Source organism: Micromonospora sp. NPDC049081, assembly GCF_040648835.1.
Taxonomy (GTDB): Bacteria; Actinomycetota; Actinomycetes; order Mycobacteriales; family Micromonosporaceae; genus Micromonospora; species Micromonospora antibiotica.
In genome coordinates, this window is the sequence record NZ_JBEZEK010000013.1 from 126,513 (window position 1) to 182,632 (window position 56,120).

At 74.1% G+C, this 56,120-nt stretch carries 52 protein-coding genes and 1 riboswitch; of the genes, 29 read left to right on the top strand and 23 right to left on the bottom strand.

The window, feature by feature from the left end; genetic code table 11:
• Nucleotides 1–11: 11 nt before the first annotated feature.
• The 4 genes from cobN to AB0B63_RS20005 all read right to left on the bottom strand — a co-directional run bounded on the left by cobN (nucleotide 12) and on the right by AB0B63_RS20005 (nucleotide 7,538).
• Nucleotides 12–3,746, bottom strand: a complete 3,735-nt coding sequence (gene cobN, locus AB0B63_RS19990) for a cobaltochelatase subunit CobN (RefSeq protein WP_357020661.1) — start codon at nucleotides 3,744–3,746, stop codon at nucleotides 12–14.
• Between the two features lie 307 nt (nucleotides 3,747–4,053).
• Nucleotides 4,054–4,183: riboswitch (cobalamin riboswitch) on the bottom strand.
• Between the two features lie 679 nt (nucleotides 4,184–4,862).
• Nucleotides 4,863–5,198, bottom strand: coding sequence for a hypothetical protein (locus tag AB0B63_RS19995; RefSeq protein WP_208566533.1), 336 nt, complete (start codon nucleotides 5,196–5,198; stop codon nucleotides 4,863–4,865).
• A gap of 131 nt (nucleotides 5,199–5,329) precedes the next feature.
• Complete coding sequence (locus AB0B63_RS20000; RefSeq protein WP_208566534.1) at nucleotides 5,330–6,223, bottom strand: aldo/keto reductase; 894 nt, start codon at nucleotides 6,221–6,223, stop codon at nucleotides 5,330–5,332.
• 73 nt (nucleotides 6,224–6,296) lie between these two features.
• Complete coding sequence (locus AB0B63_RS20005) at nucleotides 6,297–7,538, bottom strand: MFS transporter (protein ID WP_357020666.1); 1,242 nt, start codon at nucleotides 7,536–7,538, stop codon at nucleotides 6,297–6,299.
• A 552-nt stretch (nucleotides 7,539–8,090) separates the two neighbouring features.
• Here AB0B63_RS20005 and AB0B63_RS20010 point away from each other — a divergent pair.
• From AB0B63_RS20010 to AB0B63_RS20085, 16 genes are all read left to right on the top strand, one after another.
• Nucleotides 8,091–8,894, top strand: coding sequence for a DUF3153 domain-containing protein (locus tag AB0B63_RS20010; protein ID WP_357020669.1), 804 nt, complete (start codon nucleotides 8,091–8,093; stop codon nucleotides 8,892–8,894).
• A 100-nt stretch (nucleotides 8,895–8,994) separates the two neighbouring features.
• The gene (locus AB0B63_RS20015; RefSeq protein WP_219462471.1) at nucleotides 8,995–9,339 is read left to right on the top strand and encodes a hypothetical protein; all 345 of its coding nucleotides are present in this window, start codon (nucleotides 8,995–8,997) and stop codon (nucleotides 9,337–9,339) included.
• A 13-nt stretch (nucleotides 9,340–9,352) separates the two neighbouring features.
• Complete coding sequence (locus tag AB0B63_RS20020) at nucleotides 9,353–9,961, top strand: glycine zipper family protein (RefSeq protein ID WP_219462473.1); 609 nt, start codon at nucleotides 9,353–9,355, stop codon at nucleotides 9,959–9,961.
• Nucleotides 9,958–10,650 carry a carboxypeptidase-like regulatory domain-containing protein gene (locus AB0B63_RS20025; protein ID WP_357020673.1) on the top strand — a complete coding sequence of 231 codons (693 nt, stop codon included), beginning with the start codon at nucleotides 9,958–9,960 and terminating at the stop codon, nucleotides 10,648–10,650. Before AB0B63_RS20020 ends, AB0B63_RS20025 begins: the two co-directional genes overlap by 4 nt.
• 28 nt (nucleotides 10,651–10,678) lie before the next feature.
• Entirely contained in the window at nucleotides 10,679–11,959 is a 1,281-nt protein-coding gene (locus AB0B63_RS20030; protein WP_357020676.1) for a phage tail sheath subtilisin-like domain-containing protein, read from the top strand.
• Nucleotide 11,960: 1 nt separating this feature from the next.
• Nucleotides 11,961–12,443, top strand: coding sequence for a phage tail protein (locus AB0B63_RS20035; RefSeq protein WP_208566540.1), 483 nt, complete (start codon nucleotides 11,961–11,963; stop codon nucleotides 12,441–12,443).
• Nucleotides 12,444–13,953: 1,510 nt separating this feature from the next.
• Entirely contained in the window at nucleotides 13,954–14,235 is a 282-nt protein-coding gene (locus AB0B63_RS20040; protein WP_357020680.1) for a hypothetical protein, read from the top strand.
• Nucleotides 14,235–15,104 carry a hypothetical protein gene (locus AB0B63_RS20045; RefSeq protein WP_357020683.1) on the top strand — a complete coding sequence of 290 codons (870 nt, stop codon included), beginning with the start codon at nucleotides 14,235–14,237 and terminating at the stop codon, nucleotides 15,102–15,104. The genes AB0B63_RS20040 and AB0B63_RS20045 overlap by 1 nt, the downstream gene beginning before the upstream one ends.
• On the top strand, nucleotides 15,101–16,687 hold the full coding sequence (locus AB0B63_RS20050; protein ID WP_357020686.1) for a phage baseplate assembly protein V: 1,587 nt from the start codon (nucleotides 15,101–15,103) through the stop codon (nucleotides 16,685–16,687). The genes AB0B63_RS20045 and AB0B63_RS20050 overlap by 4 nt, the downstream gene beginning before the upstream one ends.
• Nucleotides 16,687–17,025 (top strand): hypothetical protein, encoded by a 339-nt coding sequence (locus tag AB0B63_RS20055; protein WP_357020689.1) that lies wholly within the window; start codon nucleotides 16,687–16,689, stop codon nucleotides 17,023–17,025. Before AB0B63_RS20050 ends, AB0B63_RS20055 begins: the two co-directional genes overlap by 1 nt.
• On the top strand, nucleotides 17,022–17,528 hold the full coding sequence (locus AB0B63_RS20060; protein ID WP_357020692.1) for a GPW/gp25 family protein: 507 nt from the start codon (nucleotides 17,022–17,024) through the stop codon (nucleotides 17,526–17,528). Before AB0B63_RS20055 ends, AB0B63_RS20060 begins: the two co-directional genes overlap by 4 nt.
• Nucleotides 17,525–20,134, top strand: coding sequence for a putative baseplate assembly protein (locus AB0B63_RS20065; protein ID WP_357020695.1), 2,610 nt, complete (start codon nucleotides 17,525–17,527; stop codon nucleotides 20,132–20,134). The genes AB0B63_RS20060 and AB0B63_RS20065 overlap by 4 nt, the downstream gene beginning before the upstream one ends.
• The gene (locus tag AB0B63_RS20070; protein ID WP_357020698.1) at nucleotides 20,115–20,858 is read left to right on the top strand and encodes a phage tail protein; all 744 of its coding nucleotides are present in this window, start codon (nucleotides 20,115–20,117) and stop codon (nucleotides 20,856–20,858) included. The genes AB0B63_RS20065 and AB0B63_RS20070 overlap by 20 nt, the downstream gene beginning before the upstream one ends.
• Complete coding sequence (locus AB0B63_RS20075; protein WP_208566545.1) at nucleotides 20,855–21,784, top strand: hypothetical protein; 930 nt, start codon at nucleotides 20,855–20,857, stop codon at nucleotides 21,782–21,784. Before AB0B63_RS20070 ends, AB0B63_RS20075 begins: the two co-directional genes overlap by 4 nt.
• Nucleotides 21,781–22,236, top strand: coding sequence for a hypothetical protein (locus AB0B63_RS20080; protein ID WP_357020702.1), 456 nt, complete (start codon nucleotides 21,781–21,783; stop codon nucleotides 22,234–22,236). Before AB0B63_RS20075 ends, AB0B63_RS20080 begins: the two co-directional genes overlap by 4 nt.
• 220 nt (nucleotides 22,237–22,456) lie before the next feature.
• The gene (locus tag AB0B63_RS20085) at nucleotides 22,457–23,206 is read left to right on the top strand and encodes a hypothetical protein (RefSeq protein ID WP_357020705.1); all 750 of its coding nucleotides are present in this window, start codon (nucleotides 22,457–22,459) and stop codon (nucleotides 23,204–23,206) included.
• A 399-nt stretch (nucleotides 23,207–23,605) separates the two neighbouring features.
• On the opposite strand, the gene AB0B63_RS20090 is transcribed toward AB0B63_RS20085, so the two are convergent.
• The 3 genes from AB0B63_RS20090 to AB0B63_RS20100 form a co-directional block, all read right to left on the bottom strand.
• Nucleotides 23,606–24,430, bottom strand: a complete 825-nt coding sequence (locus AB0B63_RS20090; protein ID WP_357020708.1) for a sugar phosphate isomerase/epimerase family protein — start codon at nucleotides 24,428–24,430, stop codon at nucleotides 23,606–23,608.
• Between the two features lie 80 nt (nucleotides 24,431–24,510).
• On the bottom strand, nucleotides 24,511–25,662 hold the full coding sequence (locus AB0B63_RS20095; protein ID WP_357020711.1) for a dihydrodipicolinate synthase family protein: 1,152 nt from the start codon (nucleotides 25,660–25,662) through the stop codon (nucleotides 24,511–24,513).
• The gene (locus AB0B63_RS20100; protein ID WP_208566549.1) at nucleotides 25,659–26,810 is read right to left on the bottom strand and encodes a Gfo/Idh/MocA family oxidoreductase; all 1,152 of its coding nucleotides are present in this window, start codon (nucleotides 26,808–26,810) and stop codon (nucleotides 25,659–25,661) included. The genes AB0B63_RS20095 and AB0B63_RS20100 overlap by 4 nt, the downstream gene beginning before the upstream one ends.
• A 155-nt stretch (nucleotides 26,811–26,965) precedes the next feature.
• Between AB0B63_RS20100 and AB0B63_RS20105 the strand changes: the two genes are divergently transcribed.
• Nucleotides 26,966–27,982, top strand: coding sequence for a LacI family DNA-binding transcriptional regulator (locus AB0B63_RS20105; protein ID WP_208566815.1), 1,017 nt, complete (start codon nucleotides 26,966–26,968; stop codon nucleotides 27,980–27,982).
• Between the two features lie 55 nt (nucleotides 27,983–28,037).
• Here the strand turns inward: AB0B63_RS20105 and AB0B63_RS20110 are convergent, their stop codons facing one another.
• The 8 genes from AB0B63_RS20110 to AB0B63_RS20145 are packed head-to-tail and all read right to left on the bottom strand — an operon-like array spanning nucleotide 28,038 to nucleotide 35,658.
• Complete coding sequence (locus tag AB0B63_RS20110) at nucleotides 28,038–28,646, bottom strand: bifunctional 4-hydroxy-2-oxoglutarate aldolase/2-dehydro-3-deoxy-phosphogluconate aldolase (protein ID WP_208566550.1); 609 nt, start codon at nucleotides 28,644–28,646, stop codon at nucleotides 28,038–28,040.
• Nucleotides 28,643–29,707, bottom strand: coding sequence for a sugar kinase (locus tag AB0B63_RS20115; RefSeq protein ID WP_357020714.1), 1,065 nt, complete (start codon nucleotides 29,705–29,707; stop codon nucleotides 28,643–28,645). The genes AB0B63_RS20110 and AB0B63_RS20115 overlap by 4 nt, the downstream gene beginning before the upstream one ends.
• A complete protein-coding gene (locus AB0B63_RS20120) occupies nucleotides 29,704–30,666 on the bottom strand; it encodes a PmoA family protein (RefSeq protein WP_357020717.1) in 963 nt (320 codons plus the stop codon). Before AB0B63_RS20120 ends, AB0B63_RS20115 begins: the two co-directional genes overlap by 4 nt.
• On the bottom strand, nucleotides 30,663–31,295 hold the full coding sequence (locus AB0B63_RS20125; RefSeq protein ID WP_357020720.1) for a hypothetical protein: 633 nt from the start codon (nucleotides 31,293–31,295) through the stop codon (nucleotides 30,663–30,665). The genes AB0B63_RS20120 and AB0B63_RS20125 overlap by 4 nt, the downstream gene beginning before the upstream one ends.
• Nucleotides 31,292–32,170 (bottom strand): carbohydrate ABC transporter permease, encoded by an 879-nt coding sequence (locus tag AB0B63_RS20130; protein WP_357020723.1) that lies wholly within the window; start codon nucleotides 32,168–32,170, stop codon nucleotides 31,292–31,294. Before AB0B63_RS20130 ends, AB0B63_RS20125 begins: the two co-directional genes overlap by 4 nt.
• The gene (locus AB0B63_RS20135) at nucleotides 32,170–33,147 is read right to left on the bottom strand and encodes a sugar ABC transporter permease (protein ID WP_208566552.1); all 978 of its coding nucleotides are present in this window, start codon (nucleotides 33,145–33,147) and stop codon (nucleotides 32,170–32,172) included. The genes AB0B63_RS20130 and AB0B63_RS20135 overlap by 1 nt, the downstream gene beginning before the upstream one ends.
• A gap of 35 nt (nucleotides 33,148–33,182) precedes the next feature.
• Nucleotides 33,183–34,523 carry an extracellular solute-binding protein gene (locus AB0B63_RS20140; RefSeq protein WP_357020727.1) on the bottom strand — a complete coding sequence of 447 codons (1,341 nt, stop codon included), beginning with the start codon at nucleotides 34,521–34,523 and terminating at the stop codon, nucleotides 33,183–33,185.
• A 16-nt stretch (nucleotides 34,524–34,539) separates the two neighbouring features.
• Complete coding sequence (locus AB0B63_RS20145) at nucleotides 34,540–35,658, bottom strand: LacI family DNA-binding transcriptional regulator (RefSeq protein WP_208566554.1); 1,119 nt, start codon at nucleotides 35,656–35,658, stop codon at nucleotides 34,540–34,542.
• A gap of 240 nt (nucleotides 35,659–35,898) precedes the next feature.
• Between AB0B63_RS20145 and AB0B63_RS20150 the strand changes: the two genes are divergently transcribed.
• The 6 genes from AB0B63_RS20150 (at nucleotide 35,899) to AB0B63_RS20175 (ending at nucleotide 44,209) form a co-directional block, all read left to right on the top strand.
• Nucleotides 35,899–37,227 (top strand): Gfo/Idh/MocA family oxidoreductase, encoded by a 1,329-nt coding sequence (locus AB0B63_RS20150; RefSeq protein WP_357020731.1) that lies wholly within the window; start codon nucleotides 35,899–35,901, stop codon nucleotides 37,225–37,227.
• 69 nt (nucleotides 37,228–37,296) lie between these two features.
• Nucleotides 37,297–38,721, top strand: a complete 1,425-nt coding sequence (gene uxaC, locus AB0B63_RS20155) for a glucuronate isomerase (protein WP_357020734.1) — start codon at nucleotides 37,297–37,299, stop codon at nucleotides 38,719–38,721.
• Nucleotides 38,718–40,022 (top strand): enolase C-terminal domain-like protein, encoded by a 1,305-nt coding sequence (locus AB0B63_RS20160; RefSeq protein WP_357020737.1) that lies wholly within the window; start codon nucleotides 38,718–38,720, stop codon nucleotides 40,020–40,022. The genes uxaC and AB0B63_RS20160 overlap by 4 nt, the downstream gene beginning before the upstream one ends.
• Nucleotides 40,013–41,503 (top strand): mannitol dehydrogenase family protein, encoded by a 1,491-nt coding sequence (locus AB0B63_RS20165; RefSeq protein WP_357020739.1) that lies wholly within the window; start codon nucleotides 40,013–40,015, stop codon nucleotides 41,501–41,503. Before AB0B63_RS20160 ends, AB0B63_RS20165 begins: the two co-directional genes overlap by 10 nt.
• A gap of 155 nt (nucleotides 41,504–41,658) precedes the next feature.
• Entirely contained in the window at nucleotides 41,659–42,828 is a 1,170-nt protein-coding gene (locus tag AB0B63_RS20170; RefSeq protein ID WP_357020810.1) for a Gfo/Idh/MocA family oxidoreductase, read from the top strand.
• Nucleotides 42,829–42,862: 34 nt separating this feature from the next.
• Nucleotides 42,863–44,209: a pectate lyase gene (locus AB0B63_RS20175; protein WP_357020742.1), complete on the top strand. Its 1,347-nt coding sequence runs from the start codon at nucleotides 42,863–42,865 to the stop codon at nucleotides 44,207–44,209.
• A gap of 142 nt (nucleotides 44,210–44,351) precedes the next feature.
• Here the strand turns inward: AB0B63_RS20175 and map are convergent, their stop codons facing one another.
• On the bottom strand, nucleotides 44,352–45,122 hold the full coding sequence (gene map / locus AB0B63_RS20180) for a type I methionyl aminopeptidase (RefSeq protein ID WP_208566560.1): 771 nt from the start codon (nucleotides 45,120–45,122) through the stop codon (nucleotides 44,352–44,354).
• Nucleotides 45,123–45,188: 66 nt separating this feature from the next.
• Here map and AB0B63_RS20185 point away from each other — a divergent pair, with 66 nt between their 5' ends.
• The 3 genes from AB0B63_RS20185 to AB0B63_RS20195 all read left to right on the top strand — a co-directional run bounded on the left by AB0B63_RS20185 (nucleotide 45,189) and on the right by AB0B63_RS20195 (nucleotide 46,958).
• Nucleotides 45,189–45,491: a helix-turn-helix transcriptional regulator gene (locus AB0B63_RS20185; protein WP_208566561.1), complete on the top strand. Its 303-nt coding sequence runs from the start codon at nucleotides 45,189–45,191 to the stop codon at nucleotides 45,489–45,491.
• A 186-nt stretch (nucleotides 45,492–45,677) separates the two neighbouring features.
• Complete coding sequence (locus AB0B63_RS20190) at nucleotides 45,678–46,181, top strand: ATP-binding protein (protein ID WP_357020747.1); 504 nt, start codon at nucleotides 45,678–45,680, stop codon at nucleotides 46,179–46,181.
• Between the two features lie 60 nt (nucleotides 46,182–46,241).
• Nucleotides 46,242–46,958: an HD domain-containing protein gene (locus tag AB0B63_RS20195; RefSeq protein WP_208566563.1), complete on the top strand. Its 717-nt coding sequence runs from the start codon at nucleotides 46,242–46,244 to the stop codon at nucleotides 46,956–46,958.
• 134 nt (nucleotides 46,959–47,092) lie between these two features.
• On the opposite strand, the gene AB0B63_RS20200 is transcribed toward AB0B63_RS20195, so the two are convergent.
• The 5 genes from AB0B63_RS20200 to AB0B63_RS20220 form a co-directional block, all read right to left on the bottom strand.
• Complete coding sequence (locus tag AB0B63_RS20200) at nucleotides 47,093–47,536, bottom strand: barstar family protein (RefSeq protein ID WP_357020750.1); 444 nt, start codon at nucleotides 47,534–47,536, stop codon at nucleotides 47,093–47,095.
• 62 nt (nucleotides 47,537–47,598) lie between these two features.
• Nucleotides 47,599–48,000, bottom strand: coding sequence for a ribonuclease domain-containing protein (locus AB0B63_RS20205; RefSeq protein WP_357020813.1), 402 nt, complete (start codon nucleotides 47,998–48,000; stop codon nucleotides 47,599–47,601).
• Between the two features lie 312 nt (nucleotides 48,001–48,312).
• On the bottom strand, nucleotides 48,313–49,557 hold the full coding sequence (locus AB0B63_RS20210; protein WP_357020753.1) for a cellulose-binding domain-containing protein: 1,245 nt from the start codon (nucleotides 49,555–49,557) through the stop codon (nucleotides 48,313–48,315).
• Nucleotides 49,558–49,885: 328 nt separating this feature from the next.
• Nucleotides 49,886–50,611: a hypothetical protein gene (locus AB0B63_RS20215; RefSeq protein WP_357020756.1), complete on the bottom strand. Its 726-nt coding sequence runs from the start codon at nucleotides 50,609–50,611 to the stop codon at nucleotides 49,886–49,888.
• 547 nt (nucleotides 50,612–51,158) lie between these two features.
• Nucleotides 51,159–51,398 (bottom strand): winged helix-turn-helix domain-containing protein, encoded by a 240-nt coding sequence (locus AB0B63_RS20220; RefSeq protein WP_357020759.1) that lies wholly within the window; start codon nucleotides 51,396–51,398, stop codon nucleotides 51,159–51,161.
• Between the two features lie 314 nt (nucleotides 51,399–51,712).
• Between AB0B63_RS20220 and AB0B63_RS20225 the strand changes: the two genes are divergently transcribed.
• Together AB0B63_RS20225 and AB0B63_RS20230 are read left to right on the top strand one after the other, a co-directional pair.
• Nucleotides 51,713–51,991 carry a DivIVA domain-containing protein gene (locus tag AB0B63_RS20225; RefSeq protein WP_357020762.1) on the top strand — a complete coding sequence of 93 codons (279 nt, stop codon included), beginning with the start codon at nucleotides 51,713–51,715 and terminating at the stop codon, nucleotides 51,989–51,991.
• Complete coding sequence (locus AB0B63_RS20230; protein ID WP_357020764.1) at nucleotides 51,988–52,284, top strand: hypothetical protein; 297 nt, start codon at nucleotides 51,988–51,990, stop codon at nucleotides 52,282–52,284. Before AB0B63_RS20225 ends, AB0B63_RS20230 begins: the two co-directional genes overlap by 4 nt.
• A gap of 6 nt (nucleotides 52,285–52,290) precedes the next feature.
• Here the strand turns inward: AB0B63_RS20230 and AB0B63_RS20235 are convergent, their stop codons facing one another.
• Nucleotides 52,291–52,980, bottom strand: a complete 690-nt coding sequence (locus AB0B63_RS20235; RefSeq protein WP_357020767.1) for a VOC family protein — start codon at nucleotides 52,978–52,980, stop codon at nucleotides 52,291–52,293.
• A 291-nt stretch (nucleotides 52,981–53,271) separates the two neighbouring features.
• Nucleotides 53,272–55,074, bottom strand: a complete 1,803-nt coding sequence (locus AB0B63_RS20240) for an ABC transporter ATP-binding protein (protein WP_208566569.1) — start codon at nucleotides 55,072–55,074, stop codon at nucleotides 53,272–53,274.
• A gap of 174 nt (nucleotides 55,075–55,248) precedes the next feature.
• Here AB0B63_RS20240 and AB0B63_RS20245 point away from each other — a divergent pair, with 174 nt between their 5' ends.
• The gene (locus AB0B63_RS20245; RefSeq protein ID WP_357020816.1) at nucleotides 55,249–55,632 is read left to right on the top strand and encodes a MarR family transcriptional regulator; all 384 of its coding nucleotides are present in this window, start codon (nucleotides 55,249–55,251) and stop codon (nucleotides 55,630–55,632) included.
• The last annotated feature ends 488 nt before the right edge of the window (nucleotides 55,633–56,120 follow it).

Sequence of the window (56,120 nt, forward strand, 5' to 3'; positions counted from 1 at the left end):
ACTCCTCGCGCTCACTGTCGTTCCTCCAGGTCGCCCTCGGTGGCCAGGTACGTCTCCCGCAGGCGGTCCAGGGTGGCCGGCTCGGGTGCCGCCCACAGGCCCCGGTCGGCGGCCTCCAGCAACCGCTCGGTGATGCCGCGCAGCGCCCACGGGTTGGACCGTTCCAGGAACTCCCGGGTCTCCCCGTCGAACAGGTACGCCTCGGCGAGGCGCTCGTACATCCAGTCGTCGACGACACCGGCGGTGGCGTCGTAGCCGAACAGGTAGTCCACGGTGGCGGCCAGCTCGAACGCGCCCTTGTAGCCGTGCCGGCGCATCGCGGCGATCCACTTCGGGTTGACCACCCGGGCCCGGAACACCCGCCGGGTCTCCTCGCCGAGGGTGCGGGTACGCACGTCGTGCGGCATCGCCGAGTCGCCCACGTAGGCGGCCGGGGCGGCCCCGGTCAGGTGCCGCACCATCGCCACCATCCCACCGTGGTACTGGAAATAGTCGTCGGAGTCGACGATGTCGTGCTCGCGGGTGTCCTGGTTCTTGGCCGCCACCGCGATCCGGGCGAAGGACCGTTCCATGTCGGCCCGCGCCTCCCGCCCGTCCAGGCCCCGGCCGTAGGCGTAGCCACCCCAGACGGCGTACACCTCGGCCAGGTCGGCGTCGGTGCGCCAGTTGCGGGCGTCGATCAGCGGCAGCAGCCCCGCCCCGTACGCCCCGGGCTTGGAGCCGAAGATCCGGGCGGTGGCCCGCCGCTCGTCGCCGTGGGTGGCGAGGTCGGCGGCCACGTGCGCGCGCAGGTAGTTGTCCCCGGCCGGCTCGTCGAGGGCGGCGACCAGCCGTACCGCGTCGTCGAGGAGGGCGACGACGTGCGGGAACGCGTCCCGGAAGAAGCCCGAGATGCGGACCGTGACGTCGACCCGGGGCCGGCCCAGTTCCGCCACCGGCACCACCTCGACGCCGGTGACCCGCCGCGACCGGTCGTCCCACACCGGCCGGCAGCCGAGCAGGGCCAGCACCTCGGCGATGTCGTCGCCCTGGGTACGCATGGCGCTGGTGCCCCACACGGTCAGCCCGACCGACCGTGGGTACTCCCCGGTGTCGGCGAGGTAGCGGGCGAGCAGCGAGTCGGCCAGCGCGACCCCGACGTCCCAGGCGTTGCGGCTGGGGATCGCCTTCGGGTCGACGGAGTAGAAGTTGCGGCCCGTGGGCAGCACGTTGACCAGCCCCCGGGTGGGCGACCCGGACGGGCCGGGGGGCACGAACCGGCCGTCGAGCGCGCCGAGGGTGTGGGTGATCTCGTCGGTGGTGCGGTCCAGCCGGGGCACCACCTCACGGGCGGCGAACCGCAGCACCTCGGCGGCGTCGGGGCAGGACCCGCCGGTCACCTCGGTGACCACCTCGTCGACCCGGGCGGGGTCCCACCCGAGGGTCTCCATGCCGAGGACGAGCCGCCGGGCCAGCCCCTCGATCAGGTCGACGGCGTCGGCGGCGGTGACCGCCGGCCCGTCGACGACGTCGGTCAACGCCGCCGGCACCGCCACCCGCGCCCCGGGCTCGGCGAGCAGCGCCTGCTCGTCGAGGTCGTAGCTGGCGGCGAGGGCCTGCCGCAGGCCGGGCAGGGCCTGGGCACCACCCCACACCTGGGGGGCGCGCAGCACGGCGAGGACGAGGTTCACCCGGGGCTCACCGGTGGGCACCTCGGCCAGGATGTGCAGCCCGTCGCGGATCTGCACGTCCTTGACCTCGCACAGGTAACCGTCGAGGTGCAGCACGAAGTCGTCGAAGTCGTCGGCGTCGGGCATCGCCTCGGTGTGCAGGTCGTGGTGCAGTTCGGCGGCGCGCACCAGCTCCCAGATCTGCCCCCGGACCACCGGCACCTTCGCCGGGTCGAGGGCCTGCACGGTGGCGTACTCGTCCAGCAGTTGTTCGAGTTTCGCCAGGTCGCCGTAGGTCTCGGCGCGGGCCATCGGGGGCACCAGGTGGTCGACGACGACGGCGTGCGCCCGCCGCTTGGCCTGGGTGCCCTCGCCCGGGTCGTTGACGATGAACGGGTAGACCAGCGGCAGGTCGCCGAGGACGGCGTCGGGGGCGCAGTCGGCGGCCAGGCCGAGGCCCTTGCCGGGCAGCCATTCCAGGGTGCCGTGTTTGCCGAGGTGCACCACCGCGTCGGCACCGAAGCCGCCGTCGGCGACCGGCGCGGCCAACCACCGGTACGCGGCCAGGTAGTGGTGGCTGGGTGGCAGGTCGGGGTCGTGGTAGATGGCGATCGGGTTCTCACCGAAGCCGCGCGGCGGCTGGATCAGCAGGGTGACGTTGCCGAACCGCAGCCCGGCCAGGACGATGTCACCGTCGTCGGTGTAGAGCTGGCCGGGTGGCTCACCCCAGTGTTCCCGCATCCGGTCCCGCAGGTCGACCGGCACCTGGTCGAACCAGCGCCGGTAGGTCTCCCCCGGCACCCGGGCCTCGGCGGCGGACAACTGCTCCGGGGTGAGCCACTCGACGTCGTGACCACCGGCGGCGATCAGGGCGTGGATCAGGGCGTCCCCGTCGGTGGGCGGGGGCGCGTCACCGAGGTGGTATCCGGCGGCGGCGAGGGCGGCGAGCAGGCGTACCGCCGAGGCGGGGGTGTCCAGGCCGACGGCGTTGCCGACCCGGGAGTGCTTCGTCGGGTAGGAGCTGAGCACGATCGCCAGCCGCCTGTCGGCGGGGGGCAGGTGCCGCAGCCGGGCCTGTCGGACGGCGATCCCGGCGACCCGGGCGGCCCGCTCGGCGTCGGCGGCGTAGACCGACAGTCCGTCGGCGTCGATGCGTTTGAACGAGAACGGCACGGTGACGATCCGGCCGTCGAACTCGGGGATCGCCACCTGCATCGCCGCGTCCAACGGGGACAGTCCGGCGTCGCTGCCGGCCCACTGGTCCCGGGTGCTGGTGAGGCAGAGCGCCTGGATCACCGGCACGTCGAGGGCGGCGAGCGCGCCGACGTCCCAGGCGTCCTCGTCGCCGCCGCCGGAGGCGTCGGCGGCGACCGTCCCTCCGGCGGCGAGGACGGTGACGACGAGCGCGTCGCAGCGGGCGAAGAGGTCCAGCGGCCCGTCGCCGGGGGTGAGCCCGCGCAGCGATCCGCAGTAGATCGGCAGCGGGTTCCCCCCGGCCGCGTCGACCGCGTCGGCCAGGGTGTGCACGAAGTCGGTGTTGCCGGCCAGCGCGTGCGCCCGGTAGAACACGATGCCCACCGTGGGCCGCCCGTCGCCGTCCGCCCGCCGCCCGTCCGGCCCGGCCGCCGGTTCCGCCCGGTCGGTCGGGGCGGTCGGGTCGGTCGGGGGTCGACGGTCGAGGATGCCGTACGGCGGGGTGGGGGTGGGCGGGTCGAAGCCCTCACCGGTGAGCAGGACCGTGTCGGACAGGAACCGGGCCAGCTGGGCGAGGTTCGCCGCGCCCCCCTCGACCAGGTAGGACAGGGCTTCGGTGGCCACCCCGGAGGTCACCGTGGAGGCCGCCATCAGCTCCGCGTCGGGCACCGCCTCGCCGCCGAGCACGATCGTGGGGACGCCGGAGCCGAGCACCGCCGCGAGGCCGTCCGGCCACGCCTGCCGACCACCGAGCAGCCGTACGACGGCCAGGTCGACCCCGTCGAGCAGGGCCGGTACGGCGTCCACGTCGACCCGGGTGGGGTTGGCGAGCCGGTAGTCGGCGGCGCTGGCCCGGGCGGCGAGCAGATCGGTGTCGGCGGTGGACAGCAGCAGGATGCGCACGTGCGGCTCCGGAGAGTGACGTCCGGCTCGACCACAGGGCCGGGCCGAGCGGGGCGGGAGGGACGCCGGTCAGCGGCGGCGGAGGTACGACGCACCGCCTGCGGCGGGGTACCCGGACCGGCCGTCAGCGGTACGTGGCAGGCCGACCGCCCCGGCGGCGGCCGGCGACGGTGGGAGAGGTGCGAGCACGCGGCGGCGCGGGCTCGACGGTGATACAAAAATCACCGACCGTGACGGGGTCGGCAGTGACGCTGTGCGTCATCGGGTCCTCCTCGGGTGTCCACGCCCTGGGGTTCTCCGACGGCCGAAGTATCCTGGCTTCCGGATCGACGCTCACCCCCGGCCTTCCAACCGTGCACGCACGGTCGTGACTCACGAGGGGGGATCGCTCCCCGGTGACAGTGGCGGGACCGCGTCGGAATCGCACCGACTTCCTTCACTGCCGTCAGGCCGCGAATGCTGCCACACTCCTCACCCCGAGGTCAACGGTGGCCACCGGCCCCGCGACGGCACCGATCGACCCCTGTGGCGAGGCCGGCAGCCGTCCGCCCCGCGCATCCCACGGGTGGTTCCGGCCCCGCCCGACGGCCGACCCGCAGCCGCCCCGTGCGGCGCACCCGCAGATCCTCCGAGGCGACCCGCAACCCGCGTCCGCCGGCCGCCCACCGGCCGACGCGGAGCCGATCGAGGCACCCGCCCCGGGGCCGACCGTCCCGGGGCCACTCGTCCGGGGCCACTCGTCCGGGGCCGCCCGTCCCGGGCGGTCGGAACACCTCTCTCGCACGCTGTCGAGCTGATGACGTCAACGACTCGGGGTCGGCACGGTCCGACCCGGCCCGACCGGACGGGCGCCGGGCCGGGCCGCGCCGGGCCGGGCCGTCCCCCCGGACCGGGCGGGCGTCGGGCCGGGCTGCCCCGGGCCGTCCCACCCGGGGGGACCGATCCGTCACCGTCATCAGCTCGAAAGGGCCCGCGACGACATACCCACACCCCTGGCCCGCAGCCGCCGGGGCGGCCAACGGCCGTGCCCACCACCACGGCCACACCCCACGGCCCGTCCCCACAGACACCCACCCCCGCAGACCCCCGGCCATGCTCCACGCAGCGGCTGAGGGGTCAGCGGAGGTGACGCTCGGGGTGGGTCCGGTTCCAGGCCCGCATCCGCTCCGGGTATCCGGTCTTCGCCGCCTCGTAGAGGGGCACCGCGTGCCGGTGGGCCAGCTTCGCCGCCGTACGTGGGGAGCCGGTGCGGCGGCGGATCCACTCCCCGTCGTGCGCGATCGCCACCACTGTGGTGTCGGTGGCGGTCGTCTCGGGTTCGAGATAGAACTCCACCCCCCGGTGGGTGGCCACGAAGTCCGACAACGCGGTCAGGTCGTCCCGGGTGGCCTCCCGGTCGAGCTTGGTCGGGATGCCCTCGTCAGCCCGGGTCCGTCGGCTGAACCAGCCCATCTGCCCGTCCTCTCCTCGGCGTCCCTCCAGTGGAACACCCCTGTCTGGCAGGGCGCTGCGAGCCCGGTGACAACCGGCTGGACGGGGCAGACCTCGACGTCCCCGGGCGTACGCGCCACGCCCGGGACCGTTCAGCCCAGGGCGGCCAGCTCGTCGGGGGTGAGTCGCAGCGCGGCGGCTGCGACGTTCTCGGCGAGGTGGGCCGGGTCACCGGTACCGGGGATGGCCAGCACATGCGGGCCCTGGTGCAGCGTCCAGGCGAGGCGTACCTGCTGCGGGGTGGCGTCGTGGGCGCGGGCGACGGCGCGTACGGCCGCATCGTGGTCGGTACGTGCCCCGCCTTCGCGGTTGACGCCGGTCAGGGAGAAGAACGGCACGTAGGCGATCCCCCGGGCACCGCACTCACGGACCATGGCGTCCTGGTCGCCGCGGTTGTCCAGGGCGTAGTTGTTCTGCACGCAGACCACCGGGGCGATGGTCTGCGCCTCGTCGAGGTGGTCGACGCGGACGTTGGACAGGCCCAGGTGCCGGATCAGGCCGGCGTCGCGCAGCTCGGCCAGCGCACCGAAGCGTTCGGCCACGGAGTCCGGCGCGGGCCGCTTGACGATCCGCAGGTTGACCAGGTCGAGGTGGTCGCGGCCGAGCCGACGCAGGTTCTCCTCCACCTGGGCGCGCAGCTGCGCCGGGCTGGCCTCCTCGCGCGTGCCGGTCGTCGGGTCGGCCCGGAAGCCGACCTTGGTGGCGATGACCAGCCCTTCCGGGTACGGGGCGAGGGCGGCACGGATCAGTTCGGTGGCGTACCGGGCGGGGCCGGTGCCGACCTTCAGGGTGCCGCCCGGTGAGACGTAGAACGCGGCGGTGTCGATGTGGTCGACGCCCAGTTCGACGGCCCGGCGCAGGACGCGCAGCGCCCGGTCCCGGTCGGGGTGGGCGGTGAGCCGCATCGAGCCGAAGCCCATCCGGTGCACGGTGCGGTCGCCCAGGGTCCAGCGGCCCGCCGCTGCGGCGGTGATCTCAGTTGGCATCCGGCGACCCTAGCCAGCGGCGACGCCCCGGCGTAACGGCCGCGCACCCGATACCGGTGCGGGCCGGGAGCTGTTAGTTTTTCTGTACTGGAGCGGTGTGTGGCGACAGCCCGACGCCGGCCGGTGGACGAGTCGCCGGCACCAGGGCCAGCGTCGGGATCAGCAGCACCGGCACCACCAGCAGGGCGTGCAGGATGCCGACGTGGTCACCGAGCAGACCCAGCAGCGGCGGGCTGGCCAGGAACGACGTGTAACCGATCACCGCGACGACGCTGACCCGGGCGGGGGCGTGCTCCTCGTCGTCGGCGGCGGCGCTCATCCCGACCGGGAAGCCGAGCGACGCGCCGAGCCCCCAGAGGACCACCCCGACGACGGCCAGCGGGCCGGAGCCGGCCAGCACCGCCAGCAGCGAGCCGGCGGCGGCCAGCAGGATCGTGCCGATCAGCACCGGCACCCGGCCCCAGCGGTCGATGGCCACGGTGCCGACGGTCCGGCCGATGGTCATGCCGGCGACGAAGACCCCGAAGACGGCTGCCCCGGCGGCCTCGCTGACCCCGTAGCCGTCGACGAAGGCGACCGCCAGCCAGTCGTTGGCGCTGCCCTCGGTGAACGCCATCACCAGCACCAGTGCGCCGATGAGCAGGGTGCGCGGCTCCCGCCAGGCCGCGAGCAGGCCACCCCGGCGGGCCGACGCGGCACCGTCCGCGGTGGAGGCGGGCAGGGCGGGCAGGAAGTTCCGCGCCCCGAGCAGGGTGCCGCCGAGCACCACCGCCGCCAGCACCGCCAGGTGGACGGTGATCGGCACACCGAGCCGGGCCGCACCCGCGCCCAGCCCGGCACCGGCCACCGAGCCGAGGCTCCAGGCGGCGTGGAAGCGGGGCAGGATGGTGCGGCCCAGCCGTTTCTCCACCGCCGCGCCCTCGACGTTCATGCCCACGTCGCAGGTGCCGGAGCCGTAGCCGAGGGCGAACAGGCCGACCGCGACGCCGGGCAGCGAGCCGAGCGGGGTGGCGACGCCCACCCCGGCCAGCCCGACCGCGACCAGCACGGTGGAGGCGACGACGGTGCGGGCCGGGCCGAGCCGCTGGGTCACCAGGCCGGCGCTGGTCAGCGCCAGCACCGCGCCGCCGGACATGGCCAGCAGCAGCAGGCCGAGCCGGCCGGCGCTGAGGCCGAGCGCGTCGCGGACCGCCGGGACCCGGGAGAACCAGCTGGCCACGGCGAGGCCGTTGAGGGCGAAGACCACCGCGACTCCGGTACGGGCGGCCCGCACCACCCGGGGCGCGACGGTACGGGGCTCGGTGGCGGCGTTCACGGCAGTGCGGTCCCTTCGGCCGGGGCCCGTCCCCGGGGTGGGCACGACGGTCCTCACCAGAGATCTCACACCGGTTTCGTCACGGCCACAAGCACGATGTGCCCCTTACCGCAGCCCACCACCCCACCGCCCCCACCCCCACACACGCCCCCCACCCACCCCCACTCAACGCCCCCACCCCCACTCAACGCCCCCGGCCCCGGCTTTCCCCGGTGATCAAGAGGTTTGCGTCAGAAAATCCCCGGCAGGTGACGCAAACCTCTTGATCACCAAGCGAGGTGCGGACCTAGGGGGGCGGGGACGGGGGGTGGGGGGTGGGGGTGGGAGTTGGGGGGCGGTTGTTTCGGGTTGGTGCCGTCGGGGTTCGATGCGGATCCGGTGCGCGCGGAAACGGAACCGGCAATGTCGACAATGGTGGTCAACCGTCCAGGATATCTGCCGTTCACCATTTCCGTACTGTCCGAACAGTTGGGCGTTCCGGTAAGATCGGGGACAGGCGGATGACCGATCTAGGACTGCCGACTGTGAAGTGGATCACACACAATGTGACCCATGACAACCGGACTCTGGCGCGGCCGGGCGGTACGGGCGGTGGCGTGCCTCGCCCTGGTGGCGTCGCTCGCCGGCTGCATGCAACTCAACCTCGGCCTGACCGTCAACGCCGACGACACCATCGACGGGCAACTCCTGCTGACCGCGGACAGGTCCGTGCTCAGCAACCGCAACAAGAACATCGCGGTGGCCTACGCCGAACTGCGGGAGAACATTCCCGGCCTGCCCGTCGGCGAGGAGACCGTCTACCAGGACGAGCGTTACTACGGCGCGCAGATCACCTATCGGCACACCCCGTTGAAGGATTTCACCAGCGAGAGTGTGAATCTTGTCCGCGACGGTGATCTCTACCGGTTCAGCCTGCCGCTCGATCCCAAGAAATACGGCGGAAAAGTGGCCGAGCAGAATCCACAGAACCAACAGGCGTTCATGCAGCTGATGTCGTTCGAGATATCCGTGACCTTTCCCGGGCGGGTGATCGACACCAACGGCACCCTCAGCGGGCGCTCGGTCAGCTGGAAGGTCGTGGCCAACCAGCCCAAGCCGGCCGAGCTACGGGCGATCGCCGAGGCCCCGCCCCGACCGAACCCGTCGGCCACCCCGGTCGCCGCCACCGGCGACGACGACCCGGGTTCCTTCCCCTGGCTGCTGGTGGCCGGTGCGGTCCTGCTCCTGCTGCTGGCCGGTGGGGTGGTCACCGTGCTGCTGCGCCGCGCCCGTGCCACCACCGTCCCGTCCACCCCGCCGGGCCCGACCGGCACCACGGGCGGGGCCGCACCGACCGATCGTCCGGGGCCGGTCTGACCCCGGCGCACCACCACGGCACCCGGGCGGCCCGCCCCACCGGCCGTCGCACCTCACCACCCGCACCTACCCTCCCCGCACCACTCGAAGGGGGATCGCCGTGAACGATCTCTTCACCTGGGCCGCCCTCGGCAGTGTCGCCGGCGCCAGCGCCGCCACCCTGCTCACCGCCAACGTCGTCGGCGGACTGATCGGCCCGAACAGCGACAAGGCCCGCAAGTGGATCGCCCTGGGCGTGGCGCTGACCCTGTCGTACGCCACCGCGGCGTTCGCCACCGGGGCCGGCGGCGAGAAATGGCTGATCGCGTTCTTCAACGGCCTGGTCATCTTCTCCGCCGCGCTGGGCGTCAACCAGCTGCCGCCCGGCAACCGGCAACCGACCCAGGCGTCGGCCGGCCAGCTCGCCCAGGGGCGCGAGCCCCGCTTCGTCCGTTCCTGGGTCTGAGCGGAGGCGCGTCATGATCTTCGGAATCGTCAGTGCCGCCGTCCACGTCCTGTGCGGGGCGACGCTCGGGGTCCTCACCGGCGGGCCGGTCGGCCTGCTCGTCGGGGCGGTCGTCGGCCTGCTCGTCGGCGTCCCGTTCGGCTGGTCGGTCGCCGCCGCCCGGGTGTACGGCCCGGACGCCCGGGGCGTGCTGCTCTTCGTCGTCGACCACACCTGGAGCCTGCCGAACACCGCCGTCGGGGCGCTCTACCTCGCCCTGCACCTGGTCTTCGGCCACTCGCTGGACCGGCCCACCTCGCAGCACAGCTGCCGGGTCAACCTGGTCGAGGGGGTGTCCCCGCGCTACGCCACCACCATCGGCACCGTCTGCGCCGGGTCCGGCCCCGGCATCCAACGCCACGAGGACGTGCACATCTTCCAGGCCCGGCTGCTCGGGCCGCTCTACCTGCCGCTGGTCGTCGGAAACTACGTCCTGTTCACCGTCGCCCCGGTGTGGCTGCTCTGGCACGACCACACCAACGCCCCGATCAACCGGTTCACCAGGTACTTCGAGATCGGCGTCTACCCGCACGTGTGGAACGAGGCCATCGCGTACCGCATCCAGGGGACGCCGCCGCGATGACCGGCGACGGGCGGGGACCGGTCGAGGCGGCCACCGCCGCGCTGGCGGCCTGGCTGGCCGGGGTGGCCGGCGAGGACGTCCCGGTCGGCCCGCCCACCGACGGGGGTGCCGGACTGACCCTGTGGCCGCTGGCCCTGCGGCCGGCCCGGCAGACGCGGGGCACCGGCACCCGGGAACCGTACCGGTTCACGATCCGCTACCTGGTCAGCGCCGCCGGTCCGACGGCGCTGGCCGGGTTGGACCGGATCCTGACCGCCGCCGCCGGGGCGGGCGAACCGGAACTGGTCCTGGAGGCCGGCGACCCGGCGCTGTGGGTGACCCTGGGCGTCACCCCCCGCCCGGCGCTGCTGGTCGACGTGCCGGCCCAGGTGACACCCGCCTCGCCGGTCGCACCACCGGTGCTGCACCCGCTGCGGTTGCACCGGCTGGCCCTGCGGGACCTGGCCGGCCGGGTGGTCGGCCCGCAGCAGCAGCCGTTGGCGGCGCTGCGGGTGGAACTGGTCGGCACCCCGTACGCCACCCACACCGACGCGGGCGGCCGGTTCCGGATCGCCGGGGTCCCGCACGACCCGGAGCACCCCGGACGACCGGTCCGGCTGCGCCTGGTCGGCCGGGGCCGCACCCTCACCGCCGAGGTCGACCCGGCCGACGCGGACCTCGTCATCGTCTGCGAACCCCCGGCCCGCTGACCCGGACCGCCCGCGTACAGGAGGACCGATGCCCCAATACTTCTCCCCCGGCATCTATGTCGAGGAGGTACCCAGCGGCGCCCGGCCGATCGGGCCGGTCGGCATGGCCACCGCCGCGTTCGTCGGGGTCGCTCCGGACCGCACCGCCCACGTCGACCGGGCGCTGGCGGTCAACAGCTGGTCGGAGTTCCTGCGCCTGTACGCCGACGGCGACGACCTGGAGAGCACCCCGCTGGCCCGCGCGGTCTTCGGCTTCCTCGACAACGGCGGCAGCCGCTGCTGGGTGGTCAACGTCGGCGCGGGCGGCCAGCTCACCGGCACCGGACAGCGTCGCACCGGGCTGCAACTGGTGGAGGCGATCGACGAGGTGGCCATCCTCGCCGCGCCCGGCTTCCACGACCCGGTGTCGCACGACGCGCTGCTGAGCATGGCCGAGCGGCTGCGCACCATGGTGGCGATCTGCGACCCGCCGCCCGGCGTCGAGGACATCTCGACGCTGACCCGGGTGGCCACCCCCACCCCCCGCCCCGCCACCGGCAAACCCGCCGACGGCAAACCCGCCGACGGCAAATCTGATGACGGCAAGCCCGGTGACGGCAGGAGCGGTGACGCGGCGACGTCGGGCGACGAGCCGGCCGGCACCGCCCACCGGGCCCGGCAGTCCGACTACGGCGCGTTCTACTTCCCCTGGCTGCGGGTGCGTGACCCGCTCACCGGCGAGCTGGTGCTCACCCCGCCGAGCGGACACATGGCGGGCATCTGGGCCCGCACCGACGGGTTGCGCGGCGTCCACAAGGCCCCCGCCAACGAGCCGGTACGCGGCGCCGTCGACCTGGAGTACCTGGTCACCCGCTCGGAACACGACGTGCTCAACCCCAAGGGGGTCAACGTCATCAGGTACTTCGCCGGGGAGGGCATCCGGGTGTGGGGGGCCCGGACCCTGGCCGCCGAGGCCAGCGAGTGGCGTTACCTCAACGTCCGCCGGCTGTCGATCTCCATCGAGCAGGCCATCGCCAACGGCACCAGGTGGATGGTGTTCGAGCCCAACGACTACTCGCTGTGGCGGTCCATCCGCCGCGACATCGGCGCGTTCCTGACCCGGGTGTGGCGTGACGGGGCGCTGCTGGGGCGTACCCCGGAGGAGGCGTTCTTCGTCAAGTGCGACGAGGAGACCAACCCGGTCGACGTCCGCGACGCCGGGATGGTGGTCGCGCACATCGGCATCGCGGTGGTCAAGCCGGCGGAGTTCGTGGTGTTCAAGCTGAGCCAGTGGGCCGGCGGCGCCGAGACCGAGACGATCGGAGGCTGACATGCCCACCACGGCCACGCCCCAGCCGGGCGCCCCGGTCGACCCGTACCGGGCGTACAACTTCAAACTGCTCATCAACGGCGTCACCAACGGGCACTTCACCGAGGTCAGCGGTCTGGAGCTGACCATCGGCCGGCTGGCCTACCGGGAGGCCGGCAACGACCGGATCCGGTCGGTACCGGGGCAGGTCGACTACGCGCCGGTGACCCTGCACTTCGGACTGACCCCGTCCCGCGAGCTGTGGGACTGGGTGCACAGCGCGGCGACCGGGACGGTGAGCCGCCGCAACGTGTCGGTGGTGCTGCTGGACGCCGCCGGCACCGCCGAGGTGCTGCGCTGGAACCTGATCAACGCGTGGCCGATGCGGTGGCGCGGCGCACACCTGCACACCCTGTCCCAGGAGATCGCCATCGTGGCGCTGACCCTCGCGTACGAGGGGCTGGAACTGGAGGCCGGCGGTGCCACCGCGCCCACGACCGCGTAACTGGCTGGCCGCCCGGCTGCGGGCCGCCGCCGACGCGGTGGACCCGGCCGCCGGCCCGACCGCGCCGGTCCCGGACCCGGCCGGACACGTCGCGGCACCGGCCACGCCGTTCGCCGGTCCGGTGCTCGCCCCGCCCGCACGGCGGTCCGAACCGGCCGACCCGGCAGCACCCCCACCGCGGCGGCCGGGGCAGCCGCCGGAGCACTGGCTGCGGGTGGTCGCCGCGCACGCCCCCGGCCTGCTGCACGACCTGGTCGGGCCGGCCGACGACCTCCCGCCGGGTCCGCCGCCGACCGCCGATCCCGGGCAGGCAGCCCTCCCGGGGGTACCCGGCCGGTCCGCCCCGGCAGCCGCCGGGCACCCTGCGCACCCCTCCCGGCCCGGCTCGCCGCCGGTCGACCGGCCACCCGCGCCGACCAGGCCGACCGGAGCCACCGGGCCCGACGACCGCTACGGAACCACCGGGCCCGACGGAACCACCGGGCGCGACGGCCCACCGGTCGCAGCCGGCCCGACCGCCCCCGCCCGGACGGGGGTCGACCAGCCGGCCACCGGCCGGCCGGGGTGGCGGACCGCGCAGCCGACGCCACGGTCGTACCCGACGGCTCCGGACCGCCGCGAACCGACGGCGACGGCCCGCCCCGGCCGCGTGGGTTCGCTCTGGACCCGACTGCGTGGGGCGGCCGGGTCCGGCTGGCCCCACCGGTCGGCCAGACCCGGCGGGTCAGGACCGGCCGGTCCGGCCGGGGCCGGGCAGCGCCCTGGACCGGGGCCGGCCGGGCGGCCTGCCGCAGCGGGCCCGCCGGTCGTCCCGGCGGGTCCGGGCTTCGCGCCGCCGCCCGACGGCCCACCGCAGCCGGGCCCCGGCGGAACCCGGGAAACGGTCCCCAACCGGGCCGGCGGGACGAGCCCCGACGGTACCCGGTGGGGCGGCCCCGGCGGAGCACCGGGGGCGGGTGCCGCCGCCACGCCGGGGACGGGTGCCGCCGAGCCGGAGACGGGTGCCGTCGGGACGGTGCCGCCGGGACGCCCCGGGCCGTCAGGTGGCCGACCACCATGGATGGTGGACCCGGGCGGCCCGACGGACACCGGCCCGGGCCCGCGGACGCCCGGCGGCCCGGCCGGTTCCCCGGCGACCGGACCCGGCGCGCGGATCGACGGGCCCGGCGGAAGTACCGGCCCCGTCGGCGGTGACGCCGCCGGTCCCCACCCGGCCGGGCCGGCGGACGGCCGCGCCGCCGCTGCGGCGACCCGGCGATCGGGCGCGACACCCCCGGTGCTGCGGATCGCCCCCGACCCGACGACCCACCCCGGCGGCGCCCCGCCGGGACTGACGTCCGGACGGGGACCGACCGACCCCACATCCCCCGACGCGGACGACAGATGGCGGGCCGGTGGGCGCGGCGGGTGGCGGGCCCGCGCGGATGACGGGTGGCGGCGCGGCGGGCCGCCACCGCCGGGGCGGGACGCCGGCAGCGGCCGTCCGCCCCGGTCCGCCGACGATCTCCGGATGGACGACGGGAGCCGCTGGCCGACCGGCGAGCCGACCCCGGCCGGCGACCCGTGGCCGGCCCTGCCCGACGAGCCCACCGTCCCGGCCGGCACGGTCCCGGCGACCGGTGCGCGGGACACCTGTCGCAGCGGCGGGACGCCGTGGGCGGGCGTACCGGCGGGGGCGGTGGCCGGTCCGTGGCCGGCGCTGCCCGACGACGGCGGATCGCGTACGCCGCTGGTGGCCGGGCTCGACGACGTCCGGTACGGCCGGCTCGATGCCGAACAGCGGGGGTGGTGATGGAACGGGTGGCGTTCCTGGTCGACGAGTCCGGGGTCCGGATCGACTGCCTGCTCAACCCGCAGACCGTGCAGGTCACCCGGGTCGCCGGGGTACGCCCCCGGGGCAGCGCGGACGGGCAGCTCACCGGCGTCGGGCTGGCCGACGACCCGCTGGTCTTCACCGGCGGCGGACGCACGGAACTCGTGCTGGACCTGCTCTTCGACACCGACCTGGTGGAGGGACCGACCCCGCCCGAGGACGTCCGGACGCTGACCCGGCCGCTGTGGATGCTGGCCGAGAACTCGGCCGTGGCGCACGGCTGGCAGCGTCCACCGCTGGTCCGGCTGGTCTGGGGCAAGACGTGGAACGTGCCCGGGGTGGTGGTGGCCGTCGCCGAACGGTTCGACGTGTTCACCCGCACCGGCTCACCGCGCCGCTCCTGGCTGCGGTTGAAGCTGCTGCGGGTGGCCGAGTCGGCCGACGAGGCGCAGCAGGGCTTCGCCGAGGAGCTGGCCGCCGCGTCGACCCCCGCCGTCGGGGTGGGTCAGGCGGTGGTGGCCACCGGGGACGGATCGGCCGCGCCCGGCTACTCCGGTGTCCGCTTCGACCTGCTCGCCCACGACGCGCTCGGTTCGCCGCTGCGCTGGCGGTTGCTCGCCGAACACAACCGGATCACCGACCCGTTCACCGTGCCGGCCGGCACCGCCCTCGCCGTACCCCCGCCGACCGGCACCACCATCGGCACCGGCCCCACCACCGGCACCGGCGCGGTGGCCGCCCTGGGCCTGCTGACCGACGGGGGCCTGCTGGCCGGCACGGGACCGTGGCCCGGCGGGGACCTGTTCGCCGGCCCGGGTCCGGCCGGCCCCGACGGAGGTGTCCGGTGAGCGCCCGGCCGTCGCTCCTCCTCGACGGGGTGCCCCTGGACGGGACACCGGCCCGCCGCCTCCGTTCGGTACGGGTGGCCGCCCGGCTCGACCAGCCCACCCAGTGCGAGGTGGTGTACGCGGCCGACCCCGGCCCGGCCGCGCGGGGTCCCGGCCCCGGCCCCGCGGTGCCGACCGGCGCCACCCTCGACGTCCGGCTCGCCGGGGAACGGCTGTTCACCGGCGAGGTCACCTGCGTCGAGGTGGAGTACGCGGCCGACGGCACCGCCCTGTTCCGGTTGCGCGGCTACGATCTGCTGCACCGGCTGCGCAAGCGGCAGCAGCTGCGGGTCTTCGAGGCGGTCACCGCCGCCGACCTGGCCCGTGAGCTGTGTGCCGAGGTGGGGCTCGACGTCGACGCCGACGACGACGGGCCACGCCTGGAGCGGCTGCTCCAACACCGGCACAGCGATCTGGAGCTGCTGTTGGAGGTGGCCGGCCGGGCCGGCCTGCACCTGGCCGCCGACGGTGACCGGGTCCGCCTGGTCACCCTGGACGGGCACGGTGAGCCGCTGCCGTTGGCGCTGGGCCGGACGCTGCACTCGGTGCGGTTGGCCACCAACCTGGACCGGGCCGCCGGCGGCAGCGCCGCCCTGGGCTGGCACCCGCAGCGGGCCGAGCCGCTCGGTCAGCAGGTCGACACCGCGCGGACCGGTCGACGGGTGCCGCTGCGGCCCGACCCGGCGGTGGTCGGTGCGGACGGCGTACGGACCCTGGTGGACCAGCCCGGTCGCAGCGACGACGAGTTGGCCGCGCTCGCCCAGGCCGGGCTGGACGCCCGGGTCGCCGCACTGGTCACCGCCGAGGGGGTGGCCGAGGGGGACCCGGCGTTGCGACCCGGTCGGCGGATCACGCTGACCGGGGTGGCCGAGGATCTGTCCGGGGCGTACGTGCTCACCGAGGTGGTGCACACCATCGACGGCACCGGCCACCGCACCTGGTTCTCCACCGCCCCGCCGCCCTCCCCGACGCGCGTCCCGGCCGGCGGGGCGGTGGTCACCCTCGGTGTGGTCACCTCCGTCGACGACCCGGACCAGCGCGGCCGGGTACGGGTGCGGCTGCCCGGCTACGGGGACCTGGACGCGGGCTGGCTGGCGGTGCTCTGTCCGGGGGCGGGACGGGACAAGGGCATCGTGGCGCTGCCCGACCCGGACGACACCGTGCTGTTGGCGTTGCCCGGCGGTGAACCGGTCTCCGGGGTGGTGCTGGGCTCGCTGTTCGGCGTCGTCGCGCCGTACGACACGGGGGTCGCCGACGGGCGCGCGGGCCGCTGGTCGGTGCGGACCGGCAGCGGTCAGACCATCGTGGTCGACGACGCCGCGCGGACGGTGCGGCTGGCCACCGACGCCGGCAGCTTTCTGGAGCTGACCCCCGAGCTGACCACCCTGCACGCCGCGACCGACCTGGTGCTCTCCGCGCCGGGCCGGGCGATGGTGGTACGGGCCCGCAGCGTCGACTTCCTGCACGCCGACACGACCGAGGACGCGGCGACCGCCCGGCAACAGGCCGGCGCGCTGGCCCGCGCCCACTCCGGAGGTGGCTGATGCGTTGGATCCACCTGAACTCGCTGGTCGCCTGCGACCACGACGGCCGGGTCACCAACCGGGCGTCACAGCACTGGCTGACCGTCGCCGGGGTCCCGGTGCTGGTCGACGCCGACCCCGAGGGGCGCGACATCGTGGCCTGCCCCAACTACGGGCCGACGGTCAAACCCTGCGCGAAGACCCTCGCGGTGCGGGTCGGCTACAGCGACTGGCTGCGGGTCGACGGGCACCGGGTCGTGCTGTCGCACCTGGACGGCTTCACCGACGGCACCCCGCCGGGCCTGGTCCACCACACGGTCCACGACCCCCGGCAGCGTCTGGTGGAGGCCGACCGGTGAGGGCGTTGCGGTTCGTCGGGGCCGGCTTCGACGCCGGCCGCACCGGTGGCCTGGCGACGACCGCGACCGGCGGGCTCGCCGTGACCGAGGGCGACGAGACGGTACGCCAGGCGTTGTACCTGCTGCTGTCCACCACGCCGGGCGAGCGGCTGATGCGCCCCGGGTACGGCTCCCGGCTGCACCGGTTGGTCTTCGCCCCCAACGACGACACCACCGCGGGACTGGCCATCCACTACGTCCGGCAGGCGATCCGCCGGTGGGAACCCCGGGTCGAGGTGATCGACGTGGATGCCGGCCCCGATCCGGACGACCCGTGGCGGCTGGTGATCCGGCTGGACTACCGGGTCCGGGCCAGCCTCTCCCCCGGCCAACTGGTCTTCTCCGTCGACCTGCTCCCCGACGACACCGACCCGGCCGGTGGCCCGACCACCGCCGGGGACCGGGCCGCCCGGCGTCCGGCGTCCGGCACCGACCGCCCTGCCGCCGAGGGGGACCCGTCATGACGCTGCCCGTGCCGCACCTCGACGACCGCACCTTCCTCGATCTGGTCACCGAGGCCCGGGAGCGGATCCGGCAGTCCTGCCCCGGCTGGACCGACCTGTCCGCGCACGATCCGGGCATCGCGCTGGTGGAGGCGTTCGCGCACCTCACCGAAGTGATGATCTTCCGGTTGAACCAGTTGCCGGACAAGGCGTACGTGCAGTTCCTCAACCTGCTCGGGGTGACCCGGCACGCGCCCACGGCAGCCTGGGCCGACGTGCGTCTCGTGCGTACCGGCGGCGACCGGGCGGCGGTGCGGATCCCGGCGGGCACCCGGATCGCGGCGGCCCGGGGCGCCGACCCGAAACCGGTCGTCTTCGTCACCACCGAGCCGGCGCTGCTGCCCGAGGGGGCCGCCGAGGTGACCGTGCGCACCCACCACTGCGACATCGTCGACGCGGAACTGCTCGGCGTCGGCACCGGCCAGCCGGGGCAGGTGCTACGGGCCGCCCGGGCGCCGTTGGCACGCACCGCCGAGGCGTGGGACCTGCTGCTCGGGGTGGAGGTAGCGGCCGGCGCGGTGGAGCTGGGCGCGGCGGCCCGGGAGCACGAGGGCACCCCGTACGAGCTGTGGCGGCCGGTGGACAGCTTCGCCGGGGTCGGCCCGCAGGCGAGGGTCTACCTGGTGGACCGCTGCTCCGGGGTGGTCACCTTCGCCCCGGCGCTGGACCTGCGCCCGGCCGGTGCGGGGCCGGGCGGCGGGCCGGTGACGGTCGCGGCGGTCCCGCCGGCCGGCGCCCGGATCCGACTCTGGTACCGGGCCGGTGGTGGCCGGGCCGGCAACGTCGCCGCCGGCACCCTGACCAACCTGCGGGACCCCCTGCCCGGGGTACGCGCGGAGAACCCCGGGCCGGCCAGCGGCGGGCGGGACCTGGAGACGCTCGACTCGGCGCTGGTCCGAGGCCCGTACGAGTTCTTCGCCCAGCAACGCGCGGTCACCGCCCGGGACTTCGAGATCCTCGCCGCCGGCTCCGGCGGGGTGTCCCGGGCCCGGGCGTTCACCCGGTCGGCGGTGTACAGCTTCGCCCGCCCCGGTGAGGTCGAGGTGGTGCTGGTGCCGTACGTGCCGGACGAGGCCCGACCGGGCGGCCGGCTGCCGGTGTCGGTGCTGCGCGCGCACGAGGTGGAGGAATCCCGCCGCCGGGTGGAGGCGGACCTGGACCGGCGGCGGGCGTTGGGCACCAGCTGCCGGGCCGGCTGGGCCCGCTACAAGGCGGTGTCGATCCGGGCCCGGGTGGTGGTCCGCCGCGAGGAGGACGCGGAGGCGGTCCGCCGGCGGATCCACGACCGGCTGCACCAGACGCTCAGCCCGCTGCCCACCGGGCTCAATCCGACCGGTTGGGCGTTCGGCGAACCGCTGCGCGCCTCCAACGTGTACCGGATGCTGGAGCACGCCGAGCCGGGGGTGCGCTACGTCGAGTCGGTCCGGTTCGTGGTGGACGAGGCCCCCGACGCGCAGGTCCGTGCCCTCGCCGTCGACCAGTACCAGGCCCGCACCTGGTACGCCGGCCGGGGACCGGTGCTGTTCCGCTCGTCCAACGCCGGGGTCGGCTGGGAGCCGGCCGGCCGGTTCGACGACGACGAGACGGTCGTCCGGGTCGCCCCCGCCCCGGCCCCGGTACGTCCCGGCGTGGTGGCCCGCCCCGGCGCGGTGGCGGTGGTCACCGCCCGGGCGGCGGGTGGGTCCCGGGTGCACCTGAGCACCGACCTCGGCGAGACCTGGTCCCCGCTGACCGGTCTGGACTCGCGGATCACCGACCTGGCCTGGATCGACCGGGACGGCGCGGGCGCGCTCCTGCTGGCCACCGACACCGGCCTGTACGAGGTCTCGCTGCTGCCCGGGGCGGTGCCGTTGCAGATCCTGGTCGACCCGGCCGACGCCGACCGGGGCTTCTACGCCGTCCGGTCCTTCGTCTCCGAGCGGGGTGCGCCGGGCGTGGCGGTCGCCGCACAGGCCAGTTTCGGGGTCTACCTGTCCACCGCCGGTGGTCGCCCCGGCAGCTTCACCCACGTCGGGCTGGCCAACGTGGACAACCGCGTCCTCGCCGTGCAGTACGACGGCCCGGCCACCCTGCTGTGGGCCGGCGCGGGCGAACCCGACCCGAAGAAGCCGGGCCAGGGCTGCCACCGCACCCGGCTGTTCGAATCCGACGTGAAGTGGCAGCAGGTGCAGGCCGGTTGGGTCGGCGGCACCTGCCGGGCCCTCGCCTTCGTCGGCACCCTGGCGGTCGCCGCCACGCAGAGCGGCGGGGTGGTCCGGCTGGACACCCTGGCCGCGCAGGCGCAGTGGCAGCCGGTGACGGTCAACTGCGGCCTGCCGCTGCGGGACCGGACCCGGTTCGTGCCGGTGGACGCGATCGCCGGCACCGCGGCCGGGCCGGGCGGCACCGGGCGGCTGATCCTCGCCGGTGGCGAACGCGGGGTGCACCGCAGCACCGACGCCGTCGACTGGACGGCCAGCGCCAACCAGGCCACCGCCGACGTGGTGACCGTCCCCGACACCTGGCTGCTCTGCTCCGGCGAGCACGACATCGAGGTGGTGGGGCACGATGCGCCGGGCGGCGATTGAGCGGCTGCTGCCGGCGGCCTACCAGCGGGCCGCCGGACCGGGCAGTGTGCTGGGCGCCCTGCTGGACGTGATGGAGGCGCTGCACGCCCCGGACGAGGCGCTGCTCGCCGAGGTGGACGCGCTGTTCGCCCCGTACCGCACGCCGGACGGGTTCGCCGGTTACCTGACCCGCTGGGTGGCGATGGACCACGTACTCGGTCCACCCCGGCCGGACGCCCCACCGGCGTTGCCCGTCGGGCGGCTGCGGGACCTGGTCGCGCACGGTGCGCTGCTGGCCCGCTGGCGGGGCACCCCGTACGGGATGCGGACCGCGTTGGAGCTGGCCACCGGGGTCACCGGTTTCGTCCTCGACGAACCGGTCGACCGGCCGTTCCACCTGGTGGTCCGGGTGCCACCGCAGGCAGCCGGACTGCTGACCGTGGTCACCCGGATCGTCGAGGCGGAGAAGCCGGCGGCGGTGACCGCCGAGGTCGTCCTCGCCGACGATCCACCTGCCGACGCCGAGTTCGGGCCCGGTGCGTCCGGTGGCGCGTCCGGGGTCCGTCCGTCCGGTGGCGGGTCCGGGGTCGGTCCGCCCGGTGGCGCGTCCGGCGTCGGTCCGCCCGGTGGCGGGTCCGGGGTCGACGGCGGGCCGGTGCCGCGCGGGCCGGCGGTCGGCCGCGCCCCTGTCCCCGCCCCGGGTTCCGTTCCCCCGCCCGGACCGTCGTCTGAGGAGCCGTCATGACCACCGAATGGGCCGTCGTCGCCGCCGCCGAACAGTTCACCCTCGACCCGGCCAACCGGGGCGAGCTGACCTTCACCGTCTCCAACCCGGGTGTCGCGCCGGACACCGTGGTCTTCGACGTCGCACCGGGCGACGGCAGCCAGCGGACCTGGTTCACGGTGGCCGAGCCGCAACGGGTGGTGCCGGGGCAGAACTCGGTGTCGTTCCTGGTCCGCCTGGTGGTCCCGGCCGGCACCGCACCCCGGCGGTACGACATGACCGGCTTCGCGTACTCGGCGAACACCGCGCCGGAGGAGAGTTCCCGCTCCAGCGGCCGGGTGACGTACGAGGTCAGGGCGGTCGCCCCGCCGAAGCGGACACCGTGGCCGTGGATCGCGGCGGCGGTGGCGCTGGTGGTGCTGGTCGGCGCGGTGGTCGGTTACCTGCTGACCCGCCCGGACGACGCGCCGGCACCGGCCGCACCGCAGGTGGTCGCGGTGGAGGCCGAGGCCCTGCTCGCCGGGGCGAAGACGGAGTCACCGGCGGGGGCCGCGGTGAAGGTGGTCACCCAGCCCGACTGTTGCGGGATCGCCTGGTCCGGTGGCGGGCAGCTGTTCTTCCAGGGATTGGCGGTGGGTGACCGGGTGAGTCTCACCGTCACCCTGCCGACCGATGCCACCTGGTCGTTCGCCGCGTCCCGGACCACCTCCGCCGACTACGCCAACACCATCTGGCAGCTCGACGGCGTGCAGTTGGGCGGCACCTTCCTCGGCTTCTCGAAGCTGCCGGCGCTGCGGGCCGTCGAGGACGTCGGCACGGTCCGGCTGGGCCGGGGCCCGCACACCCTCACCCTGATCGCCGTCGGCAGGACGCAGGGCACCGAACGGTACTTCGCCGGGGTGGACCTGATCCGGTTCACCGAGCTGCCCGGGGCGGGCACGCCGTGACCGGTCGACAGAGGCTGCTGCTGGTGGCGGTGGCGGTGCTGCTGGTGGCCGCCTTCGTCACCGCGGTCGGGGTGGGCCGCGCCGACCGGGGCGACCCGGCCGACGCCGGTGCACTGGGCTGGCTGGGCCGGCTCGGCGGGGGCGGCAGCGCACTCGACCCGGCGACGGTCCGGGCCGACTGTGACCGTACCGGCGACGTGCTGACCTTCGTCGGTGGGTGCGTGCTGCGGGTGGCCGACCCGGGCCCGCTGCGCACCCTGGTCCTGCGCAGCGCGGCGGCCTTCACGGTCACCGCCCCCGCGCCCGGCGACGCCGACCTGACCGTACGCGACGACGTCACGCCCGCCGACGGAGACGGGGCCGTCGCGAAGATCGCCGTCGACCGGGCCACCGAGGTCGACCTGGGCTGCCCGGGAGGTGCCTCGTGCACGGTCACCATCGCCACCTCGTGACCCGGCACCCGTCCGGGCCCGGAATGGGCCGCACCGAGCCGGACCGGACCGGGACAGCCCACCGGGGTAGGCCGGGCCGGCCAGGACTGGAGCGGGCTGGACCGGGCCGGCCGGGCCGCGCCGGAGCGGGGCGGGCGGGCGGGGCGGGTGAACTGGGCTGGCCCGGGGTGGGTCCGGCCGGGGATGGGCGGGGCGGTGTCGGAGCGGAGGGAGGCCGGGTGTGGGCGAGTTACGCAAGCCGTTCCTGCTGTTGGCGCTGCTGGCGGTGGCGCTGGTGGTGGGATTGGAACTGGGGTCGTCGCTGCTCACCGGCGGCGGCGAGGCGGGTGGGGCGCTGCTGACCAGCGCCCGGGACCTGGGCGTGGATGTCGGCGACGTGGGCGGGATCAGTGAGCCCTCCGGGCGGGGCACCGGCTACCTGACGCTGATCGACATGGTGGCCTTGTGGACGACCGGGCTGTTCTGCCTCAGCCTGGTGCTCTCCGACCGGGTGCAGGGGCGGGTGCAGGGGGTGGCCACCCTGGTCTTCTCGATCCTGATGCTCCTAGCCTCGCTGGTGCTGCTGGTGATCGCCTTCGTCGAGTTGACGGTGATGGTGTCGCTCTTCCTGGCCGTGCCCTTCGGCACCCTGGCCTACCTGGCGCTGTGGGGGTTCTTCCCGGTCGGCGAGGCCAGCCTGCTGCTCGGTCTGGTGCTGCTGTTGAAACTGGTCTGGGGTGGGCTGCTGCTGCTCGCCCAGCCCCGGTTCCTCCAGAACAAGGGGTTGGTCCTGCTGGTGCTGACCACCCTGGTATGCACGGTCGTGCTGGAGTTCCTGCACCGGCTGGTGCCGGTGATCCTGGTCAGCATTCTCGACGACGTCGGGGCCCTGGTCTTCGCGGTCGTGGCCATCGTCTGGGGCCTGGTGCTGTTGATCGGCTCCATCCCCGCCATCGTCAAGGCCGTCCGCGTCACCGCCACCGTCCGATGACCCGACCGGTCGGCAGGGGATCGGTCGGCCATCGCCGGTCCGGCGGGGATCGGTCGGCGCGCTGCGGGTCAGTGGGAAAGTCGCCCATCGTGGCGAGACGGCGGCGGGGCATGGCAAGGCCCGGACCGGTATGCCTGTCCGTCATATTCATGCCGCAGAGGCATGCCGCTCCCTGAGGGAAACCACCTACCTTCCACTACTCTGCGTGAAGCCGATTCGCCCCGGCCGAAGCTCAGGCGCCTGCACGTCCCAGGCAACCCCGACCGACCATGACCGACGGACCGACCGACGGACCGGCCGGCCGGCCGGCGGACCCGGCGGACCCGGCGGACCCGGCGGCCAGCATCGCCCGCCACCGTGGCAGGGCGGACGTGCCCACCAGGCCCGGCTCCGATCGGGTCAGGACACGTGGGCCCGGTAGGCGTCGATGGTCGCGGCGAGGATCTCCGGGCCGGGTCGGGACCAGAGCGCCGCCTGGAACACCTCGACCTCGACCGGCCCGGTGTACCCGGCGGCGTCGACCGCCGCACGCAGCCGGCGCAGCTCCACACAGCCTTCCCCGGGCAGCGCCCGACCGAGCAGTACGCCCTCCGGCAGCGGGGTGACCCAGTCCGCCGCCTGGAACGCGGCGATCCGGTCGCCGGCCCGGGCGATCTGCGCGTACACCGTGTCGTCCCACCACACGTGGTAGGTGTCGACCACCACCCCGACCACCGCCGGGTCGAACCGTTCGGCGATGTCGAGCGCCTGGCCGAGGGTGGCGATCACACACCGGTCGGCGCTGAACATCGGGTGCAGCGGTTCGATGGCCAGCCGTACCCCGGCCGCCGCCGCCTCGTCGGCCAGGGCGGCGACGGCGTCGGCGACCTTCCGGCGGGCCCCGTCGACGTCCCGGCTGCCGGGCGGCAGCCCACCGGAGACCAGCACCAGTTCGCGGGTGCCGAGGGTGGCCGCCTCCTCGATGGCCCGCCGGTTCTCGTCCCACCAGTCCGGGGCGGTGAAGAACCCGCCCCGGCACAGCGAGGTGACGGTCAGCCCGGCGTCCCGGACCAGCCGGGCCGCCCGCTCGACGCCGAATTCCTGGACGGGTTCGCGCCACAGGCCGATGCCGGGCACCCCGGCCGCCGCGCAGCCGGCGACCGCTGCGGCCAGCGGCCAGTGCTGGGCGGTGGCCTGGTTGAACGAGAACCGTTCCAACCCGGCCGCCACGCCACCACCAGGCACCGCACCACCGCCAGGCAGCGCACCACCGCCAGGCAGCACACCACCGCCAGGCACCGCACCACCACCGGCCGCCGCCCCGGTCACTGGGTCACCCCGGCCACGGTGAAGTACGCCCGCGCCCGCGCGGCGGCCAGCTCCGCGTCGGGCAGCAGGCCGGCATCGTCGGCGAGGACGAGCAGCCGGGCCAGGTGCGCCGGGGACCGGCCGGACTGCTGCCCGGCCAGCATGGTGAAGTGCTCCTGGTGCCCGGCCAGCCAGGCGAGGAACACGATGCCGGTCTTGTAGAACCAGGTCGGCGCGGCGAACAGGTGCCGGGCCAGCGGCAGGGTCGGGGCGAACACCGCGTCGTACCGGCCCAGGTCACCGGCGTCGAGGGCGGCGAGCGCGGCGGCGGCGGCCGGCGCGATGGCGGCGAAGACGCCGAGCAGCGCGTCGGAGTGACCCTGCGCGTCGCCCCGGATCAGCTCCGGGTAGTGGAAGTCGTCGCCGGTGTAGAGGCGTACCCCGGCGGGCAGGCGACGGCGCAGTGCGACCTCCCGGTCGGCGTCGAGCAGGGACACCTTGATCCCGTCGACCTTCCCCTGGTGCTGCTTGATCAGGTGCAGCACCGTCTCGGTGGCCTCGTCGAGGTCGGTCGAGCCCCAGTAGCCGGCCAGCGCCGGGTCGAAAGTGTCGCCCAGCCAGTGCAGCACCACCGGTTGGTCGGCGGCGGTGAGCAGCTCGTCGTACACCCGTAGGTAGTCGTCGGGGCCGGTGGCGGCGGCGGCCAGGTGACGGCTGCACATCAGCACCGGGCGGGCGTCGGCGGCGGTGACGTCGGCGAGTTGCTCGGCGTACGCCCGGGTCACCTGGGGCACCGTGGCCGGGCCGGGTGGGAGCTGGTCGGTGGCGACCCCGGCGACGATCCGGCCGCCGACCGCGCGGGCCTCGGCGGCGCTGCGCCGGATCAGCTCCCGGGTGGCCGGGTGGTCCAGGCCCGCGCCGCGCTGTGCGGTGTCCATCGCCTCGGCCACCCCCAGCCCGTACGACCAGAGGTGGTGCCGGAAGGCGAGGGTGCGGTCCCAGTCGACGGCGGCCGGGGCGCCCGGCACGTTCTCCGCGCGCGGGTCGGCGACGACGTGCGCCGCGGCGTACGCCACCCGGCTGGTGGACGGGCCGGTGGGCCGGGCGTGGCCCGCGCCCCCGCGCAGCCGGTGGGTGCCGCCGTCGGGCAGCCGGACGACGGCGGTCACCGGGACAGCTCCGGCACCTCGACGCGGCGGCCCTCCCGCGCGGAGCGCAGCCCCAGCTCGGCCAGTTGCACCCCGCGCGCCCCGGCCAGGAAGTCCCAGGCGAACGGGGAGCCGGTGACGACGTGCCGCAGGAACGCCTCCCACTGCACCTTGAACCCGTTGTCGAACTCCTCGTTGTCGGGCACCTCGGTCCACTGGGCGCGGAAGTCCTCGGTGGCGGGCAGGTCGGGGTTCCACACCGGTTTGGGGGTGACCGCCCGGTGCTGGACCCGGCAGCGGCGCAGCCCGGCGACGGCGCTGCCCTCGGTGCCGTCGACGTGGAACTCGACCAGTTCGTCGCGGTGCACCCGGGTGGCCCAGGACGAGTTGAGCGCGGCGACGATCCCGCCGTCGAGTTCGAAGATCCCGTAGGCCGCGTCGTCGGCGGTGGCGGGGTAGGGGCGGCCGGCCTCGTCGACACGCTCGGGGATGTGGGTGGCGGCGAGGCAGGTGACCGCGCGGACCGGGGCGAACAGCTCCTCCAGCACGTACTGCCAGTGCGGGAACATGTCCATCACGATGCCGCCGCCGTCCTCGGTGCGGTAGTTCCAGGAGGGCCGCTGGGCGGGTTGCCAGTCACCCTCGAACACCCAGTAGCCGAACTCGCCGCGGATGGACAGGATGCGGCCGAAGAAACCGCCGTCGATCAGCCGGCGGAGCTTGCGCAGCCCGGGGAGGAAGAGTTTGTCCTGCACGACGCCGGTGCGGATGCCCGCGGCGTCGGCGGCCCGGACCAGTTCGAGCGCGGCGGCGCTGGACTCGGCGAGGGGCTTCTCGGTGTAGATGTGCTTGCCGGCCTCGATGGCCTGTCGGATCGCCTTCTCCCGTTGCTGGGTCACCTGGGCGTCGAAGTAGATCTCCGCGTCGTCGCGGGCGAGGGCGGCGGCGAGGTCGGTGGTCCAGTCGGTGAGGCCGTGCCGTTGCGCGACCGCCTGCAGGCGGGTCTCGTCCCGGCCGACCAGGATCGGCTCGGGCCAGATCCGGGTGCCGTCGCCCAGCGGCAGTCCACCCTGCTCACGAATCGCGAGCAGGGAACGGACGAGGTGCTGGCGGTAGCCCATCCGACCGGTGACGCCGTTGACGATGATGCCGATCGACCTTCGGGTCATGGGTCGTCCTTCCCCTGTGCACGGTACATAGGTAAGCGCTTTCCTAGCAGCCTAGGTGGCGGCCCGACCACGGGCAAGGGCCCGCCCCGACCGTTGCGGTAACCTGTCCGCTACCGCGCGGCCCGGATCGGGTCCGGACACTTTCGGGGGTGCCCATGGCGACGCTGGCCGATGTCGCCCGTCGCGCCGGGGTCTCCCCCGCCACCGCCTCCCGGGTGATCAACGGCAGCAGCAAGCCCGTCGCCGACAACCTGCGCGAACGGGTGCTGCGGGCCGTCGCCGACCTGCGCTACGTGCCGAACGCGCACGCCCAGCTGCTGGCCCGCCCGCAGCGCAGCGTGGTCGGCGTGGTGGTGCACGACGTGTCCGACCCGTACTTCGCCGAGCTGACCCGGGGGCTGCAACGGGTCGCCACCGACCACGGCCGGCTGGTCATCATCTGCAACAGCTACCGCGACCCGGAACGCGAGCTGGAGTACGTGGAGATGCTGCGCGCCCAGCAGGTCGCCGCGATCGTGCTGGCCGGTTCCGGCTACCACGACGCCACCTTCACCGCCCGGCTCGCCGAGAAGCTGGCCGCCTACGAGACGACCGGTGGCCGGGTGGCGGTGGTGGGTCGGCACGAACACCCGGGCGACGCGGTGATGCCGGCCAACACCGACGGCGGCCGGCTGCTCGGCACGGAACTGCTGCGCCGGGGGCACACCCGGATCGGGGTGGTCGCCGGCCCGCAGGTGCTGACCACGATCACCGACCGGCTCGACGGGCTGCGGGCCGCGCTCGCCGAGGGCGGCCACCCGCTGCCCGCCGAGCGCATCCGCTACGCCGACTTCGACCGCGACGGTGGCGCCCGCGCCGCCGGTGAACTGCTCGACGCCGTCCCCGGGTTGACCGCCCTGGTGGCGTTGAACGACTCTATGGCCGTCGGCGCGCTGACCCTGCTGCGCGCCCGCAACGTCGCGGTGCCCGGGCAGGTCTCGGTGGTGGGCTTCGACGACATGCCGGTCGCCGCCGACGTCACCCCGGCGCTGACCACCGTCCGGCTGCCGCTGGTGGAGCTGGGCGCGCGGGCGATGACCCTGGCCCTGGGCCCGGCGGCGGACCGGCCCCGGGTCGAGGTGCTGCCGGCCACCCTGGTCGTCCGGGACAGCCTCGGCCCCGCCCCGGACTGATCCGCCCACACCGGGCAGGCACCACGGCGGGTGGGTGGGCGGGGTCGGCACCGGCTCAGGCCGGGGTCGTCGCCAGCTCGGCGAGCCGGTCGATCTGCCGGGGGTCGGACAGCGCCGAACCCACCGCCACCACCCGCACCCCGGCGGCGAGGAAGTCGGCGGCGTTACCGGCGTCGATCCCACCGGTCGCTACGAACCGCAGCTCCGGCAGCGGGCCGGCGACCGCCTTGAACCACTGTGGGCCGAGGCTGACCGCCGGGAACGCCTTGAGCCAGATCAGCCCGTGGTCGAGCGCGAGCTGCGCCTCGGTGGGGGTGGCCACCCCGGGCAGGTGCGGGATGCCGTAGCTGACCGCCGCGTCGGCCACCGCCAGGTCCAGCCCGGGGGCGACGGTGAACGCCGCCCCGGCGCTGGCGGCCTGCCGGACCTGGGCGGGGGTACGCACCGTGCCGGCGCCGACCCGCCGGCCCCGGTCCTTGCCGGCCTCCACCGCCGCCCGCAGGGACAGCGTGGCGTCCGGGGTGCGGATCGGCACCTCGACCACGTCGATGCCGAGGTTCCAGGCCCGTTGGGCGAGCCGGACGGTCTCCGCCGGCGGTAGGTCCCGCAGGATCACCATCACCCGCGCGGTGCCGAACAGGGGTGCGAAGTCGTGCGCGGTCATCGACCGTTCCTTCCGGTGGCGGGGGTGGGGAGCAGTCCGGCGTCGACCAGGTCCAGGCTCGCCCAGTCCCCCGCCGGCAGGGCCAGGAGCCGGTCGGCCAGCGCCCGGCGTGGTGGCGGGGCGGTGTCGCCGGCCACGGTCAGGGCGGGGGCCGCGCAGAGGTGCCCGAGCCGCAGGCAGTGTTCCAGGTCGAGGCCGCGCAGCAGCCCCGACAGGCAGCCGGCGGCGAACGCGTCGCCGGCCCCGACCGGCTCGTGCACCGGCACCCGCAGCGCGGGGACGAAGACGTCCGGTCCGCCGCGGGGTAGCGCGGTGACACCGACGTCGGCGTCCTTGACCACCACCAGTTCCGGACCGGGCAGCAGGTCGCGTACGGCGTCCGGGGCGGTGACGCCCCACAGGGCGCGGGCCTCGTCGAGTCCGACGAGGACCACGTCGGCGGCGTCGGCGAGCCCGCGTAGCACCGGCGCGGCGGTCTCCGCCGACCACAGCCGGGCCCGGTGGTTGACGTCGAAGGTGACCCGGGCGGCGGGCAGTGGCCGGTCGGTGAGCGCCCGGCGCACCAGGGCCGCACAGGACGGCGACAGGGCCGCGGTGATCCCGGACAGGTGCAGCAGCCGGGTCCCGGCCAGCGCCGGGTCGTCCAGCACCTGCGGGTCGAGGTGGGAGGCCGCCGACCCGGACCGGTAGTAGTGCACGGCGGTGCCGCCGGGCGTCGGGTCCTTGAGGTAGACGCCGGTCGGGGCGGTCGGGTCGACGGTGACCAGGCGGGTGTCCACGCCGGTGGCGGCGACATGCCGCAGCACCCGCCGGCCGAACGGGTCGTCGCCGACCCGGCTCACCCACGCCGTCCGGTGGCCGAGCCCGGCGAGCGCGGAGGCCACGTTGGACTCGGCGCCGCCGACCGAGACACCCAACCGGTCGGCCCGGTCCAGCGGACCCGTCGGATCGGGGCTGAGCACCACCATCGACTCGCCGACGGTGACCACCTCCGGCCCGACCCACGACTGCTCAGCCGACCGGTCGGCGGATGGTGCCGGGGCCGACCGGTCGGCGGTCACGCCGGCTCCGCGGCGGCGAGCAGGGCGACCACGCCGGCCCGGTCGCGTACCCCGTCGGCGACCAGCACCCGGTGCCGGCCGGTGCGGCGGCCACCGGCGGGCACCACGGCCGGCCGGTCGAAGGCGAAGGCGACGCAGACCCCCGGGTACATCGCGGTCCGCACGAACCACCGGTCGCCCAACCCGAGGCCGGTGAAGACCAGGGTGTACGCCCCACCGTCCGGCGCGACGCCGGTCAGCACGACCCAGCGGGCGGCGCTGCCGTTGGCCGCCTGTTCCCCGTCGGCGTCGGCGGTGAACGTGACCGGCTCCCCGTCGGCGACGGCCCGCCAGAAGAACCCGCCGTAGCCGGCCCCGTCGGGTCGCCCGTTGGTGGCCGGGCTGCCCAGGTGGACGTCCCGATCGGTGGGGGCGGTGAGGGTGTAGTCGACGTCGAGGGCCCAGGCGTCGGGGGCCACCGGGGTCGCGGCGAGCCGGCGGTGCTCGGTGAGCAGCACCCCGCCGTCGCGGTCACGCCACTGCAACACGTGCGCCAACCGGTCCGGGGTGCGTTCGCGCCACCGCGTGTGGGCGATCACCCCGTGGTCGTCGCGCCAGGTGTAACCGGTGTCCCGGACGTACGTCCGGCCACCCCACAGGTTGGTGCCGGCGACGTCCTGCACCGCCAGCGACGCCCCGAGGTGCCAGACGTGGTCGGCGGGCAGGGCGTCGGTGACCGGGGTGCCGGCCAGCGTCCGCACCGGGTGCAGGTAGGGCCGGGGCCCGTGCTTCGGGTCCAGGTCGGGGCGCACCACGTACCGGGCCACCTCGACGTCACCGACGTGCAAGCGGGGCTCGTCGTCGCCCGGACCGTCCGGGTCGACCCGGACCTGCGGCGGGACGGATCCGGTCGGGTCCGCGCCGGGGCGGGCCGGTTCCGGGCCGAGCTGGGCCGGGGTGGGGTGCGGGTGACCGGTCACGGTGCCTCCGTCCGGGTGGTGGACCGGCGGGCGGCGACGGCGTGCAGGGCGGCCAACGCGTAGCCGGCCAGGATCGGCACCGCCACCGGGGTGACCAGTATCCCCAACAGAGCGGCCACCGCGCAGACCCCGCCGGCCGCCGCCCAGGTCCCCGGCCGGGCCAGGCCGGTCCGGGCGGCGACCCGGGCCGCGGCCCGAAAACCGCGCCCGCCGGTACGACCGATCGCCACCACGGTCAGCCCGGCGTACCCGGCCAGCGCGGCGGTGACCACGGCGGTGCCGGCCAGCACGGGCCCGCCACCGGGCACCCGGCCGGTGGCCACGGCGACCAGGTCGACGCCGAGCGCGACGGCGACAGCCACCCCGACGGCGCTGGCCACCAGGCCGGCGGGCAGGGCCCGGCCGAACCGGGTCAGCGTGGTGCGCAGGTCCGGCCAGCCGCCGAGGGTCAGCCGGTCGTGCACGGCGGCGCTGGCGGTGGCCAGGGCCGGTGCGAGGGTGAGCACCGGCAGCGCGGCCAGCGTCACGGCGAACCCGAGCAGCGCCAGGTCGGTGGCGTCGCGCAGGGTGTCGCGCCAGTCCCGGCGCAGGGGCGCCTCGGCCGGCTCCGTCACCGGTACGGCGGTCATCCTTTCAACCCGCTGGTGTTGATGCCCTCGACCAGCATCCGTTGGAAGGCCAGGAAGAACAGGAAGACCGGCAGCAGCGACAGCACCGACATGGCGAACATCGGGCCGACCGCGCTCTGGCTGGTGGAGTCGATGAACAGGGTCAGCGCCACCGGGACGGTGTAGTCGTCCAGGCTGGACAGGAAGACCAGTTGCCGGAAGAAGTCGTTCCAGGTCCAGATGAACGAGAAGATCGCGGTGGTGACCAGTGCCGGGCGGCTCAGCGGCAGGATGACGTGCCGGAAGATGCCGTACGGGCTGGCACCGTCGATCTTGGCAGCCTCGTCGAGTTCGCGGGGGATGCCCCGCATGAACTGCACCATGAGGAACACGAAGAACGCCTCGGTGGCCAGGAACTGCGGGATGAGCAGCGGCAGGTAGGGCCACTCCCCGCCGACCAGGCCGAGGCTGCGGAACAGGATGTACTGCGGCACGATCAGCACGTGGCCGGGCAGCAGCAGGGTGCCGATCATGACAGCGAACCAGACCCCCCGCAGCCGGAACCGCAACCGGGCCAGGGCGTACGCGGCGAGCAGGCAGGAGGCCGCGTTGCCGACCACGGTCAGCAGGCTGACCATGGCGCTGTTGAGGAAGAACGTGCCGAAGCTGAGGTCGAAGTTGCCCCAGCCGGCGGTGTAGTTGCCCGGGGTGAACCGCTCGGGCAGCAGACCGATGTTGTTGACGATCTCTTCCTGCGACTTGACCGAGGTGCCCACCATCCACAGCAGCGGGTAGAGCACCACCGCCACGATCACGATCAGGATCAGCAGGCGTACGGCCTGCCGGCCGCCCTGCCGCCGGCCGGGCCGCCGCGCCGTCGAGGTCACCGCCACCATCACTTCTCCCCGTCGGAGTAGTGCACCCAGAACCGCCCGGTGCTGAAGAAGACCACGGTGATCAGGCCGATCGCGATCAGGAACACCCAGGCCATCGCGGAGGCGTAGCCCATTTCCAGGTCGGTGAAGCCGGAGATGTAGAGCTTCAGCGTGTACATCAGGGTGGAGTCGACCGGCCCGCCGGTGCCGTTGCTGAGCACGAAGGCGGCGGTGAAGCCCTGGAACCCGTTGATGGTCTCCAGCACCAGGTTGAAGAAGATGACCGGGGAGAGCATCGGCAGGGTGACGTGCCAGAACTGGCGGAACCGGCCGGCACCGTCGACGGAGGCGGCCTCGTACAGCTCGGTGGGGACCTGCTTCAACCCGGCCAGGAAGATCACCATAGGCGCGCCGAACTGCCAGATGGCCAGCACCATCAGGGTCTGCAGCGCCCAGTCCGGGTCGCTGACCCAGGGCAGCCCCTCGATGCCGAACAGCGCGAGGAACGAGTTGAACGCGCCGTCCCGGTTGAACATGTTGACCCAGACGATGGCCAGCGCGACGCTGCCACCGAGCAGGGACGGCAGGTAGAACAGCGCCCGGAACAGGCCCACCCCCCGCCACGCCTTGTTGAGCAGCAGCGCCACCCCGAGGGCGGCGGCCAGTTTCAGCGGTACGGCCACCAGGGCGAAGGTCAACGTGACCCGGACCGCGTGCCAGTACGACGGGTCGGCGGTGAACATCCGCTCGTAGTTGGCAAGCCCCACCCACTGCACCTCGGACAGCGGGGTGAGGATGTCGTAGTTGGTGAAGCTCAGCCAGAGCGAGAGCAGCATGGGGATCGCCGTGACGCCCATCAGTCCGATGAGCCAGGGCGAGAGGAATACGTAACCCGCCAGTCCTTCGGCGTGCCGGTCCCGCCCGCCCCGACGCCGGTTGGCGTGGGGGCGGGCGGAACCGGTGCGTCCGGTCCGGCCGGGGGCCGTGGTGAGGGCCACGGGGCCGGCTCCTTTCGTCGACCGCGACCGGTCGATCAGGCGATCGCGGACTTGCAGGCGGCGATGAACTGCTCCGCCGCCTGGGCCGGGGTGGCCCGCTTGTACTGGACGTTCTCGGCGGCCTTGACCAGCTCGGACTTGACCTTGCTGTGTCCCTTGATCGGCACCTGCGGCGACGTGCCGAACTTCTGCGCCAGCTCGGTCTCGACCTGGATGGACTGCTTCATCGCCGGGTCGGTCACCGTCTCGCTGACCTTGGCCCGCAGGTCCATGTTCGACGGCAGCCCCCGGTCGGTGCCGAGCAGCGCCGCCGCCTCCGGGTCGTTGGCCAGGAAGTTGATCACGTCGACGGCGGTGTCGCGGTGCTTGCTGCTCTTGAACACCGACCAGTACATCGAGGCGCGGGCCCACTGGGCGCTCGGGTCACCCGGGTAGGCGACGACGCCCAGCTCGTCCTTGGTGTTCTTCTTCAGGTCGGGCATCTGGTTGACCCACACCCAGGAGGTCGCGGCCTTGCCGGTGACCACGAGCTGCTTGGTCACGTCGCTGGCGTTGCCCTCGTGGATCACGTCGGGGGTGGGGGTGGCGCCCCGGTCCCGGGCGCCCTTCCACAGCTCGAACCACTTCGTCACGTCCTCGGCGGTGAAGCCCAGGTCCTTGCCGTTGTAGAGGTCCTTGCCCTGCTGGCGCAGCCACACCCAGAACGCCTTGTAGTCGGCGCTCGGGTCCTGGGTGCCGGGGATCTTGGTCTTCCTGGCCACCTGCTCGGCCCAGGCGATGTGCTCCTCCCAGCTCTGGCCGGTGGTCGGTTCCGGGAGTCCGTTGCTGGTCAGCAGGGTCTTGTTGTAGACCAGGCCCTGGGTGTTCTCGCCGGAGGCCACCCCGGCCAGCTTGCCGTCGACGACGCCGTACTCCAGCAGGCTCTTGGGGAACTTGGACACGTCGAGCTTGCCGGAGTCCTGGTAGCTCTTGAGGTCGAGCACGGTGCTGCGGCCGGCGTACTCGGACAGGTAGTTGTCGTCGATCTGGAACAGGTCCGGCGGGTTGCCGCCGGCGGTGAGGGTGGCCAGCTTGTCGAAGTAGCCCTGGTTGGCCTGCCAGGTCTTCTCGAAGGTCACGTTCGGGTGCTTCTTGGTGTAGAGGGCGAGGGCGTCCTCGGTGAGCTTGGCCCGCGCCTCACCGCCCCACCAGAAGATGGAGAGCTTGATCTGGCCGTCGGCACCGGCGTCGTCGTCGCCGCAGGCCGCCGCGCCGAACATCAGCGGTACGGCGACGGCGGCGGCGACCAGGCCGCGCAGGAATCGACGACGGGGTGCGGGGGTACGGTGGTGCGGCTCGGCCGGCGTGCCGGCGGTGGGGGACGTTGCGGGGTGCATGCGCTCACTCCTCGGGCTAGGAGGCGACGACGCCACCGGTGGTCACGGTCGGGCTGCCCGGGTCCGCAAGGCGATGCGGGCCCGGGCCATCCGGAACGGATCCGGGACGGGATCGACCGGGTAGGGGTCCGGTCGAGTCGCGAATGACCAGTTCGGTCTGGAGCATTACCTGTGCGGTGGTGCGTCGGTCGCCGACGGCCGCTGCCCGTCCCCCGCCGCGGGGGCGGAGTTCGGAGTCGTGTTGCAGCAGCATGTCGACGGCCGTCCGGCCGGCGGCCGCGGTTGGCGTGGCCACCGTCGTCAACTTGGGGCGGGTGAGTCGGCTCAGCGCGATGTCGTCGACGCCGACGACGCTGACGTCCTGCGGCACCCGGATGCCGAGGTGGTCGAGCCCCTCGATCAGCCCGATCGCCATCAGGTCGTTGTAGGCGAGCACGGCGGTGACGCCGCTGTCGCGTACCTGGGTGGCCAGTGCGCTGCCGCCGGTCTCGGTGGGCGGGTTCGGCCCGAGCACGGTCAGCTCGGCCCCGCCGGAGCGGGCGGCGGCCCCGGCCGCCCGGCGCATCTGCTGGTTGGTCCAGGAGCCGCGCGGGCCGCCGAGCAGGGCGAGCTGCCGGTGGCCGAGGCCGAGCAGGTGCTCGATCGCGGCGCGGGCCCCCTGGCCGACGTCCATCATCACGCAGGGCAGGCCGGTGACCTGCCGGTTTATCACCACCACCGGGACTTCCCGGCTGACCTGCTCGATCAGCGCGTTGCTCATCCGGGGGCTGCACAGCAGCACCCCGTCGACCTGCTTGGCCAGCGCGTGGACCAGCTCCTCCTCGGCGGCCGGGTCCTCGTTGGTGTCGGCCACGAAGACGTGGTAGTCGCGGTGCCGGGCCTGCCCCTCGGCCGCCTTGATCAGCGGTGGGAAGAACGGGTTGGCGATGTCGGCGATGATCAGGCCGATGTTGTGGGTCCGGCCGGTGATCAGGGCGCGGGCGGCCCGGTTGGGGCGGTAGCCGAGTTCCTCGGCGCAGGCCAGCACCCGGACCCGGGTCTCCGGGTTGACCAGGTGGGGTGCGGAGAAGGTGCGGGACACCGTGGAGATGTGCACGCCCGAGGCCCGCGCGACGTCGCGGATGGTGGCTGGCACGGGCGGCCCTCTCGTCGATGGTGTGGTCGGGGTCACGTGGGTGCCGCCAATTAATGCAAACGGTTGCTCCACTGTCAACGGGAGTTTGTTACAGGTCGATTGCGGGGGCGCTCCCGCCATGCCCCTTTAAGCCCACGAAACGGGATCTATGACACGGGATTGGCATCGATCGTTGACGTGCTCTTCATCGCCGTGGTTTCTTCACTGCAAACCTTTGCAGCAACCGGGGAGGTCCACCCGATGTCACCACCAGCCGCGTCCCGCCGCCGGCACGCCCTGGTCGGCACCGGGGCGCGAGCCGAGATGTTCGTCCGCGCCCTGGTCACCGAGCACGCCGACACCGCCGAACTGGTCGCCTTCGCCGACGTCAACCAGACCCGGATGGACGCGCACAACCGGTGGCTGACCGAGCTGGGCCACCCGCCCGTGCCGACCTACCGGGCCGACGACTTCACCGCCATGCTCGCCAAGGAACGGGTCGACGTGGTCCTGGTGACCAGCGTCGACGTCACCCACGACGAGTACATCGTGGCGGCCCTGCGGGCCGGCTGCGACGTGGTCACCGAGAAACCCATGACCACCGACGCCCCCCGCTGCCGACGCATCCTCGACGCGGTCGCCGAGACCGGCCGGCAGGTCACCGTCGCCTTCAACTACCGCTACAACCCGTTGCACGAGCAGGTCAGAAGGCTGCTCGCCGACGGCGCGGTCGGCGAGATCGGCTCGGTGCACTTCGAGTGGCTGCTCGACGTACGGCACGGCGCGGACTACTTCCGCCGCTGGCACCGGGACAAGGCCAGCTCCGGCGGGCTGATGGTGCACAAGGCCAGCCACCACTTCGACCTGGTCAACTGGTGGCTCGACGCCACCCCCGTCGAGGTGTACGCGGCCGGGCGGCTGTTCTTCTACGGCGACGACGGCCGCCGGCACGGCTACGCCCGCGACTACGACCGGGCGCACGACTCCCCCGCCGCCACCGACGACCCGTTCGCCCTGCGGCTGGCCGAGCACCCCCGACTGCGGGAGCTCTACCTCGACGCCGAGGGTGAGGACGGCTACCACCGCGACCAGAACGTCTTCGCCCCCGGCGTCACCATCGAGGACGACATGGCGGTGCTGGCCCGCTACTCCACCGGCGCGACGATGACCTACCACCTCACCGCGTACGCCCCCTGGGAGGGCTACCGGGTGATGGTCAACGGCAGCCGGGGCCGGCTGGAACTGGAGGTCACCGAGAGCGACTTCGTCAGCCCGGCCGCCGCCGGTGCGCTCAAGGGGGCGGCCCTGCACGGCGACGAGGCCGCCGCCGAGCACGGCGAGGCCAACCTGACCCTGCGCCCGTTCTGGGCCCCGCCCACCCGGATCCCCGTCGAGGGCTACACCCGGCAGGGCCACGGCGGCGCGGACACCCGGATGACCCGGGTGATCTTCGGTGGCGAACCGGACCCGCTGGACCGGGCCGCCACCGCCCACGACGGGGCACTGGCCCTGCTCACCGGCCTGGCCGCCAACCGGTCCTTCGCCACCGGCGACCCGGTGCGCGTCGCCGACCTGCTCACCCTGCCCTGACCGGGCCGGCCCCACGACCGTCCACCCGGAACCGCCGACCCTCCGCCCGCATCCGAGGAGTCCCCCGACGTGCCGACCTCTCCTGACCTGCTCCTGCCGACCGACCCGGGCGTCCGGGCCATCGCCCGCGAGCTGTACGCCCTGGCCGGGCCGCAGCCGATCATCTCGCCGCACGGACACGTCGACCCGGCGCTGCTGGCCGAGGACCAACCCTTCCCGGACCCGGCCCGGCTGCTCATCGTGCCCGACCACTACCTCACCCGGATGCTGCTCAGCCAGGGCGTCCCCCCGGCCGAACTGGGCGTGCCCAGCGTCGACGGCAGCCCGGTGGAGACCGACGGCCGGACGATCTGGCGGCGCTTCGCCGCGCACTGGCACCTGTTCCGGGGCACCCCGTCCCGACTGTGGTTGGAACGCACCTTCAGCGAGGTGTTCGGGGTGGACACGGCGCTGACCCCGGACACCGCCGACGCCGTCTACGACGAGTTGGCCGCCCGGCTGGCCGAGCCGGCGTACCGGCCCCGGGCGCTGTTCGAACGGTTCCGGATCGAGGTCCTCGCCACCACCGAGTCGCCCCTGGACGACCTCGCCGCGCACGCCAAGCTCGCCGCCGACGGCTGGGGCGGGCCGGGCGGCCGGGTGGTCACCACCTTCCGCCCGGACAACGTGGTCGACATGGAGTTCGACGGTTGGGCCGACAACGTGGCCCGGCTCGGCGAGGTGGCCGGCGTCGACACCGGCACGTACACCGGTTACCTGGACGCGCTGCGGGCCCGCCGGGCGGCGTTCGTCGCGGCCGGCGCGACCTCCTCCGACCACGGCCACCCCACCGCGCGCACCCTGGCGCTGAGCGCCGACGAGGCGGCCCGGCTCTACGACAAGGGCCGGCGCGGGCTCGCCGACGCCGCCGACGCCGAGACGTTCCGGGCGCACATGCTGGTGGAGTTCGCCCGGATGTCCCTCGACGACGGGCTGGTGCTGCAACTGCACCCCGGGGCGGTGCGCAACCACAACCGCCGGCTGTACGCCACCCACGGCCGCGACGTCGGCGGCGACGTCCCGCACGCCACCGAGTACGTGCACGCGCTCGCCCCGCTGCTCGACGCGTACGGCAACGACCCGCGGCTGCGGGTGGTGCTCTACACCCTCGACGAGTACACGTTCACCCGGGAGCTGGCCCCGCTGGCCGGCGGCTACGCCGCGCTCTACCTCGGGGCGCCCTGGTGGTTCCTGGACTCCCCGGAGGTGCTGCGCCGGTTCCGGGAGGCGGTCACCGAGTCCGCCGGGTTCTACAACACCGCCGGGTTCGTCGACGACACCCGCGCGTTCTGCTCCATCCCGGTCCGCCACGACGTGGCCCGCCGGATCGACGCCGGTTTCCTGGCCCGCCTCGTCGCCGAGCACCGGTTGACCGAGGACGAGGCCGCCGAGACGGTCGTCGACCTGGCGTACCGGCTGCCCAAGAAGGTCTTCAGGTTCGGAGGGTCCGCATGAGCACCAGGATCACCGACGTCGACGTGCACGACGTCCGGTTCCCCACCGCGGCGGCCGGCGACGGCTCCGACGCGATCAACCGGGGTGACTACTCGGCCAGCTACGTCGAGCTGCGCACCGACGGCGGCCCGACGGGTGCCGGGTTCACCTTCACCAACGGCCGGGGCAACGAGATCACCTGCGCGGCGATCGAGGCCCTCGCCCACCACGTGCGGGGGCACACCGTCGAGGAGATCGCGGCCGAGCCGGTGGCGTTCTGGCGCTCGCTCACCGCCGACGTGCAGCTGCGCTGGCTGGGGCCGGAGAAGGGGGTCATCCACATGGCCGCCGGCGCGCTGGTCAACGCCGTCTGGGACCTGCGGGCCAAGCTGGCCGGCAAGCCGATGTGGCGCTACCTCGCCGAGCTGTCTACCGACGAGCTGGTGGCCAACATCGACTTCCATCACATCACCGACGCGCTCACCCCCGACGAGGCGGCCACCCTGCTCGACAAGGGACTGGTCGGAGGGTCGGAACGGCTCGCGGAACTTGAGCAGAACGGTTTCCCGTCGTACACCACGTCGGTGGGGTGGTTGGGGTATCCGGACGAGAAGGTGCGGGCGCTGACCCGCGAGGCGTACGCCCAGGGGTGGCGGGCGATGAAGATGAAGGTCGGCGGCCCGCCGGCCGACGACCTGCGCCGGGCGCGGATCATCCGGGCCGAGATCGGCCCGGACGCGCTGCTGATGATGGACGCCAACCAGGTCTGGGACGTCGACGAGGCGATCACCAACATGACCGCGCTGGCCGAGGTCGACCCGTACTGGATCGAGGAGCCGACGCACGCCGACGACATCCTCGGCCACGCCCGGATCGCCCGCGCGGTGACCGGGCTGACCGACGGCCGGTGCCGGGTCGCCACCGGCGAGGTGGCCGCCAACCGGGTGATCTTCAAGCAGCTGCTCCAGGCCGAGGCGATCGGGGTGATGCAGATCGACGCCTGCCGGGTCGCCGGGGTCAACGAGGTGCTGGCGGAGATCCTGCTGGCGGCGAAGTTCGGGGTGCCGATCTGCCCGCACGCCGGTGGCGTCGGCCTCTGCGAGTACGTGCAGCACCTGGCGATCTTCGACTACCTGCGGGTCGGCACCAGCCTGGACGGGCGGATGGTCGAGTACGTCGACCACCTGCACGAACACTTCGTCGACCCGGTCCGCACCCGGGGCGGCCGGTACCTGCTGCCCACCGCCCCCGGCTACAGCGCCACCATGCGCCCCGAGTCGATCGCCCGGTTCCGCTTCCCGGACGGCCCGGCATGGCGGTGAACGTCGGCACCGACCGGTTGGGGCTGGCCACCCTGCGCCGGGTGCCCGAGCAGAGCCGACCGCTGATCCGACCGGGCAGCGTGCCGGCCGGCATCGTCCACCTGGGACTGGGCGCGTTCCACCGGGCCCACCAGGCGGTCTACACCGAGGCCGCGGTCGACGCGGCCGGCGGCGACTGGGGCATCATCGGCGTCGCGCCGCGCAGCACCACCCTGGTCGAGGCCCTCGCGGCGCAGGACGCGCTGTTCAGCGTCACCACGCTGACCGCCGACCGGTCCGAGACCCGGGTCGTCGGCGCGCTGGCCGGGGTACGGCACGCCGCCAGCGACCCGGCGGCGGTGGTCGCGCTGCTCGCCGACCCGGCGATCCGGGTGGTGACGCTGACGGTGACCGAGAAGGCGTACCACCTGGACCCGGTCTCCGGGGTGCTGCGGGCCGACCCGGAGCTGACCCGCGACCTGACCACCGACCGGCTACCGGTCACCGTACCCGGCCTGCTGGTGCGCGGGCTGCTCGCCCGTGCCGCCGCACAGGCGGGGCCGATCGCGCTGGTCAGCTGCGACAACCTGCCGTCCAACGGGCGTCGGCTGCGCGGCCTGGTGCAGCAGTCGCTGGCCCTGGCCGGGGTGCCGGACGCCGTGCTGGACGCCCTCGCCGGGCAGGTGAGCTTCCCCGGCACGATGGTGGATCGGATCGTCCCGGCCAGCACCGACGCGACGTTGGCAGACGCCCGCGCCGCGCTCGGGGTGACCGACCTGGCGGCGGTGGCCGCCGAGCCCTACACCCAGTGGGTGGTGGAGGACGACTTCCCCGGCGGCCGGCCCCGGTGGGAGCGGGCCGGTGCGGTGCTCACCACCGACGCCGGCCCGTGGGAACGGCTGAAGCTGCGCGGCCTCAACGGCGTGCACTCGGCGGTGGCCTACCTGGGTGCGGTGGCCGGCCGCGAGACGATCGCCGAGGCGCTGGCCCTGCCCGGCCTGACCGACGTGCTGCGCCGGTTCGTCGCCGACGACGTGGCCGGGAGCTTCACCCCACCCGACGGGGTACGGGTCACCGGGTACGGCGACGAGGTGCTGGCCCGCTTCGCCAACCCGGCGATCCGGCACCGCACCCTCCAGGTGGCGATGGACGGGTCGCAGAAGCTGCCGCAGCGGGTCCTGCACACCGCCGTCGACCTGCGCGCGCAGGGCCGGCCGGCGTACTGGTCGGCGCTGGTCGTGGCGGCCTGGCTGCGGTTCCTCGACGGGCGGGCCGACGACGGCACGGTGCTGCCGCTGGACGACCCGCTGGCCGACCGGATCACCGCCGCGCTCGCCACCGCCGGGGGCACCCCCGCCGGGACGGTGGAGGCGCTGTTCGCCCTGCCGGAGGTCTTCCCGGCCGCGCTCGCCGACGACGACGGGTTCCGCACCGACGTCGCCGGCTGGCTGGGCGCGTTGCGTACCCACCCGGTGGCGGCGGTCCTGGCCGGTGCGGCGTGACCGCCCCGGTGCCGCCGGCCGCCGTCGGCGGGCTCGCCGCCCAGGGCGCACCGGCGGCGACCACCGGGACACCACCGGGCTCCCCGGCCGGGTCACCGCCGGGCGGCCCGACCGGGGCCGCCCGGCCCGACCACCCCGCCGGGACCGGGGTCGCCGTGCCCCGGGTGGCGATCGTCGGCGCGAACGGGCACGGCCGCTGGCACCGGCGGGCGGTGGCCCCGCTGCACGCGGCGGGACGGCTGCGGCTGGTGGCGCTGGTGGACGTACGGCCGATCGAGGACGAGCCGGCCGCGCCGGTGCCGCCCGGGACCACCGTGCACACCGACCACCGGGAGATGCTCACCGCCGCCCGCCCCGACGTGGTGATCGTGTGCACCCCGCCGCACACCCACCTGCCGATCGCCCTGGACGTCCTCGCCGCCGGTGCCGACCTGCTGCTGGAGAAGCCTCCGGTGCTGTCCACCGCCGAACACCGGACGCTGGCCGGGGCGCTGGCCGCGACCGGCCGGGCCTGCCAGGTCGGCTTCCAGGCGCTCGGGTCGGTGGCGCTGGCGCAGTTGTCGGCCGCCGTCGGGCAGGGCCGGCTGGGCACCGTCACCGGCATCGGCACGGTCGCCTGCTGGCAACGCCCCGACAGCTACTACGCCCGATCCCCGTGGGCCGGCCGGCGCACCCTGCACGGCCGACCGGTGCTCGACGGGGCGTTGGCCAACCCGCTGGCGCACGCGGTGATGCAGTGCCTGGCGGTGGCCGAGACGGTGACCGGCGCCCCGGTCCGGCCGGCCCGCATCGAGCTGGAGCGCTACCGGGTCCGGCCGATCGAGGTGGACGACACCGCCACGCTGCGGATCGTCACCCCCGACGGGCCGCCGATCGTGGCGGCGGTGACGCTGGCCGGGGAGGACTTCGTCGCCGGTGAGGTGATCGTCACCGGCACCACCGGGCGGGCGGTGCTGGAGTACCCGACCGACCGGCTGCTGCTGCCCGGTGACCCGCACCCTGAGGAGGTGCCGGGCCGGCAGGGGCTGCTGGCGAACCTGCTCGCCCACCGCGCCGACCCGGACGGCACCCCGCTGATCGCCCCGCTGGCCCGCACCGCACCGTTCACCGCCGTACTGGAACAGGTGCGGCAGGCCCCCGAGCCGACCATGCTCGACGGCGACCTGGTCACGGCCGCCGGCAGCGGGCCGGAGCGGGTGGTGACGGTACGCGGGATCAACGCGGTGCTGCGCCGGGCCGCCGAGCAGGGCGCGCTGCTGTCGGAGCTGGCGGTGCCGTGGGCGGTGCCGCCGGCGCGTATCCCCCTGGCGGCACAGGACGACTGACGCACCACCCACCACCACCCTTCGGGAGAGTCCCATGCGTCCACGCACCACCGGGGCGGCCCTGGTCGCCCTCACCCTCCTGCTGACCTCGGGCACCGCCGCGTCCGCCGCGCCACCCGACGGGCCGCCCCGGGGCGTCGAGCGGTTCGCCCGGCAGACCCTGCCGGCCGGTGACGGCTGGGCGGCCGACGGCCCCGGCACCACCGGCGGCGCGGCGGCCGCCCCGGACCAGGTCCACCTGGTGCGCAGCCGGGCCGACCTGGTCCGCGCGCTGGGCGGCGACAACGCCACCAACAAGAGCAACGCCACCCCGAAGGTGATCGTCGTGGACGGCACCGTCGACGGGTTCGCCGCCGACGACGGCCACCTGCTCGGCTGTGCCGACCTGGCCGACCCGGAGTACAGCCTGCCGGCGTACCTGGCCGCGTACGACCCGGCGGTGTGGGGCATGGTGCCGCCGACCGGGGCGCTGGAGGCGGCCCGGGTGCGCTCGGTGGCCAACCAGACCCGCCAGACGCAGATCAACGTCGGGCCCAACACCACCATCGTCGGCCGGCACGGGGCCACCCTCACCGGGCTGACCCTGATGATCGACGGGGCCAGCAACGTCATCGTGCGCAACCTGACCTTCGACGACGCCCGGGACTGCTTCCCGGCCTGGTCGCCCACCGACGGCGCGACCGGCAACTGGAACTCCCAGTACGACCAGGTCTCGGTACGCCGCAGCGAGCACGTCTGGGTCGACCACAACACCTTCACCGACGGCGACAACCCGGACAGCGCCCAGCCGGTGTACTTCGGCCGGCCGTACCAGGTGCACGACGGGTCGCTGGACGTCACCCACACGGCGAGCCTGGTGACCGCCTCGTACAACCGGTTCACCGGGCGGGACAAGCTGATGCTGATCGGCTCGTCCAACACGGTCGGGCCGGACGTCGGCCGGTTGAAGGTGACGCTGCACCACAACCTGTTCGACCGGGTGCTCCAGCGGCTGCCCCGGGTGCGGTTCGGCCAGGTCGACGTCTACAACAACTGGTACCGGCTGGCCGGCGACGACTTCGCGTACGCGATCGGGGTGGGCGTGCAGTCCGCCGCGTACGTGGAGAACAACTTCTTCACCCTCGGTGCCGGCATCGCCCCCGACGGCCTGCTCTACGACTGGGGTGGCACCGCCGTCACCACCCGGGGCAACTGGGTGGACGCCGACCGGGCGTTGCCGCGCCCGGTCGACCTGGTGGCCGCCTACAACGCGACCCACGACCCGGATCTGGGCGGCGACGCCGGCTGGACGCCGACCCTGCGCGCGGCGCAGCCGGTGCCCGCGCCGCTGGTGCCGCTCGTGGTGGGGCCGTTTGCCGGGGCCGGGCGACTGCCCTGGTGACCCGCGTCCGGGGCCAACTGTCACGGTGACCCGTTGCGGTCGGGCCGCGCCGTCGCCGGTGCGGTCCGACCGGTCGGTCGTCCCGGCCGGCGTGACATCGGCCGGGGCGGCGTTGAGCGGGGCGCGCTGACCGGGCCGGGGGCTACCTCGGCAGGGTCATCACCTCGGCGCCGTCGTCGGTGATGGCGATGGTGTGTTCGCTGTGTGCCGTCCGGCAGCCGGTCACGCTGCGCAGGGTCCAGCCGTCGCGGTCGGTGACGAGTTCGGCGGTGTCCGCCATGATCCAGGGTTCCAGGGCCAGCAGCAGCCCGGGGCGCAGCCGGTAGCCGCGACCGGGCCGGCCCGTGTTGGACACGTGCGGGTCCTGGTGCATGGTGGAGCCGACGCCGTGCCCCCCGAACTCGGTGTTGATCGGATATCCCGCCGCGCCGAGGACGCTGCCGATGGCGTACGAGATGTCACCGACGCGGGCTCCGGGGCCGGCGGCGGCGATCCCGGCGGCCAGCGCGCGTTCGGTCGCGTCGATCAGCGCGACGCTCTCCGGGGACGGTGTGTCGCCCACGACGAAGCTGATGGCCGAGTCGGCGACCACGCCGCCGAGGGAGACCGCGAGGTCGAGTGAGAGCAGGTCACCGTCGGCGAGCGGATAGTCGTGGGGCAGGCCGTGCAGCACCGCGTCGTTGACGGAGGTGCAGATGTAGTGGCCGAACGGCCCGCGTCCGAAGGACGGCTCGTAGTCGACGTAGCAGGACTGCGCCCCGGCCTCGACGATCATCTGGTGCGCCCACCTGTCGATCTCCAGCAGGTTGGTGCCGACCACGCTGCGGCTCTTGAGCGTCCGCAGGATGTCGGCGACCAGCGCGCCGGTGTCCCGCGCGCGCAGGAGGTCGGCGGGGTTCAGGATCTCGATCATGCAGCGCCTTCCTCGGACCACCAATAAGTATCCCGGTCATGTTATCCCGGTACTAGAATCGCAGCCATGGTCAGGTTGCCGCTCACTCCCGCCGAGGTCGAACGCGGACAACGCCTCGGAGCCCTGCTGCGCCGCGCCCGGGGCCAACGGTCGATGCTCGGCACCGCGCTGGCCGCCGGGCTCTCCCCGGAGACCCTCCGCAAGATCGAATCCGGCCGGGTGGCCACCCCCGCCTTCCCGACCATCGCGGTACTCGCCGACGTCCTCGGCCTCTCCCTCGACGCGGTCTGGTCGGAGATCAACCAGTCCGACGGCGGCCTCGGTCTCGCCGGCCCGGTGCACGACCCCGCCGGGCGGCTGGCCTCCTAAGCCCCCACCGCCGACCGACCCGGCCGGGGCCCGGTGGCACCGGACCACCCGCCCGCCGGACCCGGGTGCGGCGTCACCGTCACGGGAAGACCCCTGGTCCGGGTACGGCCGGCCGGGACAGGGACAATGGCGGCAACGACGGTCGGGCCCGGCCCCGGCGGCGAGGATCAGCGGAGGTGGGCGCGGGTGACGGGTGGACGCGACGTCGGCGCGAGCTGCCCCGACCCGGTGGCCGCACGCCACCCGGCGGACGACCCGCCCGGCACGCCACCACCTGCCGGCCCGGCGGCCCGGGACGCGCCGGTGGTGTTCCGCGCCGCTCTGGCCGCCGACCCGGCCCAGCTCTCCCCCACCCGGGAGGCGCTGCGGTCGTGGCTGACCGGGGCCGGGGTGGACGAGGCCGACGTGGAGGTGGTGCTGATCGCCGTCGGCGAGGCGTGCGCCAATGCCATCGAGCACGGTTGCCGCTTCGCGTCCGGGGCCACCGTCACGGTACGGGCCGGACTGCACGCCGGCCGGCTGGAGATCGAGGTGTCCGACACCGGCGGCTGGCGCGACGGCCCCTCCGACGGGCGCGACCGGGGCCGGGGGCGACTGATCATGGCCCGGCTGATGGACGAGGCACAGCTCGACGGCACCCCCGACGGGACGACGGTACGCCTGGTCAAGCACCTTTCCGGCAGGAGGTGACCCGGTCACATGCCCGACGACGGGGTCCGCTGGACAGTGAAGATCGGCTATAAGTAGGCGATGGAGTTCCCGCCGTACCTCGCCACCATGCCGATGCACGCGATCACCGAGCTGCACGGTGAGCCGGGCCTGCTGGCCCGGTTCCGGTTGGAGCTGCCGGCCTTCGCGGCGGCCGACCGGGACCGGCTGACCGCCGCCCTGGACCTCGCCGCCGAGCTGCACCGCGACGACCGCCGGTCCCGGGAGCCCTACCTCAACCACCTGCTGCGGGTGGCGATCCGGATGATGCACCACTACCAGGTGCGCGACGTCGACGTGATCGTCGCCGGTCTGCTGCACGACGCGGTGGAGGACCACCCCCGGGAGCTGGCCGGCGCGCAGGCGTCCGACCCGACGGCGGCGGCGCTGGCCACGCTGGCCGACCGGTTCGGGACGCGGGTGGCCCGGCTCGTCGGCGCGGTCACCAACCCGGTGTACGACCCGGACCGGGACCCGCACGTGCAGTACCGCGAGCACGTAGCGGCCAGCCTGGACCGGGAGCCGTGGGCCCGGGTCATCAAGATCTCCGACTTCACCGACAACGGCGTGGGGGTGGTCTACGCCGTCGGGCCCAAGGTGGCCCGCTCGGCGGCGAAGTACCGCCCACTGGTGCCGGTGTTCCGGGATCTGATCGCCCGGCCGGACACCCCGCTGTCGGCACCGGTGAAGCGGCACATCTTCGCTCAGCTCGACCTGGCCGAGGAGCGGTTCAGCGCGATCCTCGACCACCCCAACTGACCTCGCCCGGCCGGCACCTTCGCTGCGCCTCTCCCGCCGGCAGGTCGGGCCGGGCCGGCGCAGCGCCCCGGGCCTGCCGGTGGCCGGAAACGACCCGGCACGGCACGATCCGGCACGGCACGGCACCGCACCGCTCAGCGCGCGACGCCGCCGCCGGGTGGGACGGCCACGCCACAGCCGCCGAGGACGGCGGAGAGCCGCAGTCGCAGGGCGGGCAACGCCTGCGGGGTGTCCCGCAGCACCAACCGGACCGGCTCCCGGGCACCCGCCGACACCCCGCCCACCACGTCGAGCAGTGTGCCGAGCTGGCCGGACGGTTCGTCGGCGAGCAGCAGGCCGGCGTCGGTCACCTCCAGGGTGAGCGGGCCGGCGTCGAGCCGTTCGGCCAGCACGTCGGCGAGCGCGTCCCAGTTGCGGCCGAAGTGTCCGGGCAGGTCGAGGGCGACGGCGAGGGCGTCGAACAGCGCGGGACGGGTGCGGGCCGCCGCGCCGGCCACGGTGAGCGACGGCGTGGGATGCCCCGACGGCGACGGCTCGTCGGTCACCCGCAGCCAGCCCGGCTGGCGCTGTCCGGTCATCGTGCATCCTCCTGCTCACCCGGGGTGGGCCGGCCGACCGGCCCACCCCGATGGTTCCTGGCTCAGATCCGGTAGAAGTTCGCGTAGTGGTCGGGCGAGAACCAGGTCGCCCCGGTGCTCCTGTTCACCACGATGCGGTACGCGTCCCGCGCCGCGCCGGAGACCCGCGGGTAGACGTCGTACTCGTAGTAGGTGGCGCCGCCGGGGAGCTGCCCCTCGTAGTTGTGGAACTGGCAGCCGGCGAAGTTCGACAGGCCGCCGCTCCAGGCGTACCAGCCCCTGCTGGTGGGGAAGCTCTTGGCCGACCAGCCGGATCGGGCGGTACGGGCGTCCGCGCAGCGGGACATCGTGCAGGAGCCGTAGACCGCCGCCGACGCGGAGTCGGTCAGCCTCGGGGTCACCACGGACGGCCCGACCAGCACCGCCGCGATCATGGCGGTCAGCAGCGCGAGGGTGCCCAGCAGCCGGTGCGGTCGGGTAACGGGGTGCGGGGCGGCGGGATGCGGGGCGGCGGCGGTCGGGGCGGTGACGGGGGTGACGGGGTTCGCGGGAGTGCGCAACGGGTCCTCCGGGTCGCGGGGGCCGACAGGAACGTATCGATCGGGATGGTTATCCCGGTCAGCCACATTCTGGCGGGAGGCGAACCCCGCCGACCAGAGGTCAGCCTGGCAACCGTGGATGAACGCACCATGATCGGCACGTCACCGCCGGCTGAAATGCTCGGGCGGCACGGCCGGGACCGGGCAGCCCCGTCGGCCACCCGGTCCCGGCGGGGGTCAGCAGCCGATCCGGCTGCTGCCCAGGGCCACGTCGTCGTACCAGATGGTGTCCGCGCCCTCGCCGTAGCTCTCCCAACCCAGCTTCAGGTCGGTCAGCCGGGGCCGCCAGGTGCGGTTGAGCCACTGGCCGTCGACGTCGTGGGTGGGCACCCCGTCGGCGGTCAGCCCGGTGATGGCGGTGCCGTCGAGCCAGGTACGCAGCTGACCCTGGTTGCCGTCGACCATGAACTCCAGGCACGTCCAGCGCCCGGTGGGCAGCGGCACGCTCAACGCCACCCCGGCCGGGCTCTGCTCGGGCAGGGTCGCGTCGTCGGAGGCCCGGTTCCACTGCAACGCGCCGTTCTGGCCGCCCATCCGCAGGTCCTTGTTGCCGTCGGCGGCGTCGGTCATCGCCGTCATGGTGACGTGCTGGGTCGGCAGGGCGGTGGTGTGGCGCAGCCAGATCCGGCCGTACCGGACGGTGCCCACGGCGCTGAGGTCCTTGTTGGACCGGACGAAGACGTGGTTGCAGTAACCGGCCGCGCCGTCGATGCGCAGCGAACGGCTACCGCTGTGCGTGGTGGTCGTGTCCACCGCCGCCCGGCCCGCCCCGGAGCAGTCCGGGTTGACCACGCTCCAGTCGCCGGCCGGCGTCGAGCCGGTCTGGTTCTCGAATCCGTCGCAGAGCACCGCACCGGCGCACCCGGCCGGCGGCGGGGTGGTCGGCGGCGGGGTCGTGGGCGGGGGCGTCGTCGGCGGAGGCGTCGTGGGCGGCGGGGTCGTCGGCGGAGGCGTGGTCGGCGGCGGGGTCGTCGGGGGCGGCGTGGTGGGCGGCGGCGTCGTCGGGGGCGGGGTCGTGGGCGGCGGCGTGGTGGTCGGCGGCGGAGCGCCGTTGCACGGTACGCCGTTGAGCGCGAACCCGGTCGGCGCGGCGGAACCCGAGGTGCTGGTGCCCTGGACGCCGAACTCGGTCGAGCCGCCGGCCGGGACACTGCCGTTCCAGGCGGCGTTGCGGGCGGTGACCGTGCTGCCGGCCTGGCTGACCTGGGCGTTCCAGCCACCGGTGATCCGCTGGCCGCCCGGGTAGGACCAGGTGACGGTCCAACTGCTCAGGGCGGTGTCGCCCGGGGAGACCCGGACGTTGGCGGTGAAGCCGCCGGTCCACTCGTTGGGCTGGTAGTCGACCCGGCAGCCCTGGGCCGCCGAGGCGGCGCCGGCGAGCACGGTGGTGACGGCCGCCGCCGCTGTGACGGTGGCAGCCACGGCGGCGGTGATACGGGTACGGGAAATCCTCACAGGGGTCCTTCCGGCTGGCCGTCGGGGAAACACCGACGGCGCGGGAGCATCGACATCGCTCGCGCGTCGACATGCCTCTCGGCACGTGGACAACAGCCCGGCTCAGGCCACACCGCCGCCCGGCAACAGGGCGGCACCCGGACCCCAATGTAGTGATGGTTGCCTATGGAAACAAGTGCCCACCGCGTACGGCGATGGTCGCCGGCGCAACCCCGGCGTCGAGCCCCACCCCGGTCGGCGTCACCCTGCCGGCGCGCGGTCGACCCGGCCACCGGGTCGACCGCACGCCGCCGCCTCAGCGGTCGGTGGACAGGCTGGCGCAGTCGGTCTCGTCGGGCAGCAGCGGCCGGAGGGTGATCGACCAGCGTTTCCCGCCGGAGGTCCACGGGGTCGCCGCGTTGGCCTTGTCGGCGGCGGCGATCACCTGCTGCACGGCGGCCCCGGTGACCGTCACGCAACCCAGTTGGAGCCCCTCACCGAGACTGGTGCCGGGCAGCGCCGGGCCGGGCCACTCCACCCTGGGCTGTTTCGCGGTCTCCGGTGTGGCGACCCACGGCCCGGCCACCGCCGCGATGGCGGTCGGCTGGTACGGCTGCGTCGCCGCCCCCGCCGGATCGGTCACCTTGTCGGCGAAGGTCCGCAGTTTCTCCCGGGCGGCCTGCTGCGCGGCGGTCAGGCCGGCCTCCGGGCCGGTCGCCTCACCCAGGGCGTAGACCTCCAACCGCTCGGTGCCGACCGGCCCCCGGATGGTGAACCGGGTGGTGGCCACGTCGGTGATCGACGGGGTGCCCACGTCGACGGAGCTGCCCACCCCGGCGGCGCGGGCCTGCTCGACCAGCTTCGCCACCTCGGCCTTGCTGATCGTGCGAACCTGGATGTTGGGCAGCGCCGGCCCGGGATAACTCAGGATGGTCGGCCCCTCGGTGATCACCCGACCGTCGCCGTAGACGCTGACGGCCGGCAGCCGGGTCACATTGGTCTCGGGCCGCACGAAGCCACCCGTGTAGTCGATCCGCAGCACCGGCACATCAGCGGGAAGAGCGGATGGGACCGCATCGGGCGCCACACCCGCCCCGTCCTGCCCCGCACACGCCGCCGTGAGCAGGAGCACCGGAACAACCACCACCCACATGCCTCGAAAACTCGTCATACCCCTTGGACGCACCCAGACCCCCCACGGCTCCCCCCACTTTCCCCACCCCCGCTCCCACCCCGCCCCGCCCGCTCCGCCCCACCACGCCCCGCCCCCACCACGCCCCGCCCCGGTCCCGCCCCGGTCCCGCCCCGCTCCCACCCCACCCCCGCCCCGGTGATCAAGAGGTTTACGTCAAGTTTGATCTTCTGAATGACCTAAACCTCTTGATCACCAGGGCATAACGCTCGGCGTGGGGACCGGACGAGGCGGAGCGCAGACGCAGGGACGCGGAGCCTGCCACGCGCCTGGTGATCAAGGAGTTTGCGTCATCGTGGAGATCAAAGTTGACGTAAACCTCTTGATCACCGGGCAGATCGCCGCGTGGGGGTGGGGCGGGTGGGGTGGGTGGGGTGGGGTGTTGCGGGTGGGCGGGTCAGGGTTCGCGCATCCAGAGCTTCGGGTCGGCGATGAAGACGCCCTTGCCCTGGTGTCGGCGGATGACGCGCAGTGCCTCCAGCCGCACGTAGACCATCTGGATCGTTGACGTGCCGACCTTGTAATCGGCAGCCATCTCCGCGATCGAGGGCAGCTTGTCCTCTGACTTGAGCTTTTTGCTCCTCACGCTGGCGATGACGTCGTCAGCGATACGGATGTAGTCGGGTGTCGTAGGCATGGCGCTCCTTGCGTGGCACGCCAATTCGATCACGAATCGCCCGCACGCGACAACACTCAGTGGTTGACTTAAACGACTAAGCCGTTACTGTTGAGCGTGAGTCGCTCCTCGCGTGGCAACGAGATCGGCTTTCCCCTGGTCGGGGCGGGTGTGTTTGCCCGTCCCGACCCCGGCCGGCTGCTCTGCTGTCGTACCGCCGATGTGGGCTGCGACGGCCGGGCCGGCGGGTCGTCCGCAGCCGGCGGCGGACGACCCGCCCTCCAGCACCACCGAAAGGACCCCTCCGCCCTCCCCCAGCACGGGAAAGGACCCCCGTGGCCCAGGTGTATCGCGGTGGCCAGCCCTACGGGACCGGTCGCCCCGCCCTACTGACCCCCCACGAGGTACGCACCCACGAGTTCCCACCGCGCCGACGCGGCGTCGACCCCGTCGAGGTACGCCGGTTCCAGACCCGGCTCGCCGACGAGCTGGCCGCCCTGCACCAGGAGATCCGCGCCCTCGCCCAGGAGCACGACCGGCTCCGGCGGGCCCTGCGCGACTGGCAGAGCCGGCATGCGCGGGACTGCCCGCCCCCGAACGGCGGGCACTGGTGAACGTCCGGCCCCGCCCCGGTGACCTGCTGGTCGTCGACCGGGCCGCCTCGGTGCAGTTCGCCGGGGAACGCGCCTTGCGGCTGCGGGTGGTGTCGGTGTGCGACCGGCCCACCTACGACGGGTGGATCTGGCTGACCGGTTACGTGCTCGACCGGCGCGGCGAGGCCACCGCCAAACGGGAGGTCTTCGTCCAACTCGCCGGCCTGCGCCCCGTCTCCGCCCCGCCGCAGACGGATCGGCACACCGAGGGTCGCTCCCGCCACGCGGTCGGGCCGGGCAGGGTGCGGCGGTGAGGCGGGTCAGGCTCCCGGTGCCGGCTCGGGGACCTGCCGGTCGGGCTGGGGTTGGCGGGCGCGCAGGAACGGGCCGAGGCCCATTCCGTCCTCGGTGGCCAGGAACGCGCCGCGCGCGGTGAGCAGCGTCTCGTCGGCGTGCGCCATGCACCCCCACGCCGTGTCGCCCCACGAGTCGGCGAGCTTGACCTCCGCCGGTTCGGCGCACGATTCGCCGCGTGGGCCGCCGATCTGACAGCGGGCGGGTGCGCCGCCGCGCCGACCGGCCGCCTCGGCGGCCTCCCGGATCAGCGAGAACCGCACCTCACCGCCCGCCTGCGGGTCACGCTCCTGCGGCGGTACGGCCTGCCGCTGCCCGAAGGCGACCACGTTGCCGTCGGGGTCGGTGACCCGGCACTCGCCCCCGGGGGCGTGCTCCGGGTAGCCGCTCTTCTCGACCGGGTGCCCTGCGGCGGTGAGCCGCTCGGCGGTCACGGTCAGGTCGTCGACGTACAGGTAGACGAGCAGGGGCAGCTCGACGGTGACCAGGCGGGGGGTGACCGCCGCCAGGAGCAGCGTCAACTCCCCGCACCGCAGGTACGACCAGTGTGAGCCACCGTCGCCGCCGGCCCGGATCTCGGTGTAGCCGAAGTTCTCGTAGAACCGTCGGGCCGCGTCGGCGTCCGCCACGTACAGCACCGGCACCTGGGACCGCACACCACCACTTTGCACGGCGTCACTCTAGTCACCGATGATCGGCGACTCACGTCTTGCAGATCGGGTTTTTCCACCCGCCGGGTCGCCCCTGGTCACGGCCCTGCCCGTCGGCCGGTCGGGGCCCTGGACGCCGACGGGGCCGCCCTGGCTGTGGGACTCGCCCCGGTCCGGGGGACGCGCCGGGTCAGTGGGGTCGCCCCGGTCACAGGGCACGCCTCGGTCACAGGGCACGCCCGGGTCAGGGGCTCGCCCCGATCAGTGGGGTCGCCACGGTCAGAGGGCTCGCCGGGGTCAGCCGGCCAGGGTGGCGTACCGGCCGGCGCGGGCCAGCAGCGTCTCGTGGGTGCCGGACTCGACGATCCGGCCGTGGTCGAGCACCGCGATCTGGTCGGCGTGGCGCACCGTGGACAGCCGGTGCGCGATGGTGATCACCGTGCGTCCCTCGGCGAGGGTGTCGAAGGCCCGTTGGACGGCGCGTTCGGTCTCGGTGTCCAACGCGCTGGTCGCCTCGTCGAGCACCAGCACCCGGGGGTCGCGCAGCAGCGTACGGGCGATGGCCAGACGCTGCTTCTCGCCACCGGAGAAGCGGTGGCCCCGGGAACCGACGACCGTGTCGTACCCGTCGGGCAGGGCGGCGATCAGGTCGTGGATCTGCGCGGCGCGGGCGGCGTCCTCCAACTGGGCGTCGGTGGCGTCGGGGCGCGCGTACCGCAGATTTTCCCGGATGGTGGTGTGTAGCAGGTAGGTCTCCTGGCTGACCACGCCCACGACGGCGGCCAGGTCGGTCAGCCGCAGGTCGCGCAGGTCGACACCGTCGATGGTGATCCGGCCGGCGTCCGGGTCGTGCAGCCGGCTGACCAGGGCGGCGAGGGTGCTCTTGCCGGAGCCGGTCTCGCCGACCAGGGCGAGGCTGGTGCCCGCCGGGACGTCGAGGCTGATGCCGGCGACGGCGGCGGTGTCGCTGCCCGGGTAGCTGAAGGTGACGTCCTCGACGCGCAGGTGCCCGCGCACCCGGGTCGGGTCGATGGTCACCGGCCGGGCCGGGTCGTCCACCTCCACCGGCAGGTCGAGGTACTCGAAGATCCGGGCGAACAGCGCCAGCGAGGCGGTCAGCGTGACACCCACGTTGAGCAGGCCCATCAGCGGCCGGAACAGCCCGCCCTGCAGGGCGGTGAAGGCGACCAGGGTGCCGATGCTGAGCGTGCCGGCGGTGCCGGGCAGCCCCGCGCCGAGGTAGATCACCGCCGGGATGGCGGCGAAGATGATCGTCATGGTGGCCATCCGCCAGCGGCCGGCCAGCTCCGAGCGCAGCTCCAGGTCGACCAGGCGGGCCGAGCTGCTGGTGAACCGGTCGATCAGTGCGTCACCCGCGCCGAGGGTCTTGCTGAGCTGCACGCCGCTGATCGACAGCCCCTCCTCGATGGTGACGTTGAGGTCGGCCAGCTCCTGCTGACGCTGGGCGGTGATCTCGCGGCGCATCGCGGCGACCCGGCGGGTCAGCCAGATGGCCGGCGGCAGCACCACCAATGAGACCAGGGTGAGCCGCCAGGACAGCGCCACCATGGCGACCAGGGTGGCGACCACCGTGGTCAGGTTGGACGCGATCGAGGTGGCGGTGGAGGTGACCACCGTCTGCATGCCGCCGATGTCGTTGGTGATCCGCGACTGCACCTCGCCGGTGCGGGTGCGGGTGAAGAACGCGATCGACTGCCGGTGCAGGTGGGCGAAGACGTCGGTGCGCAGCCGGTGCATCACCAGCTGCCCGACCCGGGTGGAGATCCAGGTTTGCGCCACGCCGAGCACGGCGGTCACCGCCGCCACGGCGATCATGCCGACGACCAGCCAGACCAGCAGGGTCAGGTCGCGCTCGGGCAGCGCCCGGTCGATCACCGCCCGCAGCAGGAAGGGCGAGGCCATCGCGACCATCGACGACACCACGATGATCGCGGTGACCACGGCCAGTTGACCACGGTACGCGGTGAACAGCCGGCCGATGCGGCGCAGCGAGACGGCACGGGCCTGGGTCTTCTCGGCGGCACTGGCGGTCCGGGGGGCGCCGCCGCGGCCCTCCCGGTGAGTCTGGGTGGTGTCCAAGGGGGTCCTTCTTCCGTTCGGGGGATGTTTACTGAGGTTACCTCATCATGAGGCAACAACAGCGACTCCTGCTACCGTATTCCGGTGACCGGCGCGACATCCGACCCGCCAACCGATCCGGCCGCACGCTGCGCCGGGCCACCGACCGACCCGGCAGAGGAGAGCCTCGCCGAGTTGTTCTGGGCGGTGGCCCGTCGGCTGCGTCACCAGTCCCGACGTACCCTCGAACCCTGGGACGTCAACCCCGGTCACGCCCGCGCCCTCGCGGTGCTCACCCGGCACGGGACGATGCGGCTCAGCGCCCTCGCCGAGCACCTGCACATCGCCCCCCGCTCCACCACCGAGGTCGTCGACGGCCTGGAGGAACGCGGGCTCGTCGCGCGCCGCCCCGACCCGGCCGACCGGCGGGCGACCCTGGTCGCGCCGACCGACGAGGGTACGCGGGTAGGCGCGGCCATCCGGACGGCCCGCGCTACCGAAGCGGAGCGCTTCTTCGGCCACCTCTCCCCCACCGACCACGCCGACCTCACCCGCATCCTGCGCACCCTGCGCGACTGAGCCCACCCCGGCCCCGGGTGGCACCTCGACATCCACCGGCCCGACGTGCCGCATCAACCGCACCACACAACCCGTGCAGCGCCACACCACACCGAGGCCACGCTGCCCCGTGCAGCGCCGCGCCACACCGGCCCCACGCTGCTCATACAGCGCCGCACGGGCAGCGTGCCGTGCTGCCCCGCACCGTGCTGCCCCACCCTGCCCGCGACACCCGCGCCGTGCTGTCCCACGCTGCGCCGCACTACCCACGCGGTGCGTGCCGCGCGTGTCGGCTCGGCATGTTTTCATGGCGGTGGGAAGGCGGTGTCTCGACCGACCGACATGCCTGCCCGTCGGCTGGTGAGGATCGCGTGCACCTCTCGGCGGACCGCGTCGGGCTCGTGGAGCAGGCGATGTCGACGACGCGCTGAGACTGACCCTCTAGCGGCGGATTGGGACTGACCCCTCCGAGGCTGGAGGGGTGATCGCATTGGAAGACTGGGCTGAGA

Bases quoted from the DNA above. Each gene is read 5' to 3' on its own strand.
- AB0B63_RS19995 (WP_208566533.1), bottom strand. From the start codon at position 5,198: ATGGGCTGGTTCAGCCGACGGACCCGGGCTGACGAGGGCATCCCGACC.
- AB0B63_RS20000 (WP_208566534.1), bottom strand. From the start codon at position 6,223: ATGCCAACTGAGATCACCGCCGCAGCGGCGGGCCGCTGGACCCTGGGC.
- AB0B63_RS20010 (WP_357020669.1), top strand. From the start codon at position 8,091: ATGACAACCGGACTCTGGCGCGGCCGGGCGGTACGGGCGGTGGCGTGC.
- AB0B63_RS20020 (WP_219462473.1), top strand. From the start codon at position 9,353: ATGATCTTCGGAATCGTCAGTGCCGCCGTCCACGTCCTGTGCGGGGCG.
- AB0B63_RS20025 (WP_357020673.1), top strand. From the start codon at position 9,958: ATGACCGGCGACGGGCGGGGACCGGTCGAGGCGGCCACCGCCGCGCTG.
- AB0B63_RS20030 (WP_357020676.1), top strand. From the start codon at position 10,679: ATGCCCCAATACTTCTCCCCCGGCATCTATGTCGAGGAGGTACCCAGC.
- AB0B63_RS20035 (WP_208566540.1), top strand. From the start codon at position 11,961: ATGCCCACCACGGCCACGCCCCAGCCGGGCGCCCCGGTCGACCCGTAC.
- AB0B63_RS20040 (WP_357020680.1), top strand. From the start codon at position 13,954: ATGGACGACGGGAGCCGCTGGCCGACCGGCGAGCCGACCCCGGCCGGC.
- AB0B63_RS20045 (WP_357020683.1), top strand. From the start codon at position 14,235: ATGGAACGGGTGGCGTTCCTGGTCGACGAGTCCGGGGTCCGGATCGAC.
- AB0B63_RS20055 (WP_357020689.1), top strand. From the start codon at position 16,687: ATGCGTTGGATCCACCTGAACTCGCTGGTCGCCTGCGACCACGACGGC.
- AB0B63_RS20065 (WP_357020695.1), top strand. From the start codon at position 17,525: ATGACGCTGCCCGTGCCGCACCTCGACGACCGCACCTTCCTCGATCTG.
- AB0B63_RS20070 (WP_357020698.1), top strand. From the start codon at position 20,115: ATGCGCCGGGCGGCGATTGAGCGGCTGCTGCCGGCGGCCTACCAGCGG.
- AB0B63_RS20075 (WP_208566545.1), top strand. From the start codon at position 20,855: ATGACCACCGAATGGGCCGTCGTCGCCGCCGCCGAACAGTTCACCCTC.
- AB0B63_RS20100 (WP_208566549.1), bottom strand. From the start codon at position 26,810: ATGACCCGAAGGTCGATCGGCATCATCGTCAACGGCGTCACCGGTCGG.
- AB0B63_RS20105 (WP_208566815.1), top strand. From the start codon at position 26,966: ATGGCGACGCTGGCCGATGTCGCCCGTCGCGCCGGGGTCTCCCCCGCC.
- AB0B63_RS20110 (WP_208566550.1), bottom strand. From the start codon at position 28,646: ATGACCGCGCACGACTTCGCACCCCTGTTCGGCACCGCGCGGGTGATG.
- AB0B63_RS20125 (WP_357020720.1), bottom strand. From the start codon at position 31,295: ATGACCGCCGTACCGGTGACGGAGCCGGCCGAGGCGCCCCTGCGCCGG.
- AB0B63_RS20130 (WP_357020723.1), bottom strand. From the start codon at position 32,170: ATGGTGGCGGTGACCTCGACGGCGCGGCGGCCCGGCCGGCGGCAGGGC.
- AB0B63_RS20140 (WP_357020727.1), bottom strand. From the start codon at position 34,523: ATGCACCCCGCAACGTCCCCCACCGCCGGCACGCCGGCCGAGCCGCAC.
- AB0B63_RS20150 (WP_357020731.1), top strand. From the start codon at position 35,899: ATGTCACCACCAGCCGCGTCCCGCCGCCGGCACGCCCTGGTCGGCACC.
- AB0B63_RS20160 (WP_357020737.1), top strand. From the start codon at position 38,718: ATGAGCACCAGGATCACCGACGTCGACGTGCACGACGTCCGGTTCCCC.
- AB0B63_RS20165 (WP_357020739.1), top strand. From the start codon at position 40,013: ATGGCGGTGAACGTCGGCACCGACCGGTTGGGGCTGGCCACCCTGCGC.
- AB0B63_RS20175 (WP_357020742.1), top strand. From the start codon at position 42,863: ATGCGTCCACGCACCACCGGGGCGGCCCTGGTCGCCCTCACCCTCCTG.
- map (WP_208566560.1), bottom strand. From the start codon at position 45,122: ATGATCGAGATCCTGAACCCCGCCGACCTCCTGCGCGCGCGGGACACC.
- AB0B63_RS20185 (WP_208566561.1), top strand. From the start codon at position 45,189: ATGGTCAGGTTGCCGCTCACTCCCGCCGAGGTCGAACGCGGACAACGC.
- AB0B63_RS20195 (WP_208566563.1), top strand. From the start codon at position 46,242: ATGGAGTTCCCGCCGTACCTCGCCACCATGCCGATGCACGCGATCACC.
- AB0B63_RS20200 (WP_357020750.1), bottom strand. From the start codon at position 47,536: ATGACCGGACAGCGCCAGCCGGGCTGGCTGCGGGTGACCGACGAGCCG.
- AB0B63_RS20220 (WP_357020759.1), bottom strand. From the start codon at position 51,398: ATGCCTACGACACCCGACTACATCCGTATCGCTGACGACGTCATCGCC.